Source organism: Natranaeroarchaeum aerophilus (assembly GCF_023638055.1).
GTDB classification, from domain to species: Archaea; Halobacteriota; Halobacteria; order Halobacteriales; family Natronoarchaeaceae; genus Natranaeroarchaeum; species Natranaeroarchaeum aerophilum.
In genome coordinates this window covers 1-54,910 of the sequence record NZ_JAKRVY010000012.1, presented here as the reverse complement: position 1 = coordinate 54,910, position 54,910 = coordinate 1, and the positions used below count along the sequence as shown (strand labels likewise).

General features: G+C 60.8%; 60 protein-coding genes, 2 tRNA genes and 1 pseudogene (1 of these 63 cut by a window edge). 34 read left to right on the top strand and 29 right to left on the bottom strand.

Going from position 1 to position 54,910, the window contains the following annotated elements:
• The 3 genes in view from AArcSt11_RS15600 to AArcSt11_RS15590 are tightly spaced (each overlapping or abutting the next) and all read right to left on the bottom strand, a layout consistent with a single transcriptional unit that may run on beyond the window.
• A protein-coding gene (locus tag AArcSt11_RS15600; protein WP_250598457.1) for an ABC transporter ATP-binding protein crosses the window boundary here: on the bottom strand, positions 1–375 show its start. The gene continues 822 nt to the left of window position 1, outside the view; the window shows 375 of its 1,197 coding nt (coding positions 1–375); it begins with the start codon at positions 373–375; its stop codon lies beyond the left edge, outside the window.
• Positions 372–1,190 (bottom strand): ABC transporter permease, encoded by an 819-nt coding sequence (locus tag AArcSt11_RS15595; RefSeq protein WP_250598455.1) that lies wholly within the window; start codon positions 1,188–1,190, stop codon positions 372–374. The genes AArcSt11_RS15600 and AArcSt11_RS15595 overlap by 4 nt, the downstream gene beginning before the upstream one ends.
• Complete coding sequence (locus tag AArcSt11_RS15590; RefSeq protein ID WP_250598453.1) at positions 1,187–2,140, bottom strand: extracellular solute-binding protein; 954 nt, start codon at positions 2,138–2,140, stop codon at positions 1,187–1,189. The genes AArcSt11_RS15595 and AArcSt11_RS15590 overlap by 4 nt, the downstream gene beginning before the upstream one ends.
• 199 nt (positions 2,141–2,339) lie before the next feature.
• Between AArcSt11_RS15590 and AArcSt11_RS15585 the strand changes: the two are divergent.
• The 7 genes and pseudogenes from AArcSt11_RS15585 to sufD all read left to right on the top strand — a co-directional run.
• A pseudogene (locus AArcSt11_RS15585) lies at positions 2,340–2,450 on the top strand (helix-turn-helix domain-containing protein); the annotation flags it as partial.
• A gap of 128 nt (positions 2,451–2,578) precedes the next feature.
• The gene (locus tag AArcSt11_RS15580) at positions 2,579–3,253 is read left to right on the top strand and encodes a helix-turn-helix domain-containing protein (RefSeq protein WP_250598449.1); all 675 of its coding nucleotides are present in this window, start codon (positions 2,579–2,581) and stop codon (positions 3,251–3,253) included.
• Between the two features lie 166 nt (positions 3,254–3,419).
• The gene (locus AArcSt11_RS15575) at positions 3,420–3,731 is read left to right on the top strand and encodes a DUF7521 family protein (RefSeq protein WP_250598447.1); all 312 of its coding nucleotides are present in this window, start codon (positions 3,420–3,422) and stop codon (positions 3,729–3,731) included.
• A gap of 76 nt (positions 3,732–3,807) precedes the next feature.
• Entirely contained in the window at positions 3,808–5,094 is a 1,287-nt protein-coding gene (locus AArcSt11_RS15570; RefSeq protein ID WP_250598446.1) for an O-acetylhomoserine aminocarboxypropyltransferase/cysteine synthase family protein, read from the top strand.
• A gap of 122 nt (positions 5,095–5,216) precedes the next feature.
• Positions 5,217–6,131, top strand: coding sequence for a Fe-S cluster assembly ATPase SufC (sufC, locus tag AArcSt11_RS15565; RefSeq protein WP_250598444.1), 915 nt, complete (start codon positions 5,217–5,219; stop codon positions 6,129–6,131).
• 51 nt (positions 6,132–6,182) lie between these two features.
• Complete coding sequence (gene sufB, locus AArcSt11_RS15560; protein ID WP_250598442.1) at positions 6,183–7,613, top strand: Fe-S cluster assembly protein SufB; 1,431 nt, start codon at positions 6,183–6,185, stop codon at positions 7,611–7,613.
• A gap of 1 nt (position 7,614) precedes the next feature.
• Entirely contained in the window at positions 7,615–8,826 is a 1,212-nt protein-coding gene (gene sufD, locus AArcSt11_RS15555; RefSeq protein WP_238479605.1) for a Fe-S cluster assembly protein SufD, read from the top strand.
• Positions 8,827–8,881: 55 nt separating this feature from the next.
• Here sufD and AArcSt11_RS15550 read toward each other — a convergent pair whose 3' ends face one another.
• The gene (locus AArcSt11_RS15550) at positions 8,882–9,676 is read right to left on the bottom strand and encodes a universal stress protein (protein WP_238479606.1); all 795 of its coding nucleotides are present in this window, start codon (positions 9,674–9,676) and stop codon (positions 8,882–8,884) included.
• Positions 9,673–11,091: an APC family permease gene (locus tag AArcSt11_RS15545; RefSeq protein WP_250598440.1), complete on the bottom strand. Its 1,419-nt coding sequence runs from the start codon at positions 11,089–11,091 to the stop codon at positions 9,673–9,675. The genes AArcSt11_RS15550 and AArcSt11_RS15545 overlap by 4 nt, the downstream gene beginning before the upstream one ends.
• Before the next feature lie 216 nt (positions 11,092–11,307).
• Here AArcSt11_RS15545 and AArcSt11_RS15540 point away from each other — a divergent pair, with 216 nt between their 5' ends.
• The gene (locus AArcSt11_RS15540; RefSeq protein ID WP_250598438.1) at positions 11,308–11,808 is read left to right on the top strand and encodes a ferritin-like domain-containing protein; all 501 of its coding nucleotides are present in this window, start codon (positions 11,308–11,310) and stop codon (positions 11,806–11,808) included.
• The gene (locus tag AArcSt11_RS15535; protein ID WP_250598436.1) at positions 11,805–12,239 is read left to right on the top strand and encodes a metal-dependent transcriptional regulator; all 435 of its coding nucleotides are present in this window, start codon (positions 11,805–11,807) and stop codon (positions 12,237–12,239) included. Before AArcSt11_RS15540 ends, AArcSt11_RS15535 begins: the two co-directional genes overlap by 4 nt.
• Here AArcSt11_RS15535 and AArcSt11_RS15530 read toward each other — a convergent pair.
• From AArcSt11_RS15530 to AArcSt11_RS15520, 3 genes are read right to left on the bottom strand one after another with little or no spacing between them, the layout of a single operon-like run.
• Entirely contained in the window at positions 12,236–12,466 is a 231-nt protein-coding gene (locus AArcSt11_RS15530) for an H/ACA ribonucleoprotein complex subunit GAR1 (RefSeq protein WP_250598434.1), read from the bottom strand. The genes AArcSt11_RS15535 and AArcSt11_RS15530 overlap by 4 nt on opposite strands.
• Positions 12,466–12,744: a signal recognition particle subunit SRP19 gene (gene srp19 / locus AArcSt11_RS15525; protein ID WP_250598432.1), complete on the bottom strand. Its 279-nt coding sequence runs from the start codon at positions 12,742–12,744 to the stop codon at positions 12,466–12,468. Before srp19 ends, AArcSt11_RS15530 begins: the two co-directional genes overlap by 1 nt.
• Positions 12,745–12,794: 50 nt before the next feature.
• Positions 12,795–13,826: a PGF-CTERM-anchored ABC transporter substrate-binding protein gene (locus tag AArcSt11_RS15520; RefSeq protein ID WP_250598430.1), complete on the bottom strand. Its 1,032-nt coding sequence runs from the start codon at positions 13,824–13,826 to the stop codon at positions 12,795–12,797.
• A gap of 61 nt (positions 13,827–13,887) precedes the next feature.
• Here AArcSt11_RS15520 and btuC point away from each other — a divergent pair, with 61 nt between their 5' ends.
• The 4 genes from btuC (at position 13,888) to AArcSt11_RS15500 (ending at position 18,188) form a co-directional block, all read left to right on the top strand.
• Positions 13,888–15,060: a vitamin B12 ABC transporter permease BtuC gene (gene btuC, locus AArcSt11_RS15515; protein WP_353617818.1), complete on the top strand. Its 1,173-nt coding sequence runs from the start codon at positions 13,888–13,890 to the stop codon at positions 15,058–15,060.
• A complete protein-coding gene (locus AArcSt11_RS15510) occupies positions 15,057–16,385 on the top strand; it encodes an ATP-binding cassette domain-containing protein (protein WP_250598428.1) in 1,329 nt (442 codons plus the stop codon). Before btuC ends, AArcSt11_RS15510 begins: the two co-directional genes overlap by 4 nt.
• A gap of 24 nt (positions 16,386–16,409) precedes the next feature.
• The gene (locus AArcSt11_RS15505; RefSeq protein ID WP_250598426.1) at positions 16,410–17,036 is read left to right on the top strand and encodes a phosphoribosyltransferase; all 627 of its coding nucleotides are present in this window, start codon (positions 16,410–16,412) and stop codon (positions 17,034–17,036) included.
• Positions 17,037–17,210: 174 nt separating this feature from the next.
• Positions 17,211–18,188 carry a transcription initiation factor IIB gene (locus AArcSt11_RS15500; RefSeq protein WP_250598424.1) on the top strand — a complete coding sequence of 326 codons (978 nt, stop codon included), beginning with the start codon at positions 17,211–17,213 and terminating at the stop codon, positions 18,186–18,188.
• An 83-nt stretch (positions 18,189–18,271) separates the two neighbouring features.
• Here AArcSt11_RS15500 and AArcSt11_RS15495 read toward each other — a convergent pair whose 3' ends face one another.
• Both AArcSt11_RS15495 and AArcSt11_RS15490 read right to left on the bottom strand, forming a co-directional pair.
• Positions 18,272–18,727: a TIGR04206 family protein gene (locus AArcSt11_RS15495; RefSeq protein ID WP_250598422.1), complete on the bottom strand. Its 456-nt coding sequence runs from the start codon at positions 18,725–18,727 to the stop codon at positions 18,272–18,274.
• A 7-nt stretch (positions 18,728–18,734) separates the two neighbouring features.
• A complete protein-coding gene (locus AArcSt11_RS15490) occupies positions 18,735–19,847 on the bottom strand; it encodes an OBG GTPase family GTP-binding protein (protein ID WP_250598420.1) in 1,113 nt (370 codons plus the stop codon).
• A gap of 151 nt (positions 19,848–19,998) precedes the next feature.
• Between AArcSt11_RS15490 and AArcSt11_RS15485 the strand changes: the two genes are divergently transcribed.
• Entirely contained in the window at positions 19,999–20,586 is a 588-nt protein-coding gene (locus AArcSt11_RS15485) for a metal-dependent hydrolase (RefSeq protein WP_250598418.1), read from the top strand.
• Positions 20,587–20,616: 30 nt separating this feature from the next.
• On the opposite strand, the gene AArcSt11_RS15480 is transcribed toward AArcSt11_RS15485, so the two are convergent.
• Positions 20,617–21,288: a phosphoglycolate phosphatase gene (locus AArcSt11_RS15480; protein ID WP_250598416.1), complete on the bottom strand. Its 672-nt coding sequence runs from the start codon at positions 21,286–21,288 to the stop codon at positions 20,617–20,619.
• Positions 21,289–21,598: 310 nt separating this feature from the next.
• Between AArcSt11_RS15480 and AArcSt11_RS15475 the strand changes: the two genes are divergently transcribed.
• A complete protein-coding gene (locus AArcSt11_RS15475) occupies positions 21,599–22,369 on the top strand; it encodes a creatininase family protein (RefSeq protein ID WP_250598415.1) in 771 nt (256 codons plus the stop codon).
• 54 nt (positions 22,370–22,423) lie between these two features.
• On the opposite strand, the gene AArcSt11_RS15470 is transcribed toward AArcSt11_RS15475, so the two are convergent.
• Together AArcSt11_RS15470 and AArcSt11_RS15465 are read right to left on the bottom strand one after the other, a co-directional pair.
• Positions 22,424–23,209, bottom strand: a complete 786-nt coding sequence (locus AArcSt11_RS15470; RefSeq protein ID WP_250598470.1) for an ABC transporter permease — start codon at positions 23,207–23,209, stop codon at positions 22,424–22,426.
• Positions 23,210–23,220: 11 nt separating this feature from the next.
• The gene (locus tag AArcSt11_RS15465) at positions 23,221–24,237 is read right to left on the bottom strand and encodes an ABC transporter ATP-binding protein (RefSeq protein WP_250598414.1); all 1,017 of its coding nucleotides are present in this window, start codon (positions 24,235–24,237) and stop codon (positions 23,221–23,223) included.
• 158 nt (positions 24,238–24,395) lie between these two features.
• On the opposite strand from AArcSt11_RS15465, the gene AArcSt11_RS15460 reads away from it, so the two are divergent.
• On the top strand, positions 24,396–26,024 hold the full coding sequence (locus AArcSt11_RS15460) for a sensor histidine kinase (RefSeq protein ID WP_254714874.1): 1,629 nt from the start codon (positions 24,396–24,398) through the stop codon (positions 26,022–26,024).
• Here AArcSt11_RS15460 and AArcSt11_RS15455 read toward each other — a convergent pair.
• Both AArcSt11_RS15455 and AArcSt11_RS15450 read right to left on the bottom strand, forming a co-directional pair.
• Positions 26,009–26,677 (bottom strand): O-methyltransferase, encoded by a 669-nt coding sequence (locus tag AArcSt11_RS15455; protein WP_250598412.1) that lies wholly within the window; start codon positions 26,675–26,677, stop codon positions 26,009–26,011. The two genes, AArcSt11_RS15460 and AArcSt11_RS15455, sit on opposite strands and share 16 nt — an antisense overlap.
• A 38-nt stretch (positions 26,678–26,715) precedes the next feature.
• The gene (locus AArcSt11_RS15450; protein WP_238479638.1) at positions 26,716–27,093 is read right to left on the bottom strand and encodes a cupin domain-containing protein; all 378 of its coding nucleotides are present in this window, start codon (positions 27,091–27,093) and stop codon (positions 26,716–26,718) included.
• Between the two features lie 95 nt (positions 27,094–27,188).
• On the opposite strand from AArcSt11_RS15450, the gene AArcSt11_RS15445 reads away from it, so the two are divergent.
• The gene (locus AArcSt11_RS15445) at positions 27,189–28,706 is read left to right on the top strand and encodes a uracil-xanthine permease family protein (RefSeq protein ID WP_250598411.1); all 1,518 of its coding nucleotides are present in this window, start codon (positions 27,189–27,191) and stop codon (positions 28,704–28,706) included.
• Here AArcSt11_RS15445 and AArcSt11_RS15440 read toward each other — a convergent pair whose 3' ends face one another.
• Positions 28,707–28,934, bottom strand: coding sequence for a DUF7385 family protein (locus AArcSt11_RS15440; RefSeq protein WP_238479640.1), 228 nt, complete (start codon positions 28,932–28,934; stop codon positions 28,707–28,709).
• Positions 28,935–29,123: 189 nt separating this feature from the next.
• Here AArcSt11_RS15440 and AArcSt11_RS15435 point away from each other — a divergent pair, with 189 nt between their 5' ends.
• The 5 genes from AArcSt11_RS15435 (at position 29,124) to AArcSt11_RS15415 (ending at position 33,532) form a co-directional block, all read left to right on the top strand.
• Positions 29,124–30,215, top strand: a complete 1,092-nt coding sequence (locus AArcSt11_RS15435; protein ID WP_250598409.1) for a Gfo/Idh/MocA family protein — start codon at positions 29,124–29,126, stop codon at positions 30,213–30,215.
• 44 nt (positions 30,216–30,259) lie between these two features.
• Positions 30,260–31,228 (top strand): sugar phosphate isomerase/epimerase family protein, encoded by a 969-nt coding sequence (locus AArcSt11_RS15430; protein WP_250598407.1) that lies wholly within the window; start codon positions 30,260–30,262, stop codon positions 31,226–31,228.
• Positions 31,229–31,392: 164 nt separating this feature from the next.
• The gene (locus AArcSt11_RS15425) at positions 31,393–31,899 is read left to right on the top strand and encodes a hypothetical protein (protein WP_250598405.1); all 507 of its coding nucleotides are present in this window, start codon (positions 31,393–31,395) and stop codon (positions 31,897–31,899) included.
• Between the two features lie 153 nt (positions 31,900–32,052).
• Positions 32,053–32,325: a hypothetical protein gene (locus tag AArcSt11_RS15420; protein WP_250598403.1), complete on the top strand. Its 273-nt coding sequence runs from the start codon at positions 32,053–32,055 to the stop codon at positions 32,323–32,325.
• 94 nt (positions 32,326–32,419) lie between these two features.
• Positions 32,420–33,532 carry a Gfo/Idh/MocA family protein gene (locus AArcSt11_RS15415; protein WP_250598401.1) on the top strand — a complete coding sequence of 371 codons (1,113 nt, stop codon included), beginning with the start codon at positions 32,420–32,422 and terminating at the stop codon, positions 33,530–33,532.
• Between the two features lie 9 nt (positions 33,533–33,541).
• On the opposite strand, the gene AArcSt11_RS15410 is transcribed toward AArcSt11_RS15415, so the two are convergent.
• A complete protein-coding gene (locus AArcSt11_RS15410) occupies positions 33,542–34,393 on the bottom strand; it encodes an eIF2B alpha/beta/delta subunit family protein (protein ID WP_250598399.1) in 852 nt (283 codons plus the stop codon).
• 75 nt (positions 34,394–34,468) lie between these two features.
• Between AArcSt11_RS15410 and AArcSt11_RS15405 the strand changes: the two genes are divergently transcribed.
• A complete protein-coding gene (locus tag AArcSt11_RS15405) occupies positions 34,469–34,660 on the top strand; it encodes a hypothetical protein (RefSeq protein WP_250598396.1) in 192 nt (63 codons plus the stop codon).
• Here the strand turns inward: AArcSt11_RS15405 and AArcSt11_RS15400 are convergent, their stop codons facing one another.
• A complete protein-coding gene (locus AArcSt11_RS15400) occupies positions 34,661–34,849 on the bottom strand; it encodes a hypothetical protein (protein WP_238479616.1) in 189 nt (62 codons plus the stop codon). It abuts the gene before it with no gap.
• A gap of 117 nt (positions 34,850–34,966) precedes the next feature.
• On the opposite strand from AArcSt11_RS15400, the gene AArcSt11_RS15395 reads away from it, so the two are divergent.
• Positions 34,967–35,272, top strand: coding sequence for a DUF7969 family protein (locus AArcSt11_RS15395; protein WP_250598394.1), 306 nt, complete (start codon positions 34,967–34,969; stop codon positions 35,270–35,272).
• 147 nt (positions 35,273–35,419) lie between these two features.
• On the opposite strand, the gene glyA is transcribed toward AArcSt11_RS15395, so the two are convergent.
• The gene (glyA, locus tag AArcSt11_RS15390; RefSeq protein WP_250598392.1) at positions 35,420–36,676 is read right to left on the bottom strand and encodes a serine hydroxymethyltransferase; all 1,257 of its coding nucleotides are present in this window, start codon (positions 36,674–36,676) and stop codon (positions 35,420–35,422) included.
• Between the two features lie 128 nt (positions 36,677–36,804).
• Here glyA and AArcSt11_RS15385 point away from each other — a divergent pair, with 128 nt between their 5' ends.
• From AArcSt11_RS15385 to AArcSt11_RS15355, 7 genes are all read left to right on the top strand, one after another.
• Positions 36,805–38,865, top strand: coding sequence for a hypothetical protein (locus AArcSt11_RS15385; protein WP_250598390.1), 2,061 nt, complete (start codon positions 36,805–36,807; stop codon positions 38,863–38,865).
• 47 nt (positions 38,866–38,912) lie between these two features.
• Positions 38,913–39,305 carry a YlbF/YmcA family competence regulator gene (locus AArcSt11_RS15380; protein ID WP_250598388.1) on the top strand — a complete coding sequence of 131 codons (393 nt, stop codon included), beginning with the start codon at positions 38,913–38,915 and terminating at the stop codon, positions 39,303–39,305.
• 99 nt (positions 39,306–39,404) lie between these two features.
• A complete protein-coding gene (locus AArcSt11_RS15375; RefSeq protein WP_250598385.1) occupies positions 39,405–40,241 on the top strand; it encodes an MBL fold metallo-hydrolase in 837 nt (278 codons plus the stop codon).
• 98 nt (positions 40,242–40,339) lie between these two features.
• On the top strand, positions 40,340–42,043 hold the full coding sequence (locus tag AArcSt11_RS15370) for a hypothetical protein (RefSeq protein WP_250598384.1): 1,704 nt from the start codon (positions 40,340–40,342) through the stop codon (positions 42,041–42,043).
• Positions 42,044–42,090: 47 nt separating this feature from the next.
• Entirely contained in the window at positions 42,091–43,026 is a 936-nt protein-coding gene (locus AArcSt11_RS15365) for a phosphoribosyltransferase HisG-related protein (RefSeq protein WP_250598383.1), read from the top strand.
• An 86-nt stretch (positions 43,027–43,112) separates the two neighbouring features.
• Complete coding sequence (locus AArcSt11_RS15360) at positions 43,113–43,610, top strand: redoxin domain-containing protein (RefSeq protein WP_250598382.1); 498 nt, start codon at positions 43,113–43,115, stop codon at positions 43,608–43,610.
• A gap of 90 nt (positions 43,611–43,700) precedes the next feature.
• Positions 43,701–44,117: a DoxX family protein gene (locus tag AArcSt11_RS15355; RefSeq protein WP_250598381.1), complete on the top strand. Its 417-nt coding sequence runs from the start codon at positions 43,701–43,703 to the stop codon at positions 44,115–44,117.
• Between the two features lie 320 nt (positions 44,118–44,437).
• On the opposite strand, the gene AArcSt11_RS15350 is transcribed toward AArcSt11_RS15355, so the two are convergent.
• The 3 genes from AArcSt11_RS15350 to AArcSt11_RS15340 all read right to left on the bottom strand — a co-directional run bounded on the left by AArcSt11_RS15350 (position 44,438) and on the right by AArcSt11_RS15340 (position 45,794).
• Positions 44,438–44,612 (bottom strand) — tRNA-Trp (locus AArcSt11_RS15350).
• A gap of 102 nt (positions 44,613–44,714) precedes the next feature.
• On the bottom strand, positions 44,715–45,593 hold the full coding sequence (locus tag AArcSt11_RS15345; protein WP_250598380.1) for a DUF5794 domain-containing protein: 879 nt from the start codon (positions 45,591–45,593) through the stop codon (positions 44,715–44,717).
• Positions 45,594–45,596: 3 nt separating this feature from the next.
• Positions 45,597–45,794 carry a DUF8099 family protein gene (locus AArcSt11_RS15340; protein WP_250598379.1) on the bottom strand — a complete coding sequence of 66 codons (198 nt, stop codon included), beginning with the start codon at positions 45,792–45,794 and terminating at the stop codon, positions 45,597–45,599.
• 238 nt (positions 45,795–46,032) lie between these two features.
• Between AArcSt11_RS15340 and guaB the strand changes: the two genes are divergently transcribed.
• On the top strand, positions 46,033–47,523 hold the full coding sequence (gene guaB, locus AArcSt11_RS15335) for an IMP dehydrogenase (RefSeq protein ID WP_250598377.1): 1,491 nt from the start codon (positions 46,033–46,035) through the stop codon (positions 47,521–47,523).
• Here guaB and AArcSt11_RS15330 read toward each other — a convergent pair.
• The 3 genes from AArcSt11_RS15330 to AArcSt11_RS15320 form a co-directional block, all read right to left on the bottom strand.
• Positions 47,505–47,891, bottom strand: coding sequence for a DUF7344 domain-containing protein (locus tag AArcSt11_RS15330; protein ID WP_250598375.1), 387 nt, complete (start codon positions 47,889–47,891; stop codon positions 47,505–47,507). The genes guaB and AArcSt11_RS15330 overlap by 19 nt on opposite strands.
• A 264-nt stretch (positions 47,892–48,155) precedes the next feature.
• A tRNA-Lys gene (locus AArcSt11_RS15325) sits at positions 48,156–48,229 on the bottom strand.
• 75 nt (positions 48,230–48,304) lie between these two features.
• Complete coding sequence (locus tag AArcSt11_RS15320) at positions 48,305–50,023, bottom strand: glutamate--tRNA ligase (protein ID WP_250598373.1); 1,719 nt, start codon at positions 50,021–50,023, stop codon at positions 48,305–48,307.
• Positions 50,024–50,151: 128 nt separating this feature from the next.
• Here AArcSt11_RS15320 and AArcSt11_RS15315 point away from each other — a divergent pair, with 128 nt between their 5' ends.
• Both AArcSt11_RS15315 and nucS read left to right on the top strand, forming a co-directional pair.
• Positions 50,152–50,691: a metalloprotease family protein gene (locus AArcSt11_RS15315; RefSeq protein ID WP_250598371.1), complete on the top strand. Its 540-nt coding sequence runs from the start codon at positions 50,152–50,154 to the stop codon at positions 50,689–50,691.
• A 45-nt stretch (positions 50,692–50,736) separates the two neighbouring features.
• Positions 50,737–51,483 carry an endonuclease NucS gene (nucS, locus tag AArcSt11_RS15310; protein WP_250598370.1) on the top strand — a complete coding sequence of 249 codons (747 nt, stop codon included), beginning with the start codon at positions 50,737–50,739 and terminating at the stop codon, positions 51,481–51,483.
• Here the strand turns inward: nucS and AArcSt11_RS15305 are convergent, their stop codons facing one another.
• From AArcSt11_RS15305 to trxA, 4 genes are all read right to left on the bottom strand, one after another.
• Positions 51,484–51,945, bottom strand: a complete 462-nt coding sequence (locus AArcSt11_RS15305; protein WP_250598369.1) for a hypothetical protein — start codon at positions 51,943–51,945, stop codon at positions 51,484–51,486.
• Positions 51,946–52,015: 70 nt separating this feature from the next.
• On the bottom strand, positions 52,016–52,504 hold the full coding sequence (locus AArcSt11_RS15300; RefSeq protein ID WP_250598368.1) for a CBS domain-containing protein: 489 nt from the start codon (positions 52,502–52,504) through the stop codon (positions 52,016–52,018).
• A gap of 48 nt (positions 52,505–52,552) precedes the next feature.
• Entirely contained in the window at positions 52,553–53,995 is a 1,443-nt protein-coding gene (locus AArcSt11_RS15295; RefSeq protein WP_250598367.1) for an MATE family efflux transporter, read from the bottom strand.
• A 144-nt stretch (positions 53,996–54,139) separates the two neighbouring features.
• On the bottom strand, positions 54,140–54,571 hold the full coding sequence (trxA, locus tag AArcSt11_RS15290) for a thioredoxin (protein WP_250598365.1): 432 nt from the start codon (positions 54,569–54,571) through the stop codon (positions 54,140–54,142).
• Positions 54,572–54,910: the final 339 nt, after the last annotated feature.

The window sequence follows — 54,910 nt, the reverse complement described above, 5'->3', positions numbered from 1 at the left end:
CCGACCGTCGAGACCAACCAGATCGAGGTATTCTCTGACGCGCTCGTCACGCCGGTCGGATGCAATTCCGTGTCCTTTCAGTCCGTATGCGACGTTCTCCGCGACGGTCATGTGCGGGAACAGTGTCGACTGCTGAAAGACGACGCCGACGCGCCGACGCTCCGGTGGACGGTCGGTGACGTCCGTGTCGCGCAGCGTGACGGTCCCCGTGGTCGGACTGAGGTGCCCAGCAACCGCCTGAACGAGTGTGGTCTTGCCACAGCCGCTTGGTCCGAGCAGGGCGACCAGTTCACCCGACTCGACCGAGAGCGAGACGTCCTCGAGCGCGTGTTCGTCGCCGTAGCGCTTCGAGAGTCCGTCAATAGCAAGTGTCATCTATCGATCACCGTGGGAACACGCCCCACGTGCTGGACCGCCGCGAGAACGACGAGCGTGATCGCAAAGAGCGCGAGGGCAAGCGGAAGGATGGCATCGATACCGCCGGCGATAAACTCGACCCAGATCCGTGTCGGCATCGTCCGCGGGTTGTACGCGACCATCATCGTCGCCCCGAACTCGCCAATCGCGCGCGCAAAAGTGAGGACGATACCGGCGATGATCGCCCCGCGAGCCAGCGGCAGAGAGACGTTCCAGAACGTAGCCAGCGGGCTGTGGCCGAGCGAGCGTGAGGACTGTTCGAGACGCTCATCGACGGCAGCAAAGCCCGATCGAGCGGTGATAACGACGAAGGGAGCGGCGACGAACGTCTGGGCCAGAACGACGCCGATGAGGCTATCAGTCAGGGGCACACCGGCCGCCGTAGCGGCGGCACCGATCGGTGTAAACCGTCCGACTGCAGTCAGGAGCATCGCCCCACCGACGACCGGTGGAACGACCAGCGGGAGTATCACGAGGGCCTCGACGAGGCGCTTTCCGGGGAACGATCGTCGCGCGAGGACGTACGCGAGCGGGACGCCGAACACCGTGGCGATCAGGGTGGCAACGGGGGCGGTGAGCAGTGAGTTTCGGATCGCCGTTTGCGCCTCGGGCGTCGAGAGTCCGGCAAGCACGTCGACGGAGCCGGTTCGCATGAGGAAGGCGACAAACGGAAGCGCGAAGTAAGCGACGAGCAGACCGCCGAGCAATCCGGGGACGAGCAGTCCCGGGAAGCGATCGTCCCAGCGGGAACCGACGCCGTCCGTGAGGGTCATAGCTCCAGCACCTCCGGGACTGCTCCGGCCGGTCGTGGGAGCGAATCACCGACGGTTAGCCCGGCATGCTTCAGCAGGTCGGGATTGTTGACGAGGAATTCGACGAGGTCGTGTCCGGCCTCGGGGGCATCAGCCTCGTCGTGGACCGTCGCGTTGTAGAGGATCGGACGCCCCTCGGCCGTGTACCCCTCCTCGTCGGTCGTGAACTCGACTGTTGCGTAGTGGTCGGCACGCTCCGGGTCTGCGAAGTTGTACGCCGGAGGAAACTCCTGAAACGGCATGTCGTGGTCGACGGCCATGTTCCGATAGACGACTGCGCCCGCCCGTGATCCGCTTTCGACACCGGCCATCATCTGGGGCTCGTCCGGCTCCCGGTAGGTCAGGTCGAGCAGCCGGTCTCGAAAGCCCTCGACATCGTGCTCGCGCTCCGCCAGTTCGAACGCCTGCACGGCCCGGTAGCCGAGGGGATCGAGGTTCGGATCGCCGATCGAGAGATCACCCTCGTCGGTATCGAGCGCCGCCCTGTACCATGGCTCCCCGTTTTCGAGTCGCTTGCCGAACATCGTCTCCGCGTTGTAGCCGATCCCGACACTGTTGGACGCGAACTCGATGTCCCAGTCGGTGACCTCTCCGTAGAGTCGATCGCGTAACAGCCTCGCGTCGGCACTCACGATTACGTCAGGATGTTTCGTCCGGTCCTCGACCATCCGCATCACCGCGTTTGCGCCGTAGTACTCTCCCTGAACGTCGACCCCCGTCTCTTCGCTGAACGCCGGTCCGACGTGATCCTCGAACGTCCGGGCAAGACTGCCCGCAGAGAGCACCTGTACCCGCTCCGAACCGCGACCGAGACAGCCTACCACCGACGTCGAAGTAAAGAGTGCGCCAGTTGTGGCGAGCACGTCGCGACGGCGTGCTCGTCGCGGCGCGTGTGGGGCTGTATACGGCATCGAATAGGTGTAGCTCGAAGACGGATATATAATTGTTCTTCGTTCCCAAATTTGTGGAATGAAACTGGTAATGGTTACTTGGTGCTGGCTACGCCACCGCTTTGGCGGCCCTCAGACGCTTTCGACCCCGACACTCGTTACACGAAATGAAGGGGAAAGCCCACGACTTTAGTCGTGGAGAAGTCACGACACGGAGCGGAGCGTCGATCTCGCGACGGTGGCGGCCGAGCTAGATCTCTCGATATCTGCGCTGTCACAGCGACTCCGCGTCGCCCAGTCGAAGCTCGTCGACGATCTGTTCTCGGAGTGAGACCCCGATCGATCGAGGACTTACCCGGGGTCGTCCCGGTCGGTAATAACTCACGAACCAGTTCGACATTTAAAACACTCCACTGATACACCATAGCTCCTACAGTGACCAAACCACAACTAGCGGGTATGACACAGACGAAACTGACCATCACCCTGCCGGACGGGACGTGGATCAAGGACGTCTCGTCGGCCGTCCCTGATGCCCACTTTCGTGTTCTCGCAGCGATGCCAGGCGACGGGAGAGGGTTCGGCCTCGTTCGCGTCTCCGGAACGACCCTTGATGATGTACTCGACCAGATGAGCAACCACGATGCGCTGACATCGGTCGAACTGTTGCAAGGCTCGGAAAGCCAGGTGCTCGTTCAGTTCGAGACGACGAGACCGTTGCTCCTGTTTTCGGCCCGGGAATCGGGCGTCCCGATCGAGCTGCCGATCGATATCCAGGACGGCGTTGCGACCATCGAGGTGACGGCGTCGCCGGACCGTCTCTCGATGCTCAGCGACCGGCTCGACGCGTTCGGACTGGAATTTGAGGTCGAATACGTCAAGCCACGCGTCGACAGGGAACAGTTACTCACCAACCGGCAACAGGAGCTGATACAGGAGGCAGTGTCACGGGGCTACTACGACACGCCGCGCGAGTGTTCGATGACGGAGCTCGCCGAGGTTGTTGGCATCGCCAAATCGACGTGCAGCGAGACGCTACACCGTGCTGAGGGGAAGATCATCAAAGAATTCGTCTCGGAACTGGGCGACCAGCCCGCGGCGGAGCCTGCACGCAGTACGGCCCGGCACTCCTAGCAGACCTGTTCTCAGGTTCTGGGAATATCACTATCGATTAATACTGTCAGTCGTCTATCTTTCAGCCAGAGTAGCAATGTCATGACTCATACAACCACGACCCCTCATGCATCGTTCGCAAAACGGTGGTGGGAGTATATTGGAATCACCGCCAGGGTGATCTCCGATGGATAGAATCTCTGCCATTATCGTCGGTGCATATACCGTAATCTTCGTTTTCGGCGGTGCAATTACCGTATTTGCCTATCGCGCGTTCACGAGAACTGGCTCGAAACGGCTCAAAGCGCTTTCTGTCGGATTCGGAATGGCTACAGTCGGGACACTGGTCAGCATCGGCGGCCACCAGCTCGGATTACTGGCGCTACTGGACGCCGTTGCGCTACAGAGTCTCGCTACTGCAGCCGGATTCGTAGTACTGGCGTACTCGCTACAGACCAACTTTTCGACGACTACGCCGATGGGTCACTCGACCAAATGAGATGACCACGGTTCCGTTCCGGCTCTTTGGGGCCGCCGCGTGCTTTTATATCCCGTGGGAGACAACGGATTGACGCATGTCCGACAACGACTACGGCTTCTTTACTGACAGCGTACACGCGGGACAGGAACCGGACGAGTCGACGGGCGCAAGAGCGCCGCCGATCTATCAGACGACATCCTACGTCTTCGACGATGCCGAACACGCCGCGTCGCTGTTCGCGCTCGAAGAGCCCGGCAACATCTACAGCCGGATTATGAACCCGACCAACGGAATGCTCGAAGGTCGGCTCGCCGAGCTGGAAGGCGGAATCGCCGCAATTGCGACCTCCAGTGGAATGGCCGCGCTCGATCTGGCGACGTTCACGCTCGCATCGGCGGGAGATAATATTGTGACCTCCTCGTCCCTGTACGGCGGGACCTACACCTACTTCACCCATACCGCACCGCGCCGAAACGTCGAAGCGCGCTTCGTCGATACGCTCGATTACGACGCCTACGAGGAGGCGATCGACGAGGACACCGCCTACGTCCACCTGGAGACGATCGGCAATCCCGCGCTCGTCACACCCGACATCGAACGGATCGCAGAAATCGCTCACGACAACGGCGCGCCGCTGTTCGTCGATAACACCTTCGCGACACCCTATCTCTGTAACCCGATCGAACACGGTGCGGATCTCATCTGGGAATCGACGACCAAGTGGATTCACGGCTCCGGCTCGACGATCGGCGGGATCCTGATCGACGCCGGAACGTTCGACTGGGATGCGGAGAGCTACCCCGAGATCGCTGCGGAAAACCCGGCCTACCACGGGATGAACTTCAAGGAAACGTTCGGCGATGCGGCGTTCGCGTACACGGCTCGCGCGCGAGCGCTCCGGGACCTCGGTAACCAGCAGGCTCCCTTCGACGCATGGGTTACCCTGCAGAAACTGGAGACGCTCCCACTCCGAGTCCAGCGTCACTGTGACAACGCCATGGCCGTCGCGGAGTACCTCGACGACCACGACGAGGTCGCGTGGGTGAACTATCCGGGCCTCGAACACCACGAGACCCACGAGGAGGCCACCGAGTACCTCGACGGTGGCTATGGCGGAATGATCACGTTCGGTCTGGAAGACGGGAAAGAAGCGGGGCGAACGCTCGTCGAGTCGACGGAGCTCGCCAGCCTGCTCGCGAACGTCGGCGACGCGAAGACGCTCATCATCCACCCCGCGAGTACGACGCACCAGCAGCTGACCGAGGAAGAACAGCTAGCCAGCGGGACGACACCGGATCTGGTCCGGATCTCGGTCGGACTGGAAGACGTCGAAGATATCATCCCCGATCTCGACCAGGCGATCGAGCAAGCGACGTCGTAACGTTTACGAGCAAGTATTCCTGTTTTGCAAAAGTATTTTTCTCGAACGTAAATTGATTGCCTGAAATCCGAAACCATTATGGGTGGCGCTACCCACCGTACGGATGACAGAGGTACATATCAATGGCTACGCTTCAACTCAACAATCTGCACGCGAAAGTGGCGGAAGAAGACGGCGAGAAGATCCTCGACGGCGTCGATCTCGAAGTCAAATCCGGCGAGATCCACGCCCTGATGGGCCCCAACGGTAGTGGGAAGTCGACTACGGCGAAGGTAATCGCCGGACACCCCGCCTACGAAGTAACGGAGGGCGAGGTGCTCCTCCACCTCGAAGAGGGCGAGTTTGGTGATGAGATCGAGATCGACGAGGAACTCCAGACGTGGAACCTCCTTGAGCTCGAACCCAACGAGCGCGCTGCACTCGGCATCTTCCTCGGATTCCAGTATCCGGCCGAGATCGAGGGCGTCACGATGACGAACTTCCTCCGAACGGCGCTCAACGCCAAGATCGAGGAGCGTGAAGAGCTGTTCGAGGAAGACGACGAAGAAGAAGCAGAGAGCGAGGAAGACGAAGGCTACGAAACCTCGCCGATGGAGGGCCCGGCTGACGAGGGCGACATCGGCGTCTCCGAGTTCCAGGAGATCCTCCGCGAGAAGATGGAACAGCTAGAGATGGACGAGAAGTTCGCCCACCGATATCTCAATGCTGGCTTCTCCGGCGGGGAAAAGAAGCAAAACGAGGTCCTTCAGGCCGCAATTCTCGAACCCTCGATCGCCGTCCTCGACGAGATCGACTCGGGGCTCGACATCGACCGGCTTCAGGATGTCTCGAACGGGATCAACGCCTTGCGCGACGCGCAGGGTACCGGTATCCTCCAGATCACTCACTACCAGCGGATCCTCGACTACGTAGAGCCCGATCACGTCCACATCATGCTCGATGGCAAGATCGCCAAAAGCGGCGATGCTGAACTGGCAGAGAAACTCGAGGACGAGGGCTACGACTGGGTCCGCGAAGAGGTCTACGAGACCGCGTAAACAGTTCCGACTAGAAGTAGGCCTATAAGCAACCACACGTAATTCAAACCAATGAGCTCAGATCAAGACCACCTCAAACAGACCAACACCGAAGACCGCTTTGCGTTCAAAAACGAGCACAAAGCAGCAGTAACCGCGGAAAAGGGCCTGAACGAAGAGACGATCAGGCTGATGTCCGAGGACAAGGACGAACCCGACTGGATGCTCGAGCGGCGCCTTCGCGCGCTCGAGGTCTTCCAGGAGATGCCGATGCCAACCGACTGGCCGGCGATGCCCGACCTCTCGGAGGTCGACATCAACAAGATCGTCCCCTACATCCGTCCCGACGTCGAACTCCGTGAAGGAACCGACGACTGGGAGAACCTGCCGGACGAGATCAAAGACACCTTCGACAAACTCGGCATCCCGGAAGCCGAGAAGGAGGCGCTTTCGGGCGTCGGCGCACAGTACGAGTCCGAGGTCGTCTACCAGAATATGAAAGAAGAGTGGGAGGACAAAGGGGTCATCTTCATGAATATGGACCGCGCGGTCCAGGAGCACCCCGAGATCGTGAAGGAGTACTTCATGACCTCCTGTGTCCCCCCGAGCGACAACAAGTTCGCCGCGCTGCACGGCGCAGTCTGGTCCGGCGGCTCGTTCGTCTACGTCCCCGAGGACGTGCAGGTCGAGATGCCAGTCCAGGCGTACTTCCGCATGAACAGCGAAGGGATGGGCCAGTTCGAGCACACGCTCATCGTGGCCGAGGAAGGAAGCGAGGTCCACTACATCGAGGGCTGTTCGGCACCGAAGTATTCGCACTTCAACCTCCACTCCGGCGGCGTCGAAGTGTTCGTCAAGGAGGACGCCCACGTCCAGTACTCGACCGTCCAGAACTGGTCGCGAAGCACGTACAACCTCAACACCAAGCGCGCCATCGTCGAAAAGAACGGCACGATGGAGTGGATCTCCGGATCGATGGGCTCGAAGGCCACGATGCTGTATCCCTCTTCGATCCTCAAGGGCCGTGGCGCGACCGATAACCACATCACCATCGCCTTCGCGGGCGAGGGTCAGGACATCGACACTGGCGCGAAGGTCTACCACAACGCGCCGAACACGAAATCGACCATCGAGTCGAAGTCCATCGCGAAAGATGGCGGCCGCACCAACTACCGCGGCCTCGTCCAGATCGCAGACGGAGCGGAGAACTCCTCGACTGCCGTCGAATGTGACGCCCTGATGTTCGACAACGAGTCGACCAGCGACACGATGCCGTACATGGAGATCGAGGAGTCGAAAGTCAACGTCGCCCACGAGGCGACTGTCGGCAAAATCGGCGACGAGGATATCTTCTATCTCCAGTCGCGCGGTCTCGACGATGACGACGCCAAACAGATGATCGTCTCGGGCTTCATCGAGCCGATCACGGAGGAACTGCCGATCGAGTATGCAGTCGAGCTCAACCGACTCATCGAGCTCGAGATGGAGGGGTCGCTCGGATAATATGTCTACGCAGGTACACGCCACAATCGACGAAAGCACCGTTCGCCAGATCTCCGACGAACTCGACGAGCCCGACTGGCTCCTCGAGACGCGTCTCGACGCCCTTGCGGCGCTCGATGACCTCCCGATGCCGTCGGTCATCCAGACGCCCGGCCGCAAGTGGACGAACCTCGAGGACCTCGACTACGAGAGTCTCGTCGATCCGCTGAACGCCGCCGAAACGAAAGATCAGGTCGGCCCCGACGAGGTCGACGTTCTCTCGTGGAGCGAAGCGCTTGCCGAACACGAGGAACTCCTCGAAGAGCGCTTTGGCTCGATCGTCGACCCGCAGGAGAACTACCTCACCGCGCTCTCGACTGCTCTCTTCAGCACCGGAACAGTCGTCTACGTGCCCGAGGGCGTCGACGCAGAGGACGTGAAAATCCGGACCGAGATGAACAGCCGTTCGCTGTTCAACTACACGCTGGTCGTCGCCGAGGAATCCTCCTCGGTGACGATTCTGGAGCGACAATCCACTGGCGAGCACGTTGAGGGAGAGCGCTACTACAGCGGGATCGTCGAGATCGACGCTGCCGAGAACGCACAGGTTCAGTACGGCTCCCTCCAGAACCTCTCGGAGGAGACGTACAACTTCACGCTCAAGCGCGGCGACGCTGGCACGTACAGCAAGATCAACTGGATCGAGGGCAATATCGGCTCACGCCTGACGAAGACCGAGGTCTCGACCGAACTCAACGGCGACTCCTCTGAGTCCCAGATCGTCGGTGCCTTCTTCGGGCACAACGACCAGCACTTCGATCTTGACGTCAAGGTCTGGCACCGTGGCGAGCACACGACCGCCGACCTCGTGACCCGCGGCGTCATCGACGATGTCGCCCGGACGGTCTACGAGGGCGTCCAGGACGTGGGCCGCGACGCGTGGGACACCAGCTCCTACCAGCGCGAGAACACGCTGATGCTCAGCGACGAGAGCGAGGCCGACGCCTCCCCGAAGCTGATCATCAACAACCACGACACCGAGGCGAGCCACTCCGCGACGGTCGGTCAGGTCGATGCCGAGGAGCTCCTGTACATGACCTCGCGCGGTATCGACGAACAGCAGGCCACGGACATGCTCGTGGAAGGCTTCTTCGTCCCCGTTCTCGAAGAGGTTGCTGTCGACGAACTCCGCGAGGACCTCAAAGCGAACGTCAAACAGCGGCTGCGGGACTGACGCGAAAAGAGAACTTTTGGATTATTTTATTCGACCACGCAGATAGCGACTGCTCTCATTCGGACTCCTCGCCATCTATCTCGTCTTCACCGTCATCTGTCGCCTCCTCGGCTGCTTCGGCGATTTCAGCGTCAGCGTCTTCGATGTCACGCGGTTGCCGAATCCTGACGACAGGTAGCATGAACCGTTCTGCGACCTTCTGACTCGTCTCTCCGAACAGGAACGTCGTCACGGACGGGTTGGACTCACCGAGAACGATCGCGTCGTAGTTGTTGGCGATCTCCGCGATCCGATCAAGGGGGGTGCCTGAGGTTTCGATCCGTGACTCGACCCGGTCGTCGGAGACGCCCGCCTCCTGCAGGACAGCACTGGTTTCGTCGAGCAGCGCGGTTCCATCGATATCGCTGTCCGGCGTTGCGACGTGCAAGAGTGTAACCGAAATGTCCGTCCTGTGCAGGAGACCACCGACAACGTCGACGATTCGATCGAGGATGACGTCGCCACGGACGGCAACCAAGACGTCTTTCATCTCGGTGGCCGGGTTCAGCACCATCGTCGCGTCGGCGTCGACTTCCTCTGCGACCCGGTCGATCGACTGGTCGGAATCCTGTGTGAAGACCATCCGCTTTTCGACCGTGGCCCCAACCCCTTCGAACTGCTCGGCTATATCAGTGAGTCGGTTCTGTGCTCGTTCTTCGAACTGTTCTCTGGCCTGCCCGGGAGCCGTCTGTTCGGGCAGGACGTGATACCCGACCAGCACGACGCGAGCGTTAGCCAGCAGCTCGACGACGCCCTGTTCGATACCTTCGCCTTCGAGTACGCGCACCGGAACGATGATTGTGGGTTTCATAGTACACCTCTGAGTCGAACTTCGCGTGCGTAGTAGCGGTGCCAGACGACCGCCATCACCATGATGATGCCGCCGACCGCAATGGAGACCCGGCCCATGAACGCGATCAGACCGAAGCTCGAGACGGCACCGACTGCCGGCAACAGCGGGTAGCCGGGCATCCGGTAATCGGGATCGTACCAGTCCGGGGGATTCCGCCGGAGTACGATCAACGCGATACAGATCAGCCCATACATGACGAGATGGAGGAAGGAGGCGACCTCCGCGAGCAGTTCGACCTGTCCGGTGGCAGTCAGGACGACGATCGGCCCGCCCGCAAGCGCGAGCGCGATGTGTGGTGTCCCATAGCGGAGGTTGATTTCGCTAGCCTTGGCGGGAAGCAACGCGTCCTTGCTCAGGGCGTAGATCGCCCGCGACGAACTGAGGATCGATGCGTTTGCGCTGGAAAACGTCGCAAGTAGCCCGGCGAGCAGGATCGCGACCGCGCCACCCGTGCCGAAGAACTCGCGGCCGACCTCTACCATCGCGGTCTCGCCGAAGCCGTCCAGGGCTTCGCTCCCCAGCGTGCTTGTCGCAACGAAGATCGTCACGACGTAGAAAACGGTCACGATCAGCACCGAACCGACCATCGCGAGCGGGAGATTACGGGAGGGGGATTTGATCTCCCCCGCGACGGTGGCGATCTGAGCGAACCCGAGGTAGGATGTAAAGACCAGCGCTGCGGTCGTTAGAATGGCGAGTTGGCCCTCCGGAGCGAAGGTCTCGGGCGTCGATTCGGCACCGAACACTCCCAGAGCATCAAGCGAGCCGTAGGTCAAAAAGACCGACAGTATCAGGAGGAGAAAGCCGACAATGAGGTTCTGGAGTTTCGCGGCGTTTTCGGTACCAGTTGCGCTGAGGGCAGTGAGGATGACGCCGAACGCAACCCCGAGAGCGATGCTCGCTGAGCCGGGCAAAGAGATGCCGATTTCAGCTAGCGCCGCCCCGGCGTACTCGCCGAACCCAACGAGGTAGAACGCCGACGCGAACACCAGTCCCAGCCAGAGACTGATCCCGACGATTGCGCCGTACACCGACCCGAGCCCGCGGGAAATGAAGTAGTAGCCCCCGCCGCTTCTGGGCATCGCGGTCGCCAGCTCCGAGGCTGGCAAGGCGACCAGCAGGGCGACTACGCCTCCGATCGCGAAGGACAGTGCAGCAGCCGGGCCTGCTTCACCCGCTGCGAGTCCGGGAAAGACGAAAATCCCGGCACCGATCATCGTCCCGACACCGATCGCGAGACCACCGACGAGGCCGATCGTTCGTTCGAGTTCGGTGTCGTCGTGAACGGTGGCCTCCTCGGTCATCTCGACATCGTCGACTGCTGGAGGGTCTCCTTCAGTCGCGCCCCCACTAGTATCGGTCGGCCTGTCCATACAGGGAGAGGTCGCGTCAGCACTATAAAATTCAGGGACAACGCCCGATTGGCTATAACCGTGGACGGTCGAGTCAGGAGTCCCCGTGCGAAACGCGCTCGCTTCGTGTGCCCTCGTGGCCCAGACGTACTTTCTGGAAGCGCTACTGTGACCCGGCCCCCGGTGTGGACAGGAGAGAAAAGGAGAGTTAAGTAGACTGGACACTGACCTGCGTGTATGAGTCTCGGCCAGCGGGTCTCGTCGGATCACCAGCTCGCCCGGCTCCTCCAGATCGGAGTCGTGCTGGAGGAGGTCGTCGAGGCACGAGCACACTCGCATCTAGAATCGCTCTCGCCCGACGAGCGAGCGGCACTCGACGATTCGATCGAGGACCTGCTCGAACACGCGGTCGAGGAGTCAGAAGACCACCGAAAACGGCTGGAGGCGCTTGTCGACGAGATGGACGCTGAGACGGTCTCCTACGACGAAATCGAGGTGCTCGTTCGGGAACACTACGCCCAGAATCAGCCCGAAGACTTCGACGGACTGCTGTACGATCAGCTCTGTAACGAAGAGACCGCCTACAAGTTTTACGACGATCTAATTGAGGCGATCGAGGCGAGCGATGCCACCTACAGTATCGAGCGCGAGCGGGTTCTATCGACACTTCGCGAGATACGTGCCGAGGAGGAAGCGGGCGTCGAAGACGTGACACGGGTCATGGAGGAACGCAAATGAACACCGCTGATCAGTATCTCAAGACGATCTATCTCGCCCAGACGATCGAGGATGGCCCAGCGTCGACTGGTCAGCTCGCGGAGATGCTCGACGTCAGCCCCGCGAGCGTCAACGAGATGATCGGCAAGCTAGAGGATCGGGGGCTGGCTGACCACGAGAAGTACAAGGGCGTGCGGCTCACCGACGAGGGGATCGGTCGGGCGCGAGAAGCCATCCAGACGTATTGTATCATCGAGCGGTTCCTCGCGAACGTCCTCGAAGTGAAGAACTATCGCGAAGAGGCACGGGCACTGGAGAGCGTGATCGACGATACGGTCGCAGATCGACTGGATACGATTATCGATCGGCCGGCGGAGTGTCCCGACTGTTTCGATCCGGAAGCCGACCAGTGTGAGTGTCTCGTCGTCGAACTGGAAGGCCAGGCCGACTAATCCTTGACGTAAAGTTTTTCGCCGAGCAGCGTCGCGAGGTTCACGTCATCGTCAGTCGTAACGGCCACGTACGGGCGGTCGACGGGGCCGAAGACGTCGACGACACGTCCGATTGTGTCGAGCGATTCGTCTATTACCATGTTGCCGATCGCGGGCTCGTACTCGCCCGAAACACGCGCGATTGCGAGCCCCTGTGCCGTTCGATCGACGGTGCCAAGTCTTTGCATCAGTTACGCATCGTCGAGACGTACGCCGCGACGGCCTGAACGACGTCGTTTTTCGAATCCTCACTGTCCTTTACAAGCACGCGACCGCGCGGCGTGTAGTGGTTCCGTGGATACGCAACGTCGCGTTCGATTTTGGCGTCGTAGCCGACCTGCTGGACGGCCTGTGCAATCTCGTCGACCGTCGGCTCTTCGACCGCGAGGTCCTGTGGGACGCGCCGCCCCTTCGAGCGGGAAAGCTCCGCATCGAGATAGGCGGGCCAGATGACGTTCTCGACCATACTCGTCAGTGGGTGGTCGGCACCTAAAAAGGTCGTTTTCTCGACTGGCGTTATCGGTGGCGAAGTGCGACGACCGACAACAAGGCTACGAGCGCAGCAGCGATGCCGAAGCCGGGGATCGCATCCGGCTCCTCGTCATCTACCTCTTCGTCAGCAACGCCGTTTTCGCCGCTCTCGGCGTACAGCTGCTCGTTGATCTCGCTCACAGCATACACCACACGCGGGGCGGGCTGTTGGATGTGCTCGCTGGTCACCTCAACCACATTCTCTTCCTCCATCGCGGTGCTCTGATCGACCCCTTCACCAGTCGGGAGTTCCTGTCCCTCGATCACCAGCAACCACTCCGGGTTTTGCTCGGTAAGTTGCTCCTGTGACATCTGTCCCCAGCCTTCGATTCCCGCTTCAGCTGCCACGTTCTCCCCACCGGCAGCCGTGATCACGTCGTTCTGGAACGTGTCCTGTCCGGGCGTCGTCTCGAAGAACTCGAAGTAGACAGTTGGCTCCTCGCCCTCGATTCGGTCCGCAACCTCTTCAAGTTCGTCGTCCATCCATGCGACAGTATCTTCGGCACCCTCGCACTCGCCGACGAGCTGGCCGATCAGCTGGGTTTTATCGCGTACATCGTCGATCGACGTGGCCGTCTCGAAGTGATAGACCGTCAGATCGCCCTCAGTACGGAGCTGTTCGACCGTCTCTTCGGGGATCGTGTTCGGTGCAAGCACGAGGTCGGGTTCGAGGTCGATCACCTGCTCGACCGAGGTGCCTCCCTCCTCGTCTGTAATGTCCGTGCGCTCCTCTGCGCCGTCCAGGTACATCGCGTACTGGGAGACGCCCGTCACCCGATCTTCAGCGCCGATCTCCCACATCGTCTGGGCGGCCGACGGATTCAGTGTCACGATCTCGTCCGGTTGTTCATCGATCTGTACCTCCTCGCCGCCAGCGTCCTCGAAGGTCGCCGGGAACTCACACTGGAGTTCCTGACCGCTCATATCTGCCGTCGCAGCGCCGGGCGCGACTGCACCAACTGCGCCGGCCATAACGACCAGCAGCGCGACGAATACCTGTAGGCCAGTTCGTGTCATCGTATGAACGATACAGAGTAATCAATAAATATTTGTCTAATGAAAGCGAGGTTGCAAACACGTGGGGACAGCAACTGATTCGGCAGCGACTGGCGAAACCTCAACGGACGAAGCGCCGACAGCGACTACTCCACCATTACTACGCAAGACCGCCGTCTGGACTGCTGGCCTCGGTGTCGTACTGCTCATCACGATCGTTGTCAGCGCAACCATCGGTCCGGTCGAGATCGCCACGTTCGACGTTGTTCGGGCAGTGCTGGATGAACTCTCCGTCCCTGTCGGCATTGCTGTCGATACGGGCCACGTCACGATTGCGCAGGGTGCGAGCCTCCCGTATCCGTCCCCATCATTTGAGTATCGACCACTGTTCGACTTCGCAGTGGCCGAGACGACCCGGACGATTGTGGTCAATATTCGGCTCCCCCGGATCCTGCTTGGGGCGATTGTGGGCTTTGCACTTGCCAGTGCGGGCACAGTCATGCAGGGATTTTTTCGGAACCCGCTGGCCGATCCATCGATCATCGGCGTCTCGTCGGGGGCCGCGGTCGGGGCCGTCGCCACAATCACGATTCCGGGGCTCGCGGTCGTCGACCTCCGTCTCGCCGCGTTCGTCGGGGCACTGATCACCGCCTTTGCGGTCTACGCCATGGCGACCGAAGGCGGTCGGACGCCCGTTGCAACGCTCCTGCTTGCGGGGGTCGCGGTTCAGACGTTCCTTGGGGCAGTGATCTCGTATCTGCTGTTACGGGCGGGTGACAGTTTAGAAGAGGCCGTCTACTGGCTGATGGGTCATCTCCACTACAGCACGTGGGATCACGTCCTCTTCGCGTTCCCGGTCGCAATCATCGGGTTTGCAGTGCTTGCGGCGTACACGCGGGATCTGAACGTACTGTTGCTCGGTGAGGAGGATGCCCAGCACCTCGGTATCGAGGTCGAGCGAACGAAACGCGTGTTGCTTGCGGTGTCGAGCCTTATCACGGCCGCCGCGGTCGCGGTCTCGGGTGTGATCGGCTTCGTCGGCCTGGTCGTCCCACACATCATGCGACTGCTCGTCGGGCCCGATCATCGGATTCTGCTCCCCACCAGCGCGGTTGCAGGTGCAGCATTTCTCGTCGCCGCGGACACCCTTGCACGCTCCGGTGCCGCCGAGCTCCCTGTCGGGATCGTGACCGCCGCAATCGGTGCACCCTTTTTCCTGTTCCTGTTACTTCGCCGGGAGGTGCATGGACTGTGAGCGGACCGATGATTACCGTCGATGACGTCTCCGTGTCGTTCGACGACGTGTCCGTCCTCGACAACGTCTCAGTAGCGGCCGAGTCCGGGGAGTTCGTCGGGCTCGTCGGTCCGAACGGCTCGGGGAAGACGACACTACTCCGAACGATCAGTGGGGCACTCACACCGGATTGCGGACGGGTCTGCGTTGACGGTGAGGACATACACACGCTGCCTTCACGCGTCGGTAGCCAGCGTGTCGCCGTCGTTCCACAGGACACCTCGATCTCGTTTTCCTTCGATGTGAGACGGATCGTCGGAATGGGGCGGACGGCCCATCGGGGGCGGTTCGAATCGATGACGGTTGAGGACCGGACAGCGATCGAAAACGCACTGGAGCGGACCGATACTACGCAGTTTGCCGATCGCTCGATCGATGCCATCAGCGGTGGGGAGCGCCAGCGCGTGCTTCTCGCGCGTGCCATCGCACAGGCGACGCCCGCGCTGCTGCTCGATGAACCGACAGCGAGCCTCGACGTGAACCATGGAATCGAGACGCTGCAGCTGGTTCGATCGCTGGTCGATGACGGCACCGCGGCGATCGCCGCTATCCACGACCTCGACCTCGCAGCGCGGTACTGTGATTCGCTGGTGATGCTGTCCGATGGGGATGTCGTCGCAACGGGACCACCTGAATCGGTGCTCACCGAGTCAACGGTCTCCTCGACGTTCGACGTGCGAGCGGCAGTTACGCCTGATCCGGTCACAGGGGCGGAAACAGTACGCGCACTCGAAGAGAGCGATCCTCCGAGAGGCGTGCGCATCCACGTCCTCGGGGCGGGGAACATCGCTGCACGGACGCTCGTCGAACTGGACCGCGCGGGCTTTGACCTGTCGATCGGCCCGATTCCGAACGGTGATATTGCCGTGTCGACGGCTCACAGTCTGGGGGCAGACACCGTGACATCGACACCGTTGTCCGGACCAACCGATGAGCAGCTATCGACTGCCCGAGAGCAGGCCCGCACGGCTGATGTGTCGGTCCTCGTCGACGAAACGGCCGACCCGGACGTGGGTCGGTTGGTACTCGACGCTGCTACTCCGCTTGTCGTTGTCGAAAGCGGGTCGGCAGAGCCACCCATCAGTGATCGTGACGCCGACGCCTGGGTGGCATCCACCGATGCCGTCGTGGATTCCGTCTCCGACGCGTTCGCGGACGAGAAACGGGTGGATGGTACCGGAGATGGGCGTCCCAGCGATGATGTGACTACTGACCGGAGGTTCACCGATGACGAGACGGCTGACCGGAGCCCCCCCGGAAATCACCCCTCAAACCATTACCGATAACCGTTGTAGGACAACACACGCGGAATGTTTCAGAACAGAGCTGATGCTGGAGAGCAGCTAGCACGACTGCTACAACGAGAAGGGATCGAGGCGGATATAGTGCTGGGAATCCCCCGTGGCGGTCTTCCGGTGGCAGCACCGGTTGCAGCGGCGCTTGACGCACCTCTGGACGTGATTGCGGCAAAGAAGATGGGCGCACCCGGAAACGAGGAACTCGCGCTCGGTGCTGTCGCCAGCACCGGCGAAGCGTGGTACAACGATCAGTTGATCGCCCAGCTCGACGTCGAGGACTCGTATCTCGAACAGGAGCGTCGCCATGCGGCCACGGTTGCAGGGGAGAAACTCCGGAACTACCGAGGGACGAGCGATCTGGCCGAAACCACTGATCGGCGAGTCATCCTCGTTGACGACGGGATCGCAACCGGTGCAACAGTTCGAGCCTGTCTACAACAGCTTCGTGGCACTGGTGCAGCCGATGTTGTCCTCGCTGTCCCGGTAGCATCACCATCGGCCGCAGACGAGCTCAGTGAGCAGGTCGACACGCTGGTCGTCGTCGAGACGCCCGACCGCTTCGGCGCTGTCGGCCAGTTCTATCAGGAGTTCGAACAGGTCAGCGACGCCGAAGCCAGATCCTATCTCTTCCGAGCATGAGACGAGTTCTCGATCCTCGTGAGGGATAATTATATATAGTCCACTAACCTGAACTCCGTAACATTTATAAGGCTTTCTATCTTATGTAGTAGTAGGAGCGCGGTTTCCCGGTATTTCTTAGGGATATCCCGACCGGCAGCACCGGCCGTCTAACCGCAATCCACGGAGACAACCATGACTGATACACGAGTACAATACCAGGAGGAAACGAACGTCCGGACCGAGGAGACGGAACGAGCGACAGAACAGGAAGAGGAACATTGCCCGGAATGTGGCGGTGACATCCTCGCCGACGAGGAGCACGGCGAGACGGTGTGTGAGGAGTGTGGCCTCGTCATCGAGGAGGACAGCATCGACCGCGGGCCGGAGTGGCGCGCGTTCGACTCGGCCGAAAAGGACCAGAAATCCCGTGTCGGCGCACCGACGACGAAGATGATGCACGACGATGGTCTCTCGACGAACATCGGCTGGCAGAACAAGGACGCGTACGGTAACCAGCTGTCGTCGAGCCAGCGCGAGAAGATGCAGCGCCTTCGCACGTGGAACGAACGCTTCCGCACCCGCGACAGCAAGGAGCGCAACCTCAAGCAGGCACTCGGCGAGATCGACCGAATGGCCAGCGCACTCGGGCTTCCCGAGGACGTCCGGGAGACCGCGAGCGTCATCTACCGCCGCGCGCTCAACGAGGATCTGCTTCCGGGGCGATCGATCGAGGGCGTCGCAACAGCGTCGCTGTACGCTGCGGCGCGCCAGACCGGCACCCCGCGGAGTATCGACGAGGTCGCCACAGTGAGCCGGATCGACGAGATGGAGTTCAAACGCACCTACCGCTACATCGTGCGCGAACTCAACCTCGAGATCCAGCCCGCCGACCCCGAACAGTACGTCGGCCGCTTCGCCAGCGAACTCGGCATTTCGGACGAGGCCGAGCACCGCGCCCGCGAACTGCTGCAGAACGCCAAAGAACAGAGCATCCACAGCGGCAAGAGCCCCGTCGGCCTCGCTGCGGCAGCCGTCTACGCCGCGCCGCTGCTCTGCAACGAATCGGTCACCCAGTCCGAAGTCAGCGATGTCACCGACATCTCGGAAGTGACGATCCGCAACCGCTACAAGGAGCTACTCGAAGCCGACGGTCAGGCGCAGTTCGCCTGAGGACGACCAGTCTCCGTGGTTGCGGTGCGGTTTTTTCTCTTTTCGTCACCGGTTGAGCGACTGGCTCGACCATATCAAACTGATCAGCCCTCGACGATCCGCTCGGGCGTCAACGCGTCAGCGTAGAACCACCAGCAAACGACCAGCACGGCGGGAATGAATAGTGGGACTACAGTCGCTGTCGGGTGGCTGAATCCGATCGTATACCGAAGCATCGACAGCGCGGCGAGCACGAGCAACCCCGCCGTGACGCGCCGGTCCTCCCGACCGATCGCCGCCCCACCCGCCGCACTACCGAGGGCACAGCAGTACAACAGCGTCGCAATCGGCCACGCCTGCAGATGACCTGGCAGTGCACGGAACCCTCTGGTGTACTCGAACAGATAGTCCCACATCGTTACCACGTTCCAGTTCTGGCTGTTGACCCAGCCCCACGAGAATACGAGATCGAACTGGCCGGGAAAGAGGACGACGACCCAGGGCGCAAGCCCCAGCAGGACGAGCGCGATTAGCCGCCTACCGGCGTGACCGGTGGCCATTTTGGGCTCACTTCCGCGTGATCAGTCGGAGGACGTCTTCGTCGGCGAGCTCGTGGTCCAGACCGACCTGCTGGCCATCGTGTGTTGCGCTCTCACCGGTGACGCGAGCGAAGCGGAACCGTTCTTCGAACTCCCCGCCGAGTTTCTTCGTCGCGTCCTCGATCGTACTCCCCTGTTTGATCACGAGCGGTTCCTCGTAATCGATACCGCGGCCCGGTTTGTCCATGTAGATTCGCATCAGACCGAGCTCCTGCCAGATCCGCTCTTTGAACGCATTCAGGCCCTTCTCCTTCTCGGCGCTGATGAACGTAACTTCCTCGGGATCGAGGTCGTGCTCGCGGAGGTTCTCTTTGACCGTATCGATATAGCTCGGGTCGATCAGATCAGTCTTGTTGACCGAAACGATCGAAGGAAGGTAGACACGGTTGTCCTGAATGCCATCGATCAGGCGGTCGATATCGACCCTCTCGTTGAGCGTGATGTCGGCGTTGATATACTCATGATTTCTGAGGACCTCCTTGATCGTCCGATCGTCGAGGTCCTGATCCACGCTGGAGGTGACTCTGAGCCCGTCTTTCCCTTTGCGTCGGATAGAGATCCGTGGCGGCTCCCTGTCGATCCGGATCTTGTTTTTGTACAACTCCTCACAGAGGCGCTCGTACTGCTCTATCTCGAACGCCGAAAGGACGAACACGATCAGATCCGCCGCGCGAACGACCGAGAGGACCTCCTGCCCGCCGCCGCGACCGCTTGCCGCCCCCTCGATCAATCCCGGCACGTCCAGCATCTGGATGTTTGCGCCGTTGAGTTCCAGCATTCCGGGGTTGACATCGAGCGTCGTGAATTCGTAGGAGCCGACCTCACTGTCGGCGTTTGTCAGTGCGTTCAAAAGCGTCGATTTACCGACGCTCGGGAATCCGACCAGCGCAACCGTGGCGTCGCCGTGTTTCTCGACGTGATAGCCGCCACCCCCACCCGAGGACTGCTGGCGGACTTCCAGCTCCTCTTTTTTTTCCGCAAGCTTCGATTTGAGTCGACCGATATGTGCCTCTGTCGACTTGTTGTAGGGCGTGCTCGCAATCTCCTCCTGGAGTTCTTCGATCTCCTCTTCTAGCCCCATTACACTCGGCTTGGAGACTGCGTGCCGAAAACCCTTCCCTTCGCGTCGCGTGAGTGGGGGCTGTTTTCTGGTAGCACACCTCATCGTAAAAGTGGTGCTTACCGGTACAGTCGGAGAATAACTATCCACGTACAGCACCCAGACGAAACCGATGTGGCCCTGGGAACACGCCGCCGTGGGGTATCTCGCGTACTCACTGTTCTGTCATACGTACTACCGGGAATCGCCTGGCGGACTCGACGCTTTCGCCGTCCTCTTTGCGTCGGTGCTGCCGGATCTCATCGACAAACCCCTCGCGTATCAGTTCGGTGTCTTCGAAACTGGCTACGCTCTCGGTCACTCGATATTTTTTGCTGTCCCATTCGCGATTTTCACCGGAGTACTCGCCCGACAGCTCGGCTACTCGCGTGCTGGACTGGCCTTTGCCATCGGCTATCTACTTCATCTTCCAGGCGACTTCGTGCCCCACTACTTTCGGGGGACAGAACGCTTTCACGTGGTGCTCTGGCCAATAGCGGACCAGCCGGATGCAGGCCACTCACACGGATTATACGATTTTACGATGGGGTATTTTGTCGACTACTGGGCGGCACTGACGACTGGCGATCCACCGACCTATCTACTCATTCAGACGGGGGTCGTCGCGTTCACCCTTCTCCTCTGGCTCTACGACGGCGCGCCAGTGCTCAGAGAGTGTCTCGCCGCAGTGGGAGACACAATCGAATCACTGTCACGTTGAGCGACGATCAGACCGCTGCAGATCACAACGTCACCGAAGCCTGTCGAGCACTTCCATCGTACCGGCAGCGTGGACGCCGTCGGTGACGTGGTCGGCGGCGTCGCGTGCTGCATCGTCGGCATTTGCAACCGCGTAGCTCTCGCCCACCACCTCGAACGTCGAGACGTCGTTTTCCGAGTCGCCGACCGCGACGAACTCGTCCGGACGACGATCCAGTAGCTGCGCCATCGTTTCGATCCCCTCCCCTTTGGTGATCGAGGCGTCTTTGACGTGGAACGCATAGCCCGTGTCGACGACCTCCAGTCCCGCCTCGGCGGCAACCTCTCGCAGCGCGGCCCCGGGAACCGTCAACCGCGCGGCGATCTCCGTCTCTCGCCATCGGTTGACCAGATCGGGGCCGTCCCAGCCGAGGTCGTACCCGCGCTCCCGGAATGCCCTGACGACTGCGTCTGCTGCATCGCGATCACCGTTTACCGCGAGTTCCTCCTCGGCGTAGACGATCCCGCCGTTTTCTGCGATAACGCGCTCCTCGACACCGAGAAACTGACAGAGTGCAACTGGAAACGGAAACGCCTTTCCGGTGGCGATCACGACCGGTTCGGGCCACGCACGGATCGGTTCGAATACACGCGGATCGATCCCATGTTCGCCGTCGGCCCGCGTCAGCGTCCCGTCGATATCCAGCACCAGCGGTGGGGTCATACCGACACTACCGCACAGACGCCCTAATGGGTTGTGAGAGCACAGCGACGAGCCGGGGCCGCAGGGTCGAGTCTACAGATCGGGCCGCGGACCCTTACTTCGAATACTGTAGTGTTTAGCTCAGAAAATTGTAGTGAATTACTTTTATTTCTGTAGTATTAGGGAAGAGATCATAGAGCCGTCTTTCAGGGCACTCTCGTTCTATCGCCGCTGAATCCGTGATCCGGATCGATGGCTCTGATCGTTCTCGACAGATCCAGTCGACGGGGGAGAGCGGTGTTTCTTTGGGGTATCCCACTCTCTATCCAGTATGCAACTCGCCGACCGGCCGTGGCCCGATATCCGGACATACTGTAATAGCGACTCGCTCGCCATCGTCCCGCTGGGATCGACCGAACAGCACGGCCCGCATCTCCCGGAAGGAACTGATCATCTCATCGCCGACGCGCTGGCTCGCGAAGCAGCCGAGCGCAGCGGCTTCCTTTGCACTCCCCCGGTCATGGTTGGGGTCTCCTCGCATCATCGGCAGTTCCACGGAACACTGTCGGTCGATCCGGCCACCTTCCGGGACTACGTCGAGAGCCTCTCGCGGAGCCTCACCGGACACGGCATCGATCGGATCGTCTATGTCAACGCCCACGGCGGGAACGTCGAACATCTCCGCGAGGTCGGTCGCCGACTCTACGAGGACGACACCGCCTACGCTATCGAGTGGATGTGGAACGAGAGCATTCCCGACCTCGTCGACGGCCTGTTCGAGCATAACGGCCCGCACGGCGGGCCAAAGGAGACGGCGATGATCCAGCACATCGCGCCGGAGCTCGTCCGGGAAGACCGACTCGACGCCGCCGCGGAGAACGGCGTTGCTCGGATGGACGAGTTGCAGCTCCGCCGCCACGGCGCACGGACGTTCTACGACGCGATCGAAAACTCCAACAACGGCGTCTTCGGTGACCAGCGCGATGCGACCGCCGCAAAGGGAGAACGGCTGTTCGAGGCGGCAGTCGAGCAGCTGACGGCGCTCCTGGACTGGCTCGACGAGCAGCGTTACGAAGACCTTACGGCGAGACCGCACGTTTGATCGCGGCAGTTCGTCTTCGCCCCCCACACGAGATCAATCGGGAACTCGAGGGAGTCAGTCGGTCAGCCCGTAGCCGTTCCGGAAGAGCCCAACATCGACGATCAGGACCGCGATGGTCAACCCGGTGAGAACGACAAGCGAGAACTGTGGGTCGACATCGGAGTAGCCGAGAAAGCCATAACGGACGCCATCGACCATGTACACCATCGGGTTTAGCAGGGAGACCGTCTGCCAGAGCGGCGAAAGCGTCTCCAGCGAATAGAAGACTGCGCCGAAAAACACCAGCGGGCGGACGATGAACTGATTCATCACCGTGAGGTGGTCGAAGTCTTCCGAGAGCAGGCCGCCGATCACGCCGAATCCGGCGAACAGCACCGAGATGACGAGCATAAAGGCGATCAGGTAGACGGGTTGCTCCAAACCGATGGTCGCGAAGTCGCCGCTGAGGACGGTGAAGACGACGCCGACGATGGCGATCAGGACGCCGACGAGCAGTCCCCGGAGGGCGCTGGCCGCGACGTATGCGCCGACCATCTGCGAGTACGACAGCGGCGAGGTTAGCGTCTCGTGGATATACTCGTTCCAGCGGCCGTGGAAGATCGAGAACGAGGCGTTCTCGAAGGCGTTCGAGATCGTTCCGAGGACGACGAGTCCCGGAATGATGAAGACGATGTAATCGAAACCCTGGATCTGATCGATCCGCCCCCCGAGGATGATACCGAACACCGAAAAATACAGGATATTGGTGATCAGCGGCGGCATGAACGTGTTCGTGGGACGGCGGACGTACCGCTGAATCTCGCGCTTGAGCAGCGTTCGGACCCCAGTCGAAACGCCCATCGAGATCCCGATCACGCCTCGATCCCCTCCCGATCGGAGCGTTTCTCGTTGGTCATCTCGACGAACACTTCTTCGAGCGAGGTTCGTGAAATCTCGATGTCAGTGATCTCGTGACCCACTTCTTCAAGAACGTTCAGGACGGCGGGTGTCCGTGCGCCGCCGTCGTCCGCACGGATCGCCAGACGTCCGTCTTCAAGAGTAACGTCCTCGACGCCGTCGAGCGCGACAAGACGATCCTCGCCCGCCAGATGACCACTCTCTATCGTGGTTGTCCCAGCACCCGCGACACCGGCGCTTGCAGCGGGAGTCGCTGCGACCGCCGTCCCGACTGTCACGTAGATGGTGTCCGTCCCGCGATCCATCAGGTCGCCCGGTGTCGCGACGTCGAGGATCGAGCCTTCGTTGACGATCGCGACGCGATCACAGAGACGTTCGGCTTCCTCGATGTAGTGCGTCGTCAGCAGGACAGTTGTGCCCTCCTCGTTTAGTTCCTGAATCACCGCCCAGATGTCGTGGCGGAGCTGGACGTCGACGCCTGCCGTTGGCTCGTCGAGGATCAACAGATCAGGGTCGGTAACCAGGGCACGAGCCAGCAGGAACCGGCGTTTCATCCCGCCGGAGAGCCAGTCGAACCGCTCATCGGCCTTGTGGGAGATTCCGACTCGTTCAAGTGCTTCCTCGGCGCGACGTGCCGCGACGTCTTCAGAAATACCGTGATAGCCCGCCTTGTGCATGAGTACCTCTCGAATGGGGAAGAATCGGTCGACGTTGAACTCCTGTGGCGCGAGACCGATCGCGTTCCGGGCTTGCTGGTACTCCTCGACCACGTCGTGACCGAAGACGTACGCGTCGCCGCCGGTCTTCCGTGCGAGGCCAACGAGGATGTTGATGAACGTTGTCTTTCCCGCACCGTTTGGACCGAGCAGTCCGAAGAACTCGCCTTCCTCGACCCGCAAGGAAAGTTCGTCCAGCGCCCGCAGATCGCCGTATTCTTTGAGAAGATTCTGTGTTTCGATCGCTGGTACCATTGACTGTATAGAGGCCGACGAAGCGGTTAAGTCGCACGTTCTACCGCTGACAATGGCGTCGTACACGGGGCCAGGGTGCGGCGTATCGGCACGACCCTCGGTGAAGGAGACATTTATAACCCAGGAAACTCATCATTGATCCGGAAACTACGCCATTTATGTTATTTTGGTTGCATTTATTCGGATTCGGCACTGCCGCCACTCTTTGCTTTCTCGCCTTGCTCCGGGCACGGAAAGTGACGGATCGAGAAACCAGAATCGGCCTCGTCGCCCTGCTTACGACGACAGGCGGGTGGTCGCTGTCGTACGTCGGCTATCTCCTCACTCCAACGGATCTGCTTACGAACGCGATCTATCTCGTCGGGCTCACTATCGGCTTTGCGACGGTCGGCTGCTGGCTGTACTTCGCGTCGGCGTACACCGGTCGGACGTATCACCGGAACCGACGGCTTCGCGGGCTGGCGGTCGCTGTCTACGTAGCGATCGTGGCAGTGAAGCTCACCAACCCGTTTCACAGTCAGTACTACACCATGGAGGCAGCAACTGTTCCGTTTGCCCATCTAACCGTGGTTCATGAGCCGTTCCACTGGGTGACCACGGCATTCTCGTATATGCTCGCCGGGATCGGCCTGTTCATGCTGCTCGAGATGTTCGCCGAATCGGAGTACGATACCAGGCCACTCAGTGGGCTTGCGGTGCTTACCGGGCTCCCCGTCGTGTTCGACATTGTAGGGTACCAGAGCGACCTGCTACTCGGGATGATCTACTCCCCGCTCGGGGTCGCAATCTTCGCGATCGGCGTGCTGTTCGTCCATCAGGACCGATTCATGGCGGTCCAGCTAACCGACAAGGTCGATGAGGCGACCGTCTTCCTCGACGACGACGACCGGGTCCGTGATTTCAACCGGCGTGCAGCCACGCTGGTCCCGGAACTGGACGGCTCGGTCGGCCAGCCGGTGGAGACGGTGCTGCCCGAGGTCGGGCACGAAGAGAGCATCGAACAGCGGATCCTCGAACGCGAACGGAACGGCACGACGAACTACTATCTCGCGTCGACCACATCCTTCGAGCTTGGTGCGACGCGGATCGGCAAGCTACTGATGCTTACTGACGTGACCGAAACCGAAAAACGGCGTCGGGAGCTCGAACGACAGAACGACCAGCTCCACGACTTCGCCGAGGCGCTTACCCACGAGCTCCGGAACACCCTCACCATTATCGAAGGACACGTCTCGCTCGCGGGCGATGCGATCACGAACAATCAGATCGGCACGGCGAACGACTCGTTGCAGGCCGTTTCCGGTTCGGCATCACGCATGACCGGCATCGTCAACGACCTCTCGATTCTCGCAAAGTACGGGCAGACAGCACGGGAAACGGAGCACGTCGACATCGCTGACGCTGCTCGAACCGCCAGAACGCAGGTCGATGCGGGCGACCTCTCCGTGACCGTCGACGGGGATCTCGACGTCGACGCCGACGGCGCTCGGGTGCGAGCTCTTTTCAAAAGCGCCTACGAGTTCTTCGACCGGAACGGTGCGGACGCGGTCGAGATCCAGGTATCGAATGACGAAATCCGGATGAGTGGTAACGGAACGCCACCGATCAAAGCGGACCTCGAGGAGTACTTCGAGTACGGCTCTGCGGTCCCGACCTCGGAAGCGGGTGTCGCGCTACCGAACGTGCGTGCGCTCGCTCGGGTTCACGGCTGGACGACGCGAATCGATCCGGAGTACACGGATGGGATCCGAGTAGTCGTCGATACGGACAGTCACTCCGACCGATAGCTCACGGCAATCCCTTCTCCGACCGGCATTACGGCAGTCGTAAACTCGGGAGCATCACGTGTCGCCTGCAGATAGTCGGCGATTCCCCGTGTCTGGTCGTCGAGATCCGAGGGATCAGCACCCTCCTGTACCGCCAGAAGGCCCTCGAAATCGAGCGTCCCCGCCGTCATCGCGTTGTCGGCGACGATGATACCGCCCGGTGCAACCTTCTCGCGAACCGCCTCGAAGGCGTCGGGATACTGATCTTTCCGGACGTCGACCAGCACCACGTCGAAGGGGCCGTCGTAGCGCTCGACCGTTTCGATGGCGTCGCCGTGCTCGTAGGTTGTCATACTGTCGAACCCGCCACGACGCAGATACTCACGAGCCAGTTCTAGCTCGTCGGCGTCGAACTCGGTCAGCACGATTTCGCCATCGTCGGGCAGCGCGCGGGCGAACCAGTACGCCGAGTAGCCGTAGCCAGAGCCGAACTCGAAGACGCGCTCGGCCTCGACCATCCGCGCGAGCAACTGGAGCCAGCCACCGACCTCCGGGCCAACGTGGGGGAAGCCGTGCTCGTGGGCGTACTCGTCCATCTCCGCCAGCACATCGTCGGGCTGGGGTCCCGCGGCACTGACAAACCGTGCGGTCTCGTCAGGTAGGAGCTGTGTCATACTCGGATGTCGAACCGGCGATGGGAAAGAACCCCCGGTCAGCCGCTGAAGCCGTCGATGATCCACTCGTGTTCGACCCCGCCCTCGCCCTCTAGCCCTTCCGGACCGCTCACCAGTACGAACGCGCTTTCGGCATCGCCATTTTCGATCTGTCTCGTCGATTCCGGCGGGATATGGATCGCATCGCCTTCGGACATTGGCACCCGCTCGTCGTCGACGATCACGTCGGCCGCGCCCTCGATCAGCACGTAGACCTCCTCGTGGTCGTTGTCGGTGTGTTCGTGGGGTACTGACTTCCAGCCCGGCGGACACCGAGCGACGGTCACGCCGACCTGCTCGGTGTCAAGCGGTTCACGGAGCAGGTGCATCGCCTCCCCGACCGGGTCGACCTCCTCGTAGTTGACTTTCGTGTACATGGAGGAGTATCGGCGGCCCAGGGGTTTAACGATACTCCCGACGATGGATCAACACCCCTTTTACCCACCTCCGAAATTACAGCGACAGCAACAGTATGTCGGACGAATCGATTACCGGAACCGAGGGGCTCGATCCCAGTGATGCGATCGAATACGGGATCGACGAGAAACCGCCAGCAGGCGAGTCTGCCGTGCTCGGCGTGCAACACTACCTTACGATGGTCGGGGCCAACATCGCTGTGCCGCTGATTCTGGCCGATTACATGGGGATGCCACCGGACATCACCGCGCAGTTCGTTGGCACGTTCTTCGTCGTCTCGGGTATCGCCACACTCGCCCAGACGACGTTCGGGAACCGCTATCCGATCGTGCAGGGTGCTCCCTTTTCGATGCTCGCGCCAGCGATCGCGATTGTGGTCGTCATCACAGCAGTACCCACCAATAACTGGCAGGACGCGATCGTCCAGCTACAGGGTGCGATCATCGTCGCCGCCCTGGTACAGGTCTTGATGGGGTACTTCGGGCTGGTTGGCAAACTTAAACGGTTCCTCTCGCCGGTCGTTATCGCGCCGACCATCATGCTAATTGGGCTTGCCCTCTTCGATGCACCACAGATCACCTCGTCCGAACAGAGCTGGTTGCTCCTCGGTCTGACAGTCGGCCTGATCGTCGCCTTCTCACAGTATCTGGACATCAAACACCGGGCGTTCAAACTGTATCCCGTCATTCTGGCGCTTGCGATCTCGTGGATCGTCGCTGCAGGACTCTCCGTGCAGGGAACCTTCGGCGACGGCCATCCCGGCTACGTCCCGCTCGGTCAGGTCACGGACACGACGTTCATCCTGCCGATCTATCCCTTCCAGTGGGGAATGCCGGAAGTGACGGCCGCGTTCGTCATCGGCATGTTCGCGGGCGTGCTTGCCTCCATCGTCGAGAGCCTCGGTGATTACTACGCCGTCGCAAACATCACCGGCTCCGCCGCGCCGAGCGAGCAGCGGATCAACCACGGGATCGGGATGGAGGGGCTGATGAACGTCTTCTCGGGGATCATGGGTACCAGCGGCTCGACGTCGTACTCCGAGAACATCGGCGCGATCGGCCTGACCGGCGTCGCCTCGCGATACGTCGTCCAGGTCGGCGCGGTGATCATGCTGTTCGTCGGCTTTATCGGCTACTTCGGCCAGCTGATCGCGACGATTCCCGACCCCATCGTGGGCGGTCTCTTTGTTGCAATGTTCGCCCAGATCGTCGCGGTTGGTCTCTCGAACCTGAAACACGTCGATCTGGACTCCTCGCGAAACGTCTTCGTGATCGGCTTTGCCATGTTCGTTGGTCTGACGATCCCCGAGTACATGGGGAACTTCGAGAACGCAGACCAGTTCGGTACGATGCTGGAGGGCGTCGCCGTGCTCGGGCCAGTGCTGAGCGAGCGCGTGATCGCCGACACGGTCTTCGTGATCGGCTCGACCGGCATGGCGGTCGGCGGTCTCGCCGCGCTCGTTCTCGACAACACCATTCCCGGAACTCGCGAGGAGCGAGGGCTGGCCGAGTGGCAGCGGCTCACCGAGGACGACGAGGAGTTCGAGCCGTTCTGGGAACGCTTTACCCAGTAATCAGGGCTTGTGCGTGAACAGCACCGGCGTGCCGTCGTGGACCGTCGCACAGAGGTCCAGCGGCATCGTCTGGTTGAGGCTGGTGAACTCGTTTTTGCAGACGACCATGTCGTCGAACGGTTCCTCACAGGCCGGACAGGCCAGTGCAACCGTGTTCTGGTACAGCTTGATCGAATCGTTCTCTTCGCGTAACGTCGTCGACGAGACGAATTTGTCGAACTGTTCCATACTGGCCCGTTTAGTGGGCTACTGTTAAAAGTATGACCACGGGTGGCGACCGAGTGGTCGGATATCGGTCCACCGGGTCCGTCGGTCGTCTGGGACCGAGAAATCCCCAGATAGATGGGCTCAAATAGTTGAATACAGCCGATACACGGATCTGAAAGAGTTAAACGGCTCACCACCTCATATGTCTCCATGGATCGAAACGACGTGCGCGTCGGAATCGTTGGGCTTGGAAACATCGCGTATCACCACGCGAACAAGCTCGTCGACGCGGGTGCGACGATCGTCGGCGGCGTCGACATCGACGAGGACGCCAGAGCGGCCTTTTCCGAGGAGTATGAGGTTCCTACGTACGAGGATCACACCGACCTGTTCGAGCAGGTCGACGCCGTAATCGTCACCACGCCGAACCGGTTCCACGAGGAGTACGCGGTCGACGCGCTCGAGGCGGGCCTCGACGTGTTGCTCGAAAAGCCGCTTGCACACACGCTCGAAAGCGCCGAGCGGATCGCGACAGCGGCACGGGATGCCGACGGGTTCTGTATGGTCGGCTTCCACACGCGATTTCACCATCAGGCACAGATCATCAAGGAGGAGGCGGAGTCGGGGACGTTCGGCGACGTTTCTCACGTCGAAGCGAACTACATCCGGCGACGTGGCATTCCCGGGCGGGGCTCGTGGTTTACCGACAAATCGGTGTCGGGTGGCGGTGCGCTCATCGATATCGGCGTTCACGCACTCGATCTCGCGCTACACTGTCTCGACTACCCGGACGTCGTCGAAGTCAGCGGCCAGACTCGCGCCGAGTTCGGTACCGACGAGGAGTACTCGTACGTGACGATGTGGGGCGAGGATCGGGGAGCCGACGCGTTCGACGTCGACGACTCCGCGACTGCGCTGATCCGTTGTGCGGACGGTCAGACGGTCTCGCTGGAGGTGGCGTGGGCGACGAATCGCCCGCCGAGCCAGGAGTTCTACGTTCGCGGCACCGATGGAGGGGCACGGTTCGACAAATCGAGCGGTGACCTCACGCTCTACGATGCGGACCAGCGCGGCGCGCACAACCTGAAAACGACCGACGTCGAAGTGCAGGAACACAACGCTCATACTGAGGAGCAGGCGGCATTTCTGGAAGCGGTTGCAGCAGGTGAACCCCCCGAGTTGAACACTGTCGAGCAGGCACTCACTGTCCAGCGGGTCATCGATGCGATCTATCGCTCCAGCGAGGCGGAACACGCAGTCGGGATCGACGACGAACTGCCGACTGAACCGCCGACGAACTGAGGAGGCTCCGAAGTTTTTTCTCGGTGACTGCTGATGTATCACGCATGGAGATCGGTGTACATACCCCACCGCTGTACGACAGGTCGCTCTCGGAAGCGCTCGCATATCTCGACGATATCGGTGTCGACGCCGTCGAGCCGGGCGTCGGCGGCTGGCCCGGTGACGACCACCTCGACCGTCGTGCGTACCTGGACGACGAGGACGCACAGGCCGAGCTCGCCGAGCTACTCGACCAGCACGACATGCGCATCAGCGCACTCGCGACCCACAACAACCCGATCCATCCCGACGAGGATCGCGCTACGGAGGCCGATACCGAACTCCGGGAAGCGATCGAACTCGCCGGACAGCTCGACGTGAACACGGTGACCTGTTTCTCCGGGCTTCCCGCTGGCAGTCCGAACGACGAGACGCCCAACTGGGTCACTGCTCCGTGGCCGGGCGAACACGCGGACGCCCACGAGTACCAGTGGGAGGAAGTAGCGATTCCTTACTGGGCGGAGATCGCCGAGCACGCGGCAACCCACGGTGTCGATGTCGCCATCGAAATGCATCCCAACATGCTCGTCTACGAGCCACACGGTCTGCTTCGCCTGCGCGAGGCCACCAACGATCGGATCGGCGCGAACTTCGATCCCTCACATCTCTACTGGCAGGGTATCGAGATCACGGATGCGATCCGCCTGCTGGGCGAAGAAGATGCAATTCATCACTTCCACGCCAAGGACACCCGTGTCTACGAGGAGCAGGCCCGTGAGAAGGGCGTCCTCGACACGACGCCGTACACCGAGGAAGCCGAGCGGTCCTGGCTGTTCCGGTCCATCGGCTATGGTCACGGGGAGCTACACTGGAAAGACGTCGTTTCGACGCTCCGGATGGTCGGCTACGACGGTGCGCTCTCGATCGAGCACGAGGACTCGTTGACCTCCTCGATAGAGGGTCTAGAGAAGGCCGTCGAGATGCTGGATCGTGCCGTCTTCGACTCCCAACCCGGCGACGCGTTCTGGGCGTGAGTCGGCAGTAGTCTTCCCTTTCGATCTCGTTGTTGCCGGTAATATAGTGTTAGTACCCGATAGCAACGATCACTCACAGATAGTGGCCGAAACGGTTCATTTACTTTCCAACGTTCTGATATAACGCCGTACTTATAATGGTGGACTAACGAGATTCTCTCGGCATGGCAGTAGACAGTGCGGATATCGAGGACGGATCGGGAGTAGGAGAAAAGATAGAGCAACGGATACGTCGGCTCGAAGAAATCCTCAAGCGACCGCGTACACAACAGCATATCGGACGATCTGCGGGACTATTTTTGGTGGCGGGTATCGGCTTCGGAGTGAGCGGTCTTTTGGTCGGGGCGCTCTCCGGTGTGGCTGGTATCAACTCGTTCGCGGCACAAACGGCGCTCGGGTTCGCAGTCCTGCTACTTCCCCTCGTTGCACTCGGGACTGGTACGCTGACTGGACTGACGTTCAACGCAGAGCGTGACGCCGTCTTGCTCGCAGCGGGTCTCGGAGCGGCGTTTGGATCCGTCGTCACGAGTCTGGTCGTATATCTGCTCGCACTCCTCGTCGACATCGGCGGCATCGGTGCGACGCTCTCGGTCGGGGCACTCGTCGGTATCAGTATCGGGACGGCGGTGACGGCGACACTCGCTGCACTGATAACGAGGCTCGTCAGGTAAAAATACCGACTAGTTGTCTACCGTTAGCATGGTAACCATTAAACTACTTTAGAAGGCCTAATGTTGAAGATCTTTGCTTGGACAATGCTAACAATTCTCTATAATTATCTGTAATCTGAAAGGTTTTTATCCCCGCAAACCGTAGCAGTTGATATGACAATCCCACCACAGCCAAAACAGGGACTACCGTCGCGACCGCCTGAACCACCAACGCTCGGGGGAATGATTGCACTCCTCGGGCTCATCATCGGTATCTTCGCCGTGCTGAGTTATCCGATCGCAAGTGCCGTAGCGATCACCGCAGTTGTCGGTACCGTACTGAGTATTCGGTATCATCTCGTGACTCGGTCCGAGGCCGATCGACGTCGGACACGCACTCTCCACATCCCCGGAATCGGGGCGATCGAATACCGAATTACGGCGTGACCCTCGTGGGAGCGCAGCCGACTGATCACAGCGGATCCGTGGGCCTCCACGATGTACCAAACCACTAATTATCAGACGCAACGAAGGTCTTTCTATGACACTGCAGGTCGGGGTACTCGGCTATCGGTTCATGGGACAGGCTCACGCGAACGCGCTAGCACGACTGCCGATGTTTTTCGAGGACGCACCGGACGTCGAGCGCGACGTCCTGATCGGCCGCGACGAGGCGGCACTGGCCGACGCCGCCGACCAACTGGGCTTTACCAGAACGTCGACCGACTGGGCCGAGGAGATCGACGAGGTCGACGTCTTCTACAATCTCGGTCCGAACCACGTCCATGCCGAGCCATCGATTGCCGCACTCGAATCGGGCACGCCAGTTTTCTGTGAAAAACCGCTCGCCCCCACGCTCGACGTCGCCGAAGAGATGGCACAGGCGGCGCGCGACGCCGACGTGCCCGCCGGAAGCGCGTTCAACTACCGCTTCGTCCCCGCACTTCGATACGCGAAGGGGTTGATCGAGGACGGCAAACTGGGCGAGATCCATCACATCCGCGGTCGGTATCTCCAGGACTGGCTCGTCGACCCCGATGCACCGTGGTCCTGGCGCAACGACGCCGAGCTAGCGGGTAGCGGCGCGCTGGGTGATCTCGGCAGTCACACGATCGACCTCGCGCGCTTTCTCGTCGGCGAGCAGGCGGGCAAAATCGAACGGATCTCTGGACAGCTACAGACGTTCGTCGACGAGCGTCCGGTCGAGGGCAGCGACGAGACGCGGCCGGTCACTGTCGACGACGCCTACTCCGCACAGGCCGAGTTCGAAAGCGGGGCGATGGGTACCTTCGAGGCCTCACGCTTTGCCAACGGTCACAAGAACGACCACACGATCGAGATCCAGGGCTCGAAAGGGAGCCTGCGATTCTCCCTCGAACGGCTCAACGAACTCGAACTTCTCCGGGAGGACTCACGGGGCTACGAGACGATCCTCGTGACGGACGAGACGGATCCCTACATCGAGCACTGGTGGCCGCCGGGCCACGTTATCGGCTGGGAACACACGTTCGTCCACGAGAACTACGAATTCCTCTCTGCGGTCGCCGACGGCGGCGAGTTCCACCCCAACTTCGAGGACGGGCTTGCTGCACAGCGAGTGCTGGATGCGATCGAGCGAAGCGACGCCACGGGCGAGTGGGTGAGCGTCGGGTGACCCGCGGCCCTACGCCTCTAGCTCCCCCTCGTCGGTAATGATCGTATCCACCAGCGATAGCGGTGTCGCGTCGTAACCTGGGTTCTTGACGTTGAACCCCTCCGCTGGCTCCCGCATCACCTCGCTGACGGGTCGATACTCGTTCTCGAAGACGAATCGCTTGCCAACGATCTTCGAGCTGGCACCGACGGCCGCCATCGGTGTCCCGACCTCGTTGGCAGTGGCGGCGAGTGGGAACGTCCCGATCCGATTATAGATATGCTCGTCCACGATCGACGTGATCCCCGTGATGAGTCGATCACACTCCGGCAGGTGGTGGCCAGCAGCGCTATCGACGATCAGATGCGTCTCGACGCCGTCGAGTCCGGCCAGTCGACGCGCTGTCCGGCGGCCAAGATAGCGTGGCCGTGCCTCCGTCACGTATACTTCGAGCTCACGCCCGTCCTCGACGGCCCGTTCCAGTCCTGCGAGTACGGTCGAGGAGTAATCGTGTGTCAGTATCGTCGAGCCGTCCTCGAACAGCGGCACCGCATTCGCTGCGGCGTCCTGTTTCTCGCGCCGAACGTTTTCGATCACTGTATCGACTGTCGACCGCGTAACGGCTTTGGCATCCTCGACATCCGTGAGGTCAGCAGTGGTGACCGCGTCCACGATATCGGCCATCGCGTTCTGGAGGATTGCGTGTGATGGGTTCGCCCGGCGAAGGACGCTTGCGTTACGTTCCAGATCACGTTCGTACTCCTCTACGGTCGTCACTTCCCGGTCTGCGACTGTCAGAAGCGCCCGGGCGGCTTTGATAGCAACGTTCGAGGCGCTGTGTGTCTGCATGTCTGCGATCTCTTCGACTGTCTCGTCGATCATGGCGGATCATTCATTGTACGGAGTCATAGCACTTGCGGGGGTCGATTGAAGTCCCGAGCCGATCACAGATCACGTATGGGACTGTCCGACGATCCCGAACTCCTAATCGGTGTGGGACTGATGATACTCGGCAGCGTCACACTGATCGCTTCGACGACAGGTATGGATCTCCCCTTGCTCGGACTCGTTCTTGCAACACTGCTGTTGGCGGTCGGGACCCTTCTTGTCGGCCTCGATTTCGGGCTGTTTTCGGACAAACAGCCGTAGTCACACACTGGTCGTCTCGACGCGCTGTCGGAGGATCCGTATCCCGATATAAAATACGCCCGCCACGACGAACAGGAACCCGGCAAGCAATACCAGTCCAGCGTCGACGAGGAGTCCAAGGAGTAACACGAGCACGCCGAGGCCAGCGAGTAGCTTCACGATCAGATCGAGGACGCCCAGTTCGGCCATCGGGACCCAGTTGAACGCACCTATGAATAAATCCCCATGGCCGGGATGCCTGTGCTGTCGCGAGGCGAGTGTTGGCACTGGGACAATCCTGATACCCGTCGGTGCCCTAGAGCGAGTGTGGTTTCCGTAACGTACACTTGCCCCTACTGTGATACCGTCGTGGAGATCGATCGGGATGCGTATCTGGCCGACAAGTCGGTTACCAGAGAGCCCCTCGCTGGCTACGAGTATTCGTCCACCACAGGGGCGTACGAAGACGCTGACGGCATCGACTTCGTCTGTATCGGTCAGCCCGAGGGGACGTCCAGCGACGATGGGTGTGGCCGGACGTTCTATCTCAACTACGTTACGTTCGAGAACGGTCGGGAGCGCGACGACGGTCCATCCCTGGAGGATTCGCCCCGATTCGACTTCCGGCCATAGTTGGGTGTTTTGGCTGCAACTACCCATACTACAGATTTCGAAGTTACTAACTACAAATTTCGAAGTCTAACACTACAGTATTCGAAGCGGGTTGTTGGGGCCGAGAACGGGGCGTCGTCGCCAAAAAAGCACGGGAAGATCGGACCGCTACTCGTAGAGTGGGTGCTCCGCACAGAGGTCGTCGACGGTCGCCGCGACGTCTTCGATGGCTTCGTCGACTTCGTCGTCGGCGACAGCATCGACGACCTGGGAGATACAGTCGGCGACTGTCTCCATCGCGTCGGTGTCGAAGCCACGTGTGGTCAGTGCGGGAGAGCCAGCGCGGATACCACTCGGGTTGAACGGGCTTCGCGTCTCGCCGGGGACAGTGTTGGCGTTGAGAACGATACCGGCCTCCTCCAGCGCCTCCTCGGCATCGCCGCCGGTGACATCGGGGTGAGAGTCGCGGAGATCGACCAGCACGAGGTGGTTGTCGGTGCCCCCCGAAACCAGCGTGAAGCCGTGTTCCTGTAGTCGGTCGCCGAGGGCTTTCGCGTTCTCGATCGTCTGTGCGGCGTACTCATCGAATGCTTCGGAGTTGGCCTCGCCGAAACCGACTGCCTTGCCGGCGATGTTGTGCATGAGCGGACCGCCCTGCCCGCCGGGGAAGACGGCCTTGTCGATGTCATCGGCGTACTCCTCGTCGCAGATGACGATGCCGCCCCGGCCCGAGCGGATCGTCTTGTGGGTCGAACCGGTGACGAAGTCGGCGACGCCGACGGGAGAGGGGTGGACGCCCGCGGCGACGAGCCCGGTGATGTGGGCCATGTCGGCGAGATGGAGTGCGTCGGCAGCGTCTGCTGCCGCCTGAATCTGCTCCCATTCCACGGTGCGCGGGTACGCGGAGTAGCCCGAGACGATGATATCGGGATCGAACGCCTCGGCGTGCTCACGGAGGGCCTCGTAGTCGATGTAGCCCGACTCCGCGTCGACCTCGTACTGTTCGACCTCATAGAGCTGGCCGGTGAAGTTCGCGGGGTGACCGTGTGAGAGGTGGCCGCCGTGGGTCAGATCCAGCGAGAGGATCTTGTCGCCCGGATCGAGCATCGCCAGATAGACTGCCTGGTTAGCCTGCGTCCCGGAGTGTGGCTGGACGTTGATGTGGTCGCCACCCCAGAGTTCGTGGGCACGCTCGATGGCGAGTTCCTCGATGTCGTCAGCGTACTCACAGCCCGCGTAGTAACGAGCACCGGGGTAGCCCTCGGCGTAGTTGTTCGTCAGGACGCTCGACTGGGCTTCGAGCACCGCCTCGCTGACGTGATTCTCGCTCGCGATCATCTGCAAGCTGTTGCGCTGTCGTTCTACCTCGCCGGCGAGTGCGTCGGCGACCGCGGGATCGGACTCTCGAACGGCATCGTAGTTCATACGTCTACGTCGAGGGCCGATGGCGTATAATTGTACCTTTCTTCCGCTCGCACGACGAGTACTGGTATGTCTTGACACCTCGCGCTACCGATACTAATATTGACCAGTAGTGTTTTTCTACGAGTCGAATGATCGAGTGGGAAGTGACGGATGCCGGGCTCAAAGCACTCGATGGCGGGAACGCAGAACTCGTCATCGACAGCCCGGGGCTGGATCTCGTTCGGTCGAGTGCCGAACTTCCACGGCCGACTGACGCGACGGTTACCTGTTCGATGTCGGAGGTCTCGGTACCAGCTGCTGTCCTCTACGTAACCCCACTCTCCGGCGGCGAAACGCACGAACTCACTGCTGATCAGGACTCCCTTTCGCTCCCCGAGGACGACTACCTGATCGATATCGACGGCGAGATCAAGACGTATCTGCGCGTCGAGAGTGCGCTCTCGATCGATCGAACGCCGACCTACGACGCGGTGGAGATCGAGTTCCCCGAACGCACGCCGACGACGGTCGGACTTCGAAGCAGGGCCGAACTCCCGAGCCACAAACTGACAGTACCGCCAACACCTGGCGGCCTGGCAACGGCGCTCTCACATCTTCATGCATCCCACAAGACGCCCGGAACTGACCGTAGCTATCCGACGCTTCGCGGCCATCCACCGCTCCTGCAGACCGGTGACGAGGTTGAGGTGCCGGACCAGGTGGTTGCAGCGACCCCCGACAGCGGTATCGAGATCGTCTCTCCGCCCGACCTCGAGCCGCTGTTTGTCCTCGCACCGCTCGCGTACTACCTGCAGGCCTCGGTCGACGTCCGCGACCGGACACGACCCGTTCTCCGCGTACCGGAGCTCGATCTGGAGTGGGAGCTTCCGGGCGGGTCGGAGCTCGAACGGGAGACCGAGCGTCTGCTCAGGCAGGTGTTCTTCCTCGACTGTCTGGTCCGTAACGCGGGGCCCTACGGGACCGAGCTCTCGGAAGCCAGTATACTCGACACCCTCGGTCTCGACGTCGACGTGTTGTACGACGCCACACCTGCTGAACGCCTCGCGACGTATCTGTCCGTGGCGAACGACGCGATCCAGCACCGAATCCCGGACTGGCATCTTTCGACATACGTCGACCCCACCGTCGAGCACGTCTCGACGATCCCGTTTCTGCTCGATCGGATGAGCCTCGTGTTTACGCCCCGAACGTCCGAGCTATCGGGCAGCGAACTCGTCGAGCGTTCGCTCGATGATTTTTATCGTGGTCACCGCGGGCCGGGAGAGATCAGTTCGGTCGATATCCTCAAACCCGAACTCCGGGGCGGCCGTATTCACGGCTGGCTCGCCGAAGGAACGCCGATCGACGTGTTCCGGTCGTCGCCGACGGCATACCTGAACCGACTGGAGTTTCTGGCGGACGACCGCGATGGGATCGGGATCGTTGTGGTACTCAATGATGACGAAATGGCGGACGAACACGAAGACGTAGCCGAGATCTATCGTCAGCGTGGTGAACAGCTCCCGATCGATGTAACGGTCGAGAACGGGCTGACGAGTGCTCAACTCGCCAGAACCTTCGAGTCCGAGTACGATTTCGTCCATTACATCGGTCACTGTGAAACTGAGGGGCTTCGCTGTCCTGACGGCTATATGGCGGCATCGACGCTGGAGCGCTGTCGTGTCGAGACCTTCTTCCTGAACGCGTGTGGCTCATATCACGAAGGCCGTGAGCTGATCGAACAGGGGGCCGTTGCCGGCGCAGTGACGTTCTCGCAGGTGCTCAACGACCATGCAGTAAAAGTGGGATCGACCTTCGCAAAACTACTCGCGCATGGCTTCGGCATTGAACGGGCGCTCCAGCTGGCGCGCTGTCGGATCATGATGGGGAAAGACTACGCTGTGGTCGGCGATGGAACTCATTCGCTGACGCAAAGCGAGAATCGGATCCCCGCAACTGCTAGGGTCGAACCAATCGAGGACGGGGATCGGTTCCTGCTGGTATACGATCAGTTCTCCTCACAGCACACCGGGAGCTTCTATCACCCCTATCTCGACGGCAACGAGTACTCGTACCTGTGTGGCAACGAATCGGAGTTCACCCTGGGGCGAGAGGAGATCGTTTCCTATCTCGCTCGCGCGGAACTCCCCGTCGTGTACGATGGGGACATCCACTGGTCGGCTGATCTGGCGACGACTCTTTCGGAGTAGATCGGGGAGACCAGCAGGTTGATACACTCGCAGTCGTAACGCGAGGTATGAGCATTGACACTGACGTAACCGTCCCCGACAGCGACATCGAGACGCTCGGCCGTGAGCTTGGCGAAGCGATCCGTAACCTCCCGGAATACGAGGCGTTCGAGTCCGCGAAGGCGGCCGTCGAATCGGACGACGAACTGCAAGAACAGATTCAGGAGTTCGAATCGCTCCGCCAGGAGTTCATGCTCGCCCGACAGACTGGCGATGCAGGTCAGGACGACCTGCAGGAGCTCCAGCAGGCACAGAGCGAGCTTCACTCACAGCCGACCATGTCCGAGTATCTCGAAGCCCAGCAACGACTCGACGCGCGGCTTGAAGCGGTCAACGAGGCGATCTCGGCACCGCTTGACGTCGACTTCGGCGAGCAGGCTGGCGGCTGCTGTCAGGATTGAATCGGCTCTCCACTTACGCTGTGTGAGAGCTGATCGGAGTGGACTCTCTGTGACCGGAGAGCGCAACACTTACGCCCGACCTGACCGGTGGTTTGCCGTATGGCAATCGAAAGTGACTGGGGCGACTGGCTCCCGAACGCGATCGCGGACGCTACTCCCGAACGCATCGCCGTCTGGTATCTCGGCTGCAACGGTTTCGCTATGAAAGCCAGCGATGGGACGACGCTGTTTGTCGATCCATACGTCGGACTTGGTGATCCGCCACGAACCACGCGGATGATTCCGGTCCCGTTCAATCCCGAGGACATCGAGGAGGCCGATGCTGTTCTTGCCACCCACGAGCACACGGACCACGTCCACGGCCCCTCCCAGGCACCGATCCTCGAATCGACGGGTGCGGACCTGTACGCGCCGGACGACAGCCTCACAGTCGCTCGCGACGAGGAGGACTGGCAGGCCGATCACGATATCGATGATGACCAGTTCGTCGAAGTGAGTGAAGGGGATACCCTCGAAGTCGGCAGTTTCACGATTCACGTCGAGGACGCATACGACGCGGACGCCACACATCCGGTCTCGTACGTCATCGAACACGAGGGGAAGACGGTGTTCCACGGCGGCGACACCAAACCCAGCGACGAGTTCACCCGCATCGGCGAGGAGTACGAGATCGACCTCGGCATTCTTGCGTTCGGGACCGTCGGCAACGTCCCCGATAAGGAGACCGGTGAACCCGTCCGGACGCGCTGGTACAACGACGAGAATCAGGCGATCGAGGCCGCGAGCGATCTGCAGTTCGATCAGTTCCTCCCAAGCCACTGGGACATGTGGAAGGGGCTCACTGCCGATCCGACAGTACTGCATCATCACGCACGAGGGTTCGAGTACCCTGCCGCGCTCGAAATCGCCGAGATCGGGGATCGCGTCGACCTGTAACTGACCATCTCGTACTTGCGTGTTTGCTCCGAGTGGCGTGGGATACCAGCCGATCAGTGCCCGTTTGTTTTATGGTTATGGTGTGGATAGGAGTGGCTATGAGCGAAGAGGCGTATCAGGACGACATCGTAGTTTCCGCGGACGGCATCACCGTCGAAAAGGCGTTCAAGACGGACGAGTTCGCGGTGCCGACGGTCAAGTTCACTCTCACGTCAGATCGGGACGATTCGGCGACAGTTCGCCTGTCCGAGAGCATCCCCGACGAGTTCTCGATGGACGGCGTCGGATTTCACCCCGAGTACGAGAGCGAGAACTGGACGGCGTTCGAGGACCACACCGTCGAATTCGAGCGCGAACTCGATGCCGGGGCCGAACTCGTCACAGTCTATGGGGTTCGGATCGATAGCCCCGAAGAGGCGAGCCAGTTCATGACCGAACCGAAGATTACGGCGGCTGGTCCCACTGAAGGGGGTGAGGAAGACGAATCCGGAGCTGCTGTCGACGACGCGTCGATCGACGATATCGCGTCCGAGGAGAGCAGTCAGGCCGTCAAGGACATGATCTCCGGCGACTCGGAGACGGTTCCCGGACTCGAAGACGAGGAAGAAGCCGATTCTGCAGAGCCAGCTGAGGAGGCCGCGGAAGCCGACGACGACGGACTGGACCTTGGTCTCGAAGACGTCGATCTGGAGCCGGATGATTCGGCCGATGACGACACGGAAGACGAAGATGTCCCCGATATCGATCTCGGGATCGAAGAAGGCGTTCCCGAACCGGACGAATCGGGACAGGAACCCGACGATGAAGAGATCGATCTCGGTATTGACGAAGAGTCGGAAACCGAACCCGAAGAGGAGATTGATCCTGACGAGGACGTCGACGAAGAACCGGAAACCGAACCCGAAGAGGAGATTGATCCTGACGAGGATGTCGACGAAGAACCGGAAGCCGAACCCGAAGACGAGATTGATCTTGACGAGGACGTCGACGAGGAACCGGAAGCCGAACCCGAAGACGAGATTGATCTTGACGAGGACGTCGACGAAGAGTCGGATGCCCAGAAGGACCACGATGAAGCGCCCGAAGACGATATCGACGACGAGCCCGCGGCGCAAGTCGAGGCAGGAGGCGTCGCAAGCGCGCTCGCATCGGAACTCCGGGCAGGCAACGTCGACGAAGCGGACAAACAGCTCCTGCGTGAGGAGCTCGATCTGACGACCGAAGAGCCCGAAACCGATAGCCGTGTTGTCGCACGGGTCGACCATCTCCAGTCGCGGCTCGAGGAAGTCGCCGCGTACACTGGCGCGCTCGAAACGTTCCTGGACGAAAACGGCCGAGGCGAGGCGTTGATCGAGGAGTTCGAGGCGGATATCGAGTCTTTCAGAAGCGATCTCGACGACGTCGATCACGCAGTGACGGCCAACGCCGAATCGATCGACCAGTTCGACGAGCGGCTGGACGAACGCGCTGCGGAGATCGAACAGCGTCTCGATGAACGGATCGACGGTATCGAGGAAACTGTCGCAGGAGCTTCAGAGCGGATCGACGGCGTCACGAACGACCTCGATTCGGTCGGTAGCGATGTCGAGACGATCCGTACTGAGCTGGACGAGTTCGCCGAACGGCTCGATTCGGTCGAAGGAACGGCCGACGACACCGCCGATGACCTCGACGAGCTGTTCGAGACACTCGACGACCTCGACGAACATCTCGAACACGTGGCCGGAACCGTCGACCACGTCGAGGGCGAGGTCGAAGAGATTCAGGAGTGGCGCAACCAGCTCGGCGAGATGTTTAGCTAAGCGCGAAAGCGCAACCTGTTTGACGTGGGGGAACGTTTTTTCCGCCAATGACGACCGTCTCGGTTGCCGTGCCGCGAAAAGGGCGGCCCCTCGAAGCCGTTCTCGACCGGGTGGCCCGGCGCGTTGACGAGAGTAGTCGAATACCGACGGACTCTTCGACAGATGTCACGGCGCTGGCGGACTCGATCAGTTCGACACTGCGATACGAAAAAGCGATCACGAAAGGGCGACAGGACGCCGCTGACGACGTCTACGAGCGACTTGCGGCCTACAGTAGTCTCGACGACCCGACCAGACCCGAGTATACGCTCTTGCGCGACGACCGGGACGGTCGTCCCCGACGGATCGTCTTCGACAGCGTCACGATCCCGCTTGGTGACATCGACCTCCAGTTGATCGGCCGCGAAGAGCCGTTCCGGGCGCTTCGCACTCACGACTTTAATCTCGGCTTCGACAGCGCTGATCTCGTTCTGGAAGAAGTCGTCGGGCTCCGCGAGGAGCCGATCGAACGAATCAGCGATATCAATGCGCGAATCGATCCGCGCGATACCGACGTCCGGGTCGTCGGTGGACTCGGTGATACGGTCTATCACACGCTGATGGGGACGCCGGAGACGTGCCAGCGGACCGATGTCGAGACATTCGATCGGGAGTTCGTCGAGCAATATGAAGGTCCGCTCTGTATCTCTCCGCGATACGAACGACTCGTTCAGGCAGTGCTGGGGACTGCAGCAACCGATGGTGTGACCTTTCAGTATCCCGACGACGGGCGCGAGGAAGAGGCCTCGATTGCGGACGTGGGCCTCGGTATCTATCTGACGATGACCGGATCGACCGCCAGAGAGCACGGGCTCGAACTCGGCGAACGGCTCTTCCCGAGCGAGACCGTGCTGATGGAAAGCATTGCTGAGGAGTCAGACGCCATCTCCTTCGTCGAAGAATTGCTCGTCGGCGAGTCGCAGGAATCGGCGCTGGCAGTATAACGATTCTGGCGACGAATACCCTCCACACAACAGATGGGGACCCCGGAGTGGGGACTGTTTAGGTACGTCGCCCGTTAGGTATCGGTATGATCGATATCGGCGATCACGCACCCGAATTCACGCTCCCGAAAGCGGGCGGCGAGGCGTACAACGACATCGAACCGTTCGATCTTTCCACAGCACTCGGTGCGGGACCGATCGTACTCGCGTTCTTCCCGGCGGCGTTCACCAGCGGGTGTACCGCCGAAATGTGTACGTTCAGGGATTCGATGGATCAGTTCGAGGACCTCGACGCCGCCGTGTATGGTATCAGCGTGGACCTGCCACCGGCCCAGAACGTCTGGATCAGAGAAGAGAACCTGAACTTCCCGATGCTTTCGGACTGGAACCACGACGTGATCCAGGACTACGGTGTCGTCCTCCACGAGATGTATGGCCAGTTCGAGGCGGCACAGCGAAGCATCTTCGTCCTCGACGAAACGGGGCGAGTCACGTACCGTTGGGTCGCAGACGAAGGTAAGATCGACTTCGGAGCGGTCGTCGACGAGGTCGCGACCGCAGTGGAGGAGACGGCCGACGGATAGCTGGTTCCCCTCACGTTTCGAGTGGGAACAGTTCGACAGGTGACTCCTCGGAGCGAAATTGTTTCAGGTCCCGGGAAGTATTTCGTATTGATGAATGATGTTCTGAACCGACTCAAACGCCCGCTACTCTACGTAATGAGTACAGGGTACATAGTCGCAGGAATGCTACATTTTGTCGTGCCGGAGCTGTACGTCCAGATCGTCCCTCCGATATTTCCGGCGGCACTATTACTCGTCTATCTCTCCGGTCTCGCCGAAATCGCCGTCGGGATCGGGCTACTCATTGACCGAACTCGACAGTACGCCGCGTGGGCGACGATTGCATTACTCATTGCCATCTTTCCGGCAAACATCTACATGGCGACGCACGGGGTCGTCATTGAAGGATTGCCGGGCGGGGGAGATCCGTCCAGCATCGTTCGCTGGGGACGACTCCCGCTGCAGGCCGTGTTGATTCTCTGGGCGTTCTGGTATACCCGGCCACCAGCGATATCGGAGAGGAAGTGATTCGATAGAGTATCTCGGCAATGGCGTGTACGTAATCACTGAGTGTGGACAGGGCAATCTCGACGATCCCCTGCGGTCGGCGAGTCGCAGACTGGCCCTCGGCAGCGTCTCGGACTTGTCGCTCTCGATGACAAGTTTCAACACGCCGACCACACCCGTGCAGAGAAGTATGGGGAACGTGAGAGATGGCTCTCAGTCTCTTTTATTTCATATGGGGCCGGAGGGATTGTGAACCACGAGGACTTCGCTACGCTCGTCCTCTGGGTTCAAATCCTCCGCGTGTAGTTACTGCTGCTCACGGTGTGGTTCGCAGCAGTAAATGGGGCCGGAGGGATTTGAACCCCCGATCGACTGATATCTCCGATTCACCTCGGTTCTCCAGAGAGTCGTCAACGCGAGCGATGATCAGTCGCGCGCTCAGTATATCAGTCTGGAGTTCGTCACCGGGTGTCAATCTCTGGAGTCAGTCGCCATGCCTGGCTTGGCCACAGCCCCGTCACTTTCTGGTAGCTCGTACCGCCCTAAAGTGGTTTCGATTCGGGACTCTACTTCTCGTCTATTCCCGTGACGGAGTCGCCCCGATCTGAGGACGTGCAATCACAGCCAGGGCTCGCGTCGTTCGCTCGCTGACTCGTCATCGCCCTCCTCGTCGGCGTCCCAGACGGGCTCCGGACCACCGTCGGTCAGGTGTGCCTGTCCTGCAGCGCCCGAGTCCGATTGGGTCGTCGATGCGTCTCCGAGCGTGTTCGAGGCGTTCGGGTCGAGAGCGAACACGGCCGTCAGGACGAGCACGGCCAGCGGTGCCAGATCGCCAAGCGGGAGGTCAAGCAGCGAGAGCGGGAGCAGACCGAGCGCGACAGCGCTGCCGAAGCGGAACCGGTCGAGGTCGACCATCGACCGGAGCACCGGCCCGAACAGCGCAACCAGAAGCGCGAAGCCAACGCCGACGCCAGCCGCGGCGACACCGCGAGCGACCAGTTCAGGATCAGAGACGAATACGAGTTCGGCTCCCGAGGGATCGAGACTGGCGAACAGGCCAAGCCCGACGATAACTGCTGGGCGTGGCATATACTCGCCGACGGTCGCACTCGCGGTCTTGGCAGCGATCGCGAGGATCACCAGTGCAGCGAACCGTTCGAAGATCACCAGATCGACGAGCTCGGCGATCGAGGGTGCCAGTGCGGTCTCAATCGCGGCGACGACGATCAACGGGATCCCGACGAGAAGGACGGTCTTTGCCTGACTGCGCGGCGTACCGTCCATTTCGGCGAGGATCACGGCAACAGTTGCACTGCCGCCAAAGACCAGCAACCCGACCTGCAGGATGCCTGCGGTAGTATCCAATGCACCTGCCAGAACGAGCGCCGGGAAGATCCCGTCGAGCAGCGGGAGGAACATCACCGTCGCAAGGAGCTTGGTCGCGCCGCCGACGCGTTGCTCTAGCTCCAGTGCGACCGGATGTTGGGAGGTACTCATCGCTCAGCCGGGACGGCCGTACCCCGTGGCCGATGGGTGGTGTATCCCGCGATGTACGCCGTCGCCGCCGTGGGACAGCCAGTCGATCGCGGTGGAATTGTCCACCAGTTTTGTCCCCATCCAGAAGAATGTAAAGCGGTTGCCGGAAACGAGGGTCGACTGACCGGCGTTGCTCTGGACAGTGGGACTGGTGGACTGCATATATCATCATTGTTCAGATCGAGTGATAAACGTTGCGTGAGGACCGTACACATATGTCGAATTCAGCAGTATATTCGACACAGGTTATTGAGTTGGATATCAGTCCGAATGTATGGTAGACGATCGGTCACATCGTCTCTGCTATGCTCGATAGCTGCTCGTCGCCAATCGAGTGATATGCTCACCCAGACGAGGGGCATCTCGCAACGTTTTTGGGCGACCAAAACGGACCAACAACATGGCGAACGATACGAATGGGCACTTCTCTTCGAAGTTGGATGTTCCAGAGGCGCTGACGTTCGACGACGTATTGCTCCGGCCGAAAGAAAGCACCGTCGAACCTGATGAGGCCGACCTCTCGACGCGCGTCTCGCGCAACGTCGATCTGAACGTGCCGATCCTCTCGGCAGCGATGGATACGGTGACGACGAGCGAACTGGCGATCGAGATGGCCCGACAGGGAGGTCTCGGTGTCATCCACCGGAACATGGACGACGACCGAATGGTCCACGAGATCACGCAAGTGAAGCGAGCTGACGAACTGATCATCCGCGATGTGGTCACCGCAGAACCCGAGCAGACCGTCCGGGACGTCGACGCGCTGATGGAGACCGAAGGGGTCAGCGGCGCGCCAGTCGTCAACGACGACGACGAAGTGCTTGGAATCATCAGTGGAACCGACATTCGCCCGTATCTCGAAGTCGGGGAACGTGACGAAGTCCAGGAGGCGATGACCGACGAGGTCATCACCGCGCCGGAAGACGTCACTGCCCGTGAAGCCCTCGAACTGATGTACGAGCACAAAATCGAACGCGTCCCGGTCGTCGACGAGCAGAACCGCCTGACCGGGCTCGTCACGATGCAGGGCATTCTCCAGCGCCGCGAATACAACAACGCAGCACGCGACGACGAGGGGCGGCTGCTCTGTGGTGTCGCGGTCGGTCCGTTCAGCACGGAGCGAGCGATCAAGGCCGACGAGGCAGGAGCGAACGTCCTCTTTATCGACTGTGCTCACGCGCACAACCGGAACGTCGTCGAGGGGGCAAAAGAGATCAAAGAGAGCGTCGATGCGGACGTCGTCGTGGGGAACATCGGTACTCGTGAAGCCGCCGAGGATCTCGTCGGCTTCGCTGACGGCCTCAAGGTCGGAATCGGTCCCGGTAGTATCTGTACCACCCGCGTCGTGAGCGGTGCGGGAATGCCCCAGATCACTGCCGTTTCACAGGTTGCGGATGTCGCCAGTCAGCACGACGTGCCAGTCATCGCCGACGGTGGCATCCGGTACTCCGGCGACGCGATCAAGGCCATTGCTGCAGGAGCGGACGCCGTCATGCTCGGCTCGTACTTCGCGGGCACCGACGAGGCACCGGGCCGCGTCATCACGATGAACGGCAAAAAGTACAAGCAGTACCGCGGGATGGGTAGCGTCGGCGCGATGAAAGGCGGCGATAGCGAGGAGAACCGCTATCTGAAGGAAGAACCCGATGAGGAAGAGTACGTCCCCGAAGGTGTCGAGGCGGCCAAACCGTACAAGGGAAGCCTCGCCAGCGAGCTCCACCAGCTTACCGGTGGTATGCAAAGTGGGATGGGCTACGTCGGTGCGGAGACGATCCCCGAATTCAAAGAGCGCGCCGAGTTCGTCCGCGTGTCCAGCGCCGGCCAGGCAGAGAGCCACGCACACGACGTCGTCATCACCGACGAAGCACCGAACTACAGCCCCGAAGAGTAGCCGCGCTGTCGGTCGACCATCGCGAGCACTCGTTTCACTTGACTGGTATCGCGGAGCTGTACTGTTCCCCGTTCAGGGTCGTACTGAACGACGCCCGCCTCGTCGAGTGCGGGGAGATGGTTGTGATGCAGGTCGATCTCAACACGCTGTACAGCTGCGGAACCTGGCACGTTCGTGTCGGACTCCTCGGTGACGAGCGTTCGAGCAACCACGTGTCGATCGATCGTTGCCGGTCGCTTTTCGAGTATCGCGACGAGCCTCTGTCGTCGCCTTGGTGCGAGCAAACGAATAATCTCGCTCGTTCGTTTACCCGAACCGGATGTCAGAGAGCGACGCTCCGTCGAGGCCGGTCGGCCGTGTGTTCCCATCAGTGTCAGTAGATAATAACGTACATGTATATAATGTTTGTCTACCAACCATTATCTGGCAGTGAGTGTCTCCCATGCCTGAAACAGGTGTTTTCCAGTTTGAATCGCTCTAACCGCTTCGCTCCTCGCGTAATTGCTCGAAGCAGAAAGCGGGCCGGACGCGATTGTGAACTACGCCCAGAAATGCTCGCTTCGCTGCGCCTTTCTGGTCTACTTCAAATCGCTTATTGCCGTTTTGCCACTCACCGTGGTTCGTGGCAAAAACGGGCCGGACGCGATTTGAACGCGCGACCGTCTGATTAAGAGTCAGACGCTCTGCCGGACTGAGCTACCGGCCCAACGTATCACGACGTTGCCGGGGTACAGTGAAATACGTTACGTTTGTCAATCGTTCCGTCGAGCGGTTATACCCTTCAGGGGTGCGCGTAGTAGACGACCGATTCGTCTTCTTCGACCTTGTCGACGCGAACGAACCCGATACGCTCGAACTGGACCACGTCGTCGACGTCGTACTCCACAAAGCCGGGTTCAGCGTGACCAGTAACGTCGCCGTCCATCGTTCGCATCCGGACAGGGACCGAAGCGTCGGCGGGGACCCAGTGGATGACGTCGACGCCCTCCTCGCGGACCGCGTCGATGTCGTCGCCGGTGAACTGGAAGGTGTCCCGGGTGTACTTGACACAGCCGAGACCTTTCAGCCAGACGCGCTCCTCGTGGTCCGGTCGGTCCTCGGGTTCGATCAGGACGGCCTGTCCTACCGGGATCTCGCGGGTGCCGCGGTCCTCGTGGTCGGGGTGGATCGGCGGCGTCGCCTCCTCTGGACCCGAGCCGGTGAGCGGGACCTCGACGCCGTCGCGTACGAAGAAGGCCCGATCCGACTCGTCGTCGATCAGGTCGCGGTTGTTGGAATAGATGCTGGACATCGCCAGATCGACGTTGCTCGTCGACGTGCCGAGTCCGACCATCGCGTCGGTGATCGCCTCGCCGCGGATGCCGCGTCGCTGGACGCTGGCGATCGTCGGTGCGCGCGGATCCGCCCAGCCGTCGAGCTCGCCCTCGTCGATCAGCTCCTTGATCGAGGACGTCGACATCGGGACGTCGTAGGCGTCGATCTGGACGTGGCCCCAGTGGACGACCTCCGGATACTCCCAGTCGAAGTAGTCGTAGACGAAGCGCTGGCGTTTCGCGGAGTCCTGGAGGTCGATCCCACGGATGATGTGCGTGATTCCGAGCAGATGATCGTCGATCCCGCTCTGGAAGTCGAGCATCGGCCAGCAACGATACTCGCTGGCCTCCTCGCGCGGGTGGGGCGTGTCGATCATCCGGAACGCGACGAAGTCCCGGAGCGCGGGGTTCTTGTGCTCGATGTCGGTCTTGACTCGCAGTACCATTTCGCCGCTCTCGTACTCGCCCGCGACCATGTCGGCGAACTCCTCGCGTACTGTCTCGACGTCCTTGTCCCGATGGGGGCAGGCCTCTCCTGCGTTTTTCAGTTCGCTGAACTCCTCGCCGGAACATGAGCAGGTGTACGCGCCGCCCTGCTCGATGAGTTCGCGGGCGTGCTCGTAGTAGGTCTCGACCCGGTCGCTGGCACGGTAGGTAGCGTCGGGCTCGAAGCCGAGATACTCGATTGCGTCGAGGATTTCGTCGTAGGCGTCGAGGTCCGGCCGTTTGGTCTCCGGATCGGTATCGTCGAAGCGGACGCAGAACCAGCCGTCGTAGAGGTCCTTGTACGTCCCGATCACGGCGGGCATCCGGGCGTGACCCATGTGCCACGGACCGTTCGGGTTCGGGGCGACGCGCATCCGGATCTCGTCAAACTCGTCTGGGTTGGGTAGGTCCGGCAGGACCTGGTCGTCTTCCTCGTCCTCGCTTTCCAGTTCGTCGAGTTCGTCGGGGGCAACCTCGGCAAGTCGATTCCGCCGTTCGTCCGCGGCGAGCCCGTTAATTTCGGCGATGACGCCGCCCGCGATTCCGGGGATTTCGTCGCCGTGCTCTCGGAACTCGGGATTCTCGCCCATTAGCGGACCCATAATCGCGCCGACGTCCGCGTCGCTGTCGTGTTTGACGGCGTTGATAAGGGCGTGTTTTTCGACCTCCTGTTCGATCCGTTCGCGGAGTTCGTCGTTCATTACCGATCGCTACTCGGCGGGGCGTCAAAACTGCCGTGGATTGTCCTGCGTCGAAGACCACTGGTCCAGCAATCAATCATCTGATTAAAATGGATACAATTAAATCATACATCTTACTCCTGTAGAATATGTCTTTGATCGGTTGGGTACTGACGATCGTCACTGCCCCGGGCGTCGTCGTCCACGAGTACACACACGCCAAACTGTGTGAGTGGGCCGACGTTCCGATCGTAGAGATCTGTTACTTCCAACTTGGGGATCCCCCCGGCTACGTGTTGCACGCCGAACCCGAGTCCTACCGAACCACCTACCTGATCGGGGTCGCACCGTTTCTGGTGAATACGCTCGTTGCGGCCGCCCTGTTCGCCACGATTCCGTTGCTCGCTGGTGGTGCTGGGGGCATCAGCGATACCGGGATCGCCGGCTGGATCGTCCTCTGGCTCGGCGTAAGCGTCGCTGCACACGCGTTTCCGAGCACGGGCGATGCACAGTCGATCTGGCAGCAGACGAAACAGCAGTATCGGTCCTCCCCACTCGCGTTGATCGGACTGCCGATCGTCCTGATCATCTATCTGGCACATGTGTTGAGCTTTTTTTGGTTCGACTTCATCTACGCGCTCGCTCTGTACGTGGGGGTCGCGATGGTACTTCCAGGACTAATCCTCTAAACGCCGAACGGATCGTTTTTATTCGCGAACACGCTATCGCAGTCAGTGACTGCTGCCGACGGACGACAGGACGCTCGCGTGGACACCCTCGTTGATCCCTCGCTAGACGCCGCCGTAACAGTCGTCGAGAACGGGTTCGAGACCGACCGACTGGTGACACTCTTTGGCCGATGCAAGGTTGACTACGATGGCCGGGCGTCCTCGACGCTCGGGCTGGGCGACCGCCACGTCATGTGCAAGCCGGACGGCTCGATCCTCGTTCACACGGACGAGGGCCAACAGCCGGTCAACTGGCAACCGCCGGGGTGTACGCACGAAGCCAGCAGGGAGGAGGACAGACTACGTATCGAAAGCGAGCGATCGTCGCCCGAGGAACGCCTCACCGTCGAGTTCGAACAGGTCAGTCAGGTCTCGACGTTCGCCGTGGACGACGCCACTGAACTCTCGCTTGACGGCACCGAGGAGGACCTCCGAAACCGGATCCTCGAGGAGCCGGACCTTGTCGAACCCGGGTTTACCCCGCTGGCGACCGAGCGCGACACGGCCGCGGGCGCGATCGATATCTTCGGCGAGGACGCCGACGGCCGGACGCTCGCAGTCGAGCTCAAGCGAAAACGGGTCGGTCCGGACGCTGTCGGCCAGCTCGACCGATACGTCGACGCGCTCCGACGGGATCTACACGACGACGCCGAAATACGGGGGATCCTCGTCTCGCCATCGGTCACGGATCGGGCCGCGGACCTACTGGAGCGAAACGGACTGGAGTTCGTCTCGCTCACTCCTCGCAAGTAGCTACCCCTGCTCACGTCGAGTGGCGCGTGTCTCGATGACGGCCAGATAGCCGACGTAGATCAGCGCGGCGACGACGATGGCAACGGCGAAGACGGAGACCCCAACGTAGCCCTCAATCGCGACAGACGGATCGTCCCAGATGTACTGCCCGCCTTCGACGGCGAAGACGAACATTCCACCGTAGATCACTGCGAACGCGATGGCACGGAGGAATCCAAGTGATCCGAGGTGGCGGCTGTTCAGCAACTCGATGACGAACAGTAAGGCAACCGCGAGAATGTAGAACGGCTCCGGGAGCGCCTCGCCGATGGTCTGCCCACCCTGTATCGCAACCACGCCGTAGTAACCGAGCGCCAGAAGGAGTCCGCCGAGAAACGTCATCGTGATACCGTACCCGCTGGTATCCGCCGCTGTCGGCGTCCGCGGTTCATCGGTCGGTGCCGCCGCTCGATCCTCGGGCATGCGTGGATACAGGCCGGAGCGACGGTTAGTTAGTAGTTGCCTATCGGACTGGAGTATCGATAATCCGATCCTAGCTGTTGTCCCGAACCGCCCGCAGGGCGTCCTCCCGTGTGACGATGCCGACGATCCGATCGTCTTCGACGACCGGCAGGCGATTGATGTCGCGATCCTCGTCCGTGAGCAGGACGACGATCTCATCGAGCTCAGTATCGGGGGAAACCGTGACGACGTCTTCGGTCATGATCTCGCTGATGGGTTTCCGGGCGGCTTTCGCCGCGTCGATCCCGATATCGAGTTCGTCGAGTGAAAGGTCGAAGCCGTAGGTCACCGTTTCGCTAAAGGGCGGGACACCAATCGGGATCCAGACGATGCGGTCTTTCTTGCGGAACAGTCGTACCAGATCGGTCTGTGTGACGATGCCGACGACCCGTTCGTCGTCGTCGACGACCGGAAACCCCTCGAAATCGGCCTGTGCGAGCCGTTCGAGCACCTCATCGACCCGGTCGTCGCGGCGGACGGTCTCGACCGGCTCGGTCATGAAGGCGGCTGTTCGTACCATAGCGGAGTATCAGACCGACGGCGTGTAGGTGTTGTGGTGGTACGGGCGTCAGTCATCCGCTGCGACGTCCGGACGGTAGGCCTCGCTAATTCCCTTCCACTTGCCGGTCTGGAACCGCCAGTAGTTGATCGCCGCGGGCACCGTGGTTTCGGCGAGGAAGGCCAGATACAGCCCCCAGTAGCCGAGCGGAGTTGTGGCACCGATGTAGGCCAGCGGGATGGCGACGCCAAACATACCGATAAACTGGCTAAGAAACGGAACGCGGGTATCGCCGCTGGCGTCGAGTGGGCCTGCGGCGGCGCTGGAGACGCCCGCGAAGACGACCGCAACACAGGCGGCATAGACGAGATTGATCGCGATTGGTATCTCGCCACTCGTCGGATCGTCCGAGAACAGGACGACCAGATCCTCGGCGAAGATGGCGATAATGACCGCCGAAAGTGCGTAGGTCACCACCGAGAAGATGATGATATCGTAGCCGTAGGCGGTCGCAGTTCGCTCGTCATTCTTGCCGAGCGCCTGTCCGACGAGACTTGACGAGGCGAGTCCGAAGCCCCACCCCGGCGCGTTCATGATGCCCCAGATCCGACGGGCGATGACGAACGCGGCGACCGTGTTCTCGCCGAAGATGTCGAGGATGCCGAGCATCGGGAACTCGGCGACGGTCCAGACGAGGTTGCGCGCACCCACGGGCAGACCGATCTCGACCAGATCGTGGAGCGTTCCGGGATCGACGTAGGTGCCAGTGGGATCGATCTGCACTGGGAACTCACCCATCGTCGGGAAGCGCCCCCAGACGAGCCCCATCGCGAACGTGGCGGTCACCGCGACGTTTGCAAGTACGGTTCCCCACGCCGCACCGACGACACCCATACCCAGCCAGAAGATCAGGACGACACTCAGAATGATGTTCGCAATCGCCCCGCCCGCACGGACCAACATTGCAGTATACGCGTCGTCGGCCCCGACGAGCGTGCGACTCCCGACCAGGTTGAGCGCCGCGAACGGCACGCCAAGCCCGACATACTGCAGATACCGGGCCCCTTCGTCGATCGCAGCCTCGTTACTGGAGATAATCGAAATGAGTTCGTGGGGGACGAGCCAGAATACGACGGTGACTGGAATCGTGATCACGACCGTGAGCAGGGTACTCGACCGGACTGCGAGGCCGAGTTCGTCGTGGGCGTCCGCACCGTATCGCTGGGAGACAAGTGCGATTGTCCCGCCGGCGACCCCGCCTCCAAGCGCGAACGCGAGGCCCCAGAATGGTCCGGCGAAGCCGACACCCGCAACTGCCGAGGTGCCAACGGCGACGCCAACCAGTGCGACGTCGACCGCACCTTTCGACATCCGCGCGATACCCGTCACGATCCGGGGCCACGCGAGTTCTGTCGTCTGAATGGCACGCTCCCGGTCGATCAGACCGGCACGGGCAAGCCCCAGCCCGATCCAGAGAATCAGGAGCCGGATCGGATTTGGAGGACGATTCACAGGTGACTGACTAATCAGTCAGTCGTAAAAACGGCTTTGTTCTTCGATGGGTGCGGCCCTCACTGAGTGGGAAAAAAGTCGAACGAACTCCACAGGCTTGCAGGTAGGGAGCACCCGATTCATTCCGGGTATCTGAGAGGGCCGTCAGCTATACTGCTCGATCAGCGATTCGAGTGTTCCTCTGTCTTTCGCGCCGACCAGTCGTTCGACAGGCTCCCCATCGACGTACAACAGGAGGGTTGGAATACTCTGGGCACCGAGCTGTCCCGCGAGTCGCTGGTTGCCGTCGACGTCCACTTTCGCTACCGCGGCGTCAGTCTCCGCAGCCAGCGCGTCGATCGTCGGTTCCATCATCTGACACGGACCACACCAGTCCGCGTAACAGTCGACCAGTACGACCCGATTGGACTCGACTACCTCCTCGAATTCGGCCGAGCCGTCGACGTGAATCGGTGTACTTGGGGTCCCTTCGCTGGCGGTACTGTCCTTATCAGTGGAGTCATCTTCACCGAGTTGTTCTTTCAGCCGTTCTTTCTTCCGTTCGCGGATCCGCTCTCGTTCGTCGTCACTGCTCATGATCGCTAGTACGATGGTCCCACTCAAAACACTTGTGTGTATTAACCACAATACTACTAGTCGGTACACCCTACTGCAACCGCATATATCGTGAACAGAGGCTCCGTTGCAATTCTTCAGAACTGATACGAACTGCGTGCTGAATACAGGGCGCGAATGTTGCAGAGGTTGAGAGCCAATCCTCGAAGATGGTGATCGGTACATATAGGCTGTACATGTATCACCCAGTGCCTGAATCACTTCACTACGACTTGCTCACTTCTCAACTTGGTTTAATTAGACTGGAGCGTGTCATAGAAACGTTCTCAATGAAGGAAGCAGGGTGTTGGAACTGTGTCT

Bases quoted from the DNA above. Each gene is read 5' to 3' on its own strand.
- AArcSt11_RS15595 (WP_250598455.1), bottom strand. From the start codon at position 1,190: ATGACCCTCACGGACGGCGTCGGTTCCCGCTGGGACGATCGCTTCCCG.
- AArcSt11_RS15590 (WP_250598453.1), bottom strand. From the start codon at position 2,140: ATGCCGTATACAGCCCCACACGCGCCGCGACGAGCACGCCGTCGCGAC.
- AArcSt11_RS15580 (WP_250598449.1), top strand. From the start codon at position 2,579: ATGACACAGACGAAACTGACCATCACCCTGCCGGACGGGACGTGGATC.
- AArcSt11_RS15575 (WP_250598447.1), top strand. From the start codon at position 3,420: ATGGATAGAATCTCTGCCATTATCGTCGGTGCATATACCGTAATCTTC.
- AArcSt11_RS15570 (WP_250598446.1), top strand. From the start codon at position 3,808: ATGTCCGACAACGACTACGGCTTCTTTACTGACAGCGTACACGCGGGA.
- sufC (WP_250598444.1), top strand. From the start codon at position 5,217: ATGGCTACGCTTCAACTCAACAATCTGCACGCGAAAGTGGCGGAAGAA.
- sufB (WP_250598442.1), top strand. From the start codon at position 6,183: ATGAGCTCAGATCAAGACCACCTCAAACAGACCAACACCGAAGACCGC.
- sufD (WP_238479605.1), top strand. From the start codon at position 7,615: ATGTCTACGCAGGTACACGCCACAATCGACGAAAGCACCGTTCGCCAG.
- AArcSt11_RS15550 (WP_238479606.1), bottom strand. From the start codon at position 9,676: ATGAAACCCACAATCATCGTTCCGGTGCGCGTACTCGAAGGCGAAGGT.
- AArcSt11_RS15545 (WP_250598440.1), bottom strand. From the start codon at position 11,091: ATGGACAGGCCGACCGATACTAGTGGGGGCGCGACTGAAGGAGACCCT.
- AArcSt11_RS15540 (WP_250598438.1), top strand. From the start codon at position 11,308: ATGAGTCTCGGCCAGCGGGTCTCGTCGGATCACCAGCTCGCCCGGCTC.
- AArcSt11_RS15535 (WP_250598436.1), top strand. From the start codon at position 11,805: ATGAACACCGCTGATCAGTATCTCAAGACGATCTATCTCGCCCAGACG.
- AArcSt11_RS15530 (WP_250598434.1), bottom strand. From the start codon at position 12,466: ATGCAAAGACTTGGCACCGTCGATCGAACGGCACAGGGGCTCGCAATC.
- srp19 (WP_250598432.1), bottom strand. From the start codon at position 12,744: ATGGTCGAGAACGTCATCTGGCCCGCCTATCTCGATGCGGAGCTTTCC.
- AArcSt11_RS15520 (WP_250598430.1), bottom strand. From the start codon at position 13,826: ATGACACGAACTGGCCTACAGGTATTCGTCGCGCTGCTGGTCGTTATG.
- AArcSt11_RS15505 (WP_250598426.1), top strand. From the start codon at position 16,410: ATGTTTCAGAACAGAGCTGATGCTGGAGAGCAGCTAGCACGACTGCTA.
- AArcSt11_RS15500 (WP_250598424.1), top strand. From the start codon at position 17,211: ATGACTGATACACGAGTACAATACCAGGAGGAAACGAACGTCCGGACC.
- AArcSt11_RS15495 (WP_250598422.1), bottom strand. From the start codon at position 18,727: ATGGCCACCGGTCACGCCGGTAGGCGGCTAATCGCGCTCGTCCTGCTG.
- AArcSt11_RS15490 (WP_250598420.1), bottom strand. From the start codon at position 19,847: ATGGGGCTAGAAGAGGAGATCGAAGAACTCCAGGAGGAGATTGCGAGC.
- AArcSt11_RS15485 (WP_250598418.1), top strand. From the start codon at position 19,999: ATGTGGCCCTGGGAACACGCCGCCGTGGGGTATCTCGCGTACTCACTG.
- AArcSt11_RS15480 (WP_250598416.1), bottom strand. From the start codon at position 21,288: ATGACCCCACCGCTGGTGCTGGATATCGACGGGACGCTGACGCGGGCC.
- AArcSt11_RS15475 (WP_250598415.1), top strand. From the start codon at position 21,599: ATGCAACTCGCCGACCGGCCGTGGCCCGATATCCGGACATACTGTAAT.
- AArcSt11_RS15470 (WP_250598470.1), bottom strand. From the start codon at position 23,209: ATGGGCGTTTCGACTGGGGTCCGAACGCTGCTCAAGCGCGAGATTCAG.
- AArcSt11_RS15465 (WP_250598414.1), bottom strand. From the start codon at position 24,237: ATGGTACCAGCGATCGAAACACAGAATCTTCTCAAAGAATACGGCGAT.
- AArcSt11_RS15460 (WP_254714874.1), top strand. From the start codon at position 24,396: ATGTTATTTTGGTTGCATTTATTCGGATTCGGCACTGCCGCCACTCTT.
- AArcSt11_RS15455 (WP_250598412.1), bottom strand. From the start codon at position 26,677: ATGACACAGCTCCTACCTGACGAGACCGCACGGTTTGTCAGTGCCGCG.
- AArcSt11_RS15450 (WP_238479638.1), bottom strand. From the start codon at position 27,093: ATGTACACGAAAGTCAACTACGAGGAGGTCGACCCGGTCGGGGAGGCG.
- AArcSt11_RS15445 (WP_250598411.1), top strand. From the start codon at position 27,189: ATGTCGGACGAATCGATTACCGGAACCGAGGGGCTCGATCCCAGTGAT.
- AArcSt11_RS15440 (WP_238479640.1), bottom strand. From the start codon at position 28,934: ATGGAACAGTTCGACAAATTCGTCTCGTCGACGACGTTACGCGAAGAG.
- AArcSt11_RS15435 (WP_250598409.1), top strand. From the start codon at position 29,124: ATGGATCGAAACGACGTGCGCGTCGGAATCGTTGGGCTTGGAAACATC.
- AArcSt11_RS15430 (WP_250598407.1), top strand. From the start codon at position 30,260: ATGGAGATCGGTGTACATACCCCACCGCTGTACGACAGGTCGCTCTCG.
- AArcSt11_RS15425 (WP_250598405.1), top strand. From the start codon at position 31,393: ATGGCAGTAGACAGTGCGGATATCGAGGACGGATCGGGAGTAGGAGAA.
- AArcSt11_RS15420 (WP_250598403.1), top strand. From the start codon at position 32,053: ATGACAATCCCACCACAGCCAAAACAGGGACTACCGTCGCGACCGCCT.
- AArcSt11_RS15415 (WP_250598401.1), top strand. From the start codon at position 32,420: ATGACACTGCAGGTCGGGGTACTCGGCTATCGGTTCATGGGACAGGCT.
- AArcSt11_RS15410 (WP_250598399.1), bottom strand. From the start codon at position 34,393: ATGATCGACGAGACAGTCGAAGAGATCGCAGACATGCAGACACACAGC.
- AArcSt11_RS15405 (WP_250598396.1), top strand. From the start codon at position 34,469: ATGGGACTGTCCGACGATCCCGAACTCCTAATCGGTGTGGGACTGATG.
- AArcSt11_RS15400 (WP_238479616.1), bottom strand. From the start codon at position 34,849: ATGGCCGAACTGGGCGTCCTCGATCTGATCGTGAAGCTACTCGCTGGC.
- glyA (WP_250598392.1), bottom strand. From the start codon at position 36,676: ATGAACTACGATGCCGTTCGAGAGTCCGATCCCGCGGTCGCCGACGCA.
- AArcSt11_RS15385 (WP_250598390.1), top strand. From the start codon at position 36,805: ATGATCGAGTGGGAAGTGACGGATGCCGGGCTCAAAGCACTCGATGGC.
- AArcSt11_RS15380 (WP_250598388.1), top strand. From the start codon at position 38,913: ATGAGCATTGACACTGACGTAACCGTCCCCGACAGCGACATCGAGACG.
- AArcSt11_RS15375 (WP_250598385.1), top strand. From the start codon at position 39,405: ATGGCAATCGAAAGTGACTGGGGCGACTGGCTCCCGAACGCGATCGCG.
- AArcSt11_RS15370 (WP_250598384.1), top strand. From the start codon at position 40,340: ATGAGCGAAGAGGCGTATCAGGACGACATCGTAGTTTCCGCGGACGGC.
- AArcSt11_RS15365 (WP_250598383.1), top strand. From the start codon at position 42,091: ATGACGACCGTCTCGGTTGCCGTGCCGCGAAAAGGGCGGCCCCTCGAA.
- AArcSt11_RS15360 (WP_250598382.1), top strand. From the start codon at position 43,113: ATGATCGATATCGGCGATCACGCACCCGAATTCACGCTCCCGAAAGCG.
- AArcSt11_RS15355 (WP_250598381.1), top strand. From the start codon at position 43,701: ATGAATGATGTTCTGAACCGACTCAAACGCCCGCTACTCTACGTAATG.
- AArcSt11_RS15345 (WP_250598380.1), bottom strand. From the start codon at position 45,593: ATGAGTACCTCCCAACATCCGGTCGCACTGGAGCTAGAGCAACGCGTC.
- AArcSt11_RS15340 (WP_250598379.1), bottom strand. From the start codon at position 45,794: ATGCAGTCCACCAGTCCCACTGTCCAGAGCAACGCCGGTCAGTCGACC.
- guaB (WP_250598377.1), top strand. From the start codon at position 46,033: ATGGCGAACGATACGAATGGGCACTTCTCTTCGAAGTTGGATGTTCCA.
- AArcSt11_RS15330 (WP_250598375.1), bottom strand. From the start codon at position 47,891: ATGGGAACACACGGCCGACCGGCCTCGACGGAGCGTCGCTCTCTGACA.
- AArcSt11_RS15320 (WP_250598373.1), bottom strand. From the start codon at position 50,023: ATGAACGACGAACTCCGCGAACGGATCGAACAGGAGGTCGAAAAACAC.
- AArcSt11_RS15315 (WP_250598371.1), top strand. From the start codon at position 50,152: ATGTCTTTGATCGGTTGGGTACTGACGATCGTCACTGCCCCGGGCGTC.
- AArcSt11_RS15305 (WP_250598369.1), bottom strand. From the start codon at position 51,945: ATGCCCGAGGATCGAGCGGCGGCACCGACCGATGAACCGCGGACGCCG.
- AArcSt11_RS15300 (WP_250598368.1), bottom strand. From the start codon at position 52,504: ATGGTACGAACAGCCGCCTTCATGACCGAGCCGGTCGAGACCGTCCGC.
- trxA (WP_250598365.1), bottom strand. From the start codon at position 54,571: ATGAGCAGTGACGACGAACGAGAGCGGATCCGCGAACGGAAGAAAGAA.